The organism is Streptomyces sp. NPDC004788, from assembly GCF_053601115.1.
Genome location: NZ_JBSGBF010000007.1, coordinates 56,473 through 114,143, shown reverse-complemented (window position 1 = coordinate 114,143; position 57,671 = coordinate 56,473). Strand labels below are relative to the sequence as shown.

The 57,671-nt window shown below is 72.1% G+C and carries 47 protein-coding genes and 2 tRNA genes (2 of these 49 only partly in view); 29 read left to right on the top strand and 20 right to left on the bottom strand.

Going from position 1 to position 57,671, the window contains the following annotated elements; genetic code table 11:
- From ACWEJX_RS06195 to ACWEJX_RS06140, 12 genes are all read left to right on the top strand, one after another.
- A protein-coding gene (locus ACWEJX_RS06195) for an ABC transporter substrate-binding protein (RefSeq protein WP_451606341.1) crosses the window boundary here: on the top strand, positions 1-1,123 show its 3' portion. Its footprint begins 233 nt before the window's first position; the window shows 1,123 of its 1,356 coding nt (coding positions 234-1,356); the start codon falls outside the window, past its left edge; it ends in the stop codon at positions 1,121-1,123.
- Between the two features lie 4 nt (positions 1,124-1,127).
- Positions 1,128-2,072 (top strand): carbohydrate ABC transporter permease, encoded by a 945-nt coding sequence (locus tag ACWEJX_RS06190; protein WP_451606340.1) that lies wholly within the window; start codon positions 1,128-1,130, stop codon positions 2,070-2,072.
- 4 nt (positions 2,073-2,076) lie between these two features.
- Positions 2,077-2,994 carry a carbohydrate ABC transporter permease gene (locus ACWEJX_RS06185; RefSeq protein WP_451606339.1) on the top strand — a complete coding sequence of 306 codons (918 nt, stop codon included), beginning with the start codon at positions 2,077-2,079 and terminating at the stop codon, positions 2,992-2,994.
- An 8-nt stretch (positions 2,995-3,002) separates the two neighbouring features.
- Complete coding sequence (locus ACWEJX_RS06180) at positions 3,003-4,283, top strand: 6-phospho-beta-glucosidase (RefSeq protein ID WP_451606338.1); 1,281 nt, start codon at positions 3,003-3,005, stop codon at positions 4,281-4,283.
- Positions 4,274-5,263 (top strand): N-acetylglucosamine kinase, encoded by a 990-nt coding sequence (locus ACWEJX_RS06175; RefSeq protein ID WP_451606337.1) that lies wholly within the window; start codon positions 4,274-4,276, stop codon positions 5,261-5,263. The genes ACWEJX_RS06180 and ACWEJX_RS06175 overlap by 10 nt, the downstream gene beginning before the upstream one ends.
- A 307-nt stretch (positions 5,264-5,570) precedes the next feature.
- Positions 5,571-7,034: a hypothetical protein gene (locus ACWEJX_RS06170; RefSeq protein ID WP_451606336.1), complete on the top strand. Its 1,464-nt coding sequence runs from the start codon at positions 5,571-5,573 to the stop codon at positions 7,032-7,034.
- Between the two features lie 11 nt (positions 7,035-7,045).
- Positions 7,046-8,287 carry a glutamate ABC transporter substrate-binding protein gene (locus ACWEJX_RS06165; protein ID WP_451606335.1) on the top strand — a complete coding sequence of 414 codons (1,242 nt, stop codon included), beginning with the start codon at positions 7,046-7,048 and terminating at the stop codon, positions 8,285-8,287.
- A 15-nt stretch (positions 8,288-8,302) separates the two neighbouring features.
- Complete coding sequence (locus tag ACWEJX_RS06160; protein WP_451606334.1) at positions 8,303-9,580, top strand: hypothetical protein; 1,278 nt, start codon at positions 8,303-8,305, stop codon at positions 9,578-9,580.
- Positions 9,577-12,144, top strand: coding sequence for a tetratricopeptide repeat protein (locus ACWEJX_RS06155; RefSeq protein ID WP_451606333.1), 2,568 nt, complete (start codon positions 9,577-9,579; stop codon positions 12,142-12,144). Before ACWEJX_RS06160 ends, ACWEJX_RS06155 begins: the two co-directional genes overlap by 4 nt.
- Before the next feature lie 2 nt (positions 12,145-12,146).
- The gene (locus ACWEJX_RS06150) at positions 12,147-13,553 is read left to right on the top strand and encodes a PP2C family serine/threonine-protein phosphatase (RefSeq protein ID WP_451606354.1); all 1,407 of its coding nucleotides are present in this window, start codon (positions 12,147-12,149) and stop codon (positions 13,551-13,553) included.
- Positions 13,554-13,636: 83 nt separating this feature from the next.
- Positions 13,637-14,974 carry a vWA domain-containing protein gene (locus ACWEJX_RS06145; RefSeq protein WP_451606332.1) on the top strand — a complete coding sequence of 446 codons (1,338 nt, stop codon included), beginning with the start codon at positions 13,637-13,639 and terminating at the stop codon, positions 14,972-14,974.
- Positions 14,975-15,037: 63 nt separating this feature from the next.
- On the top strand, positions 15,038-16,417 hold the full coding sequence (locus tag ACWEJX_RS06140; protein ID WP_451606331.1) for an FHA domain-containing protein: 1,380 nt from the start codon (positions 15,038-15,040) through the stop codon (positions 16,415-16,417).
- A gap of 12 nt (positions 16,418-16,429) precedes the next feature.
- Here ACWEJX_RS06140 and ACWEJX_RS06135 read toward each other — a convergent pair whose 3' ends face one another.
- Positions 16,430-17,395, bottom strand: a complete 966-nt coding sequence (locus tag ACWEJX_RS06135) for a methyltransferase domain-containing protein (protein WP_451606330.1) — start codon at positions 17,393-17,395, stop codon at positions 16,430-16,432.
- An 86-nt stretch (positions 17,396-17,481) separates the two neighbouring features.
- Between ACWEJX_RS06135 and ACWEJX_RS06130 the strand changes: the two genes are divergently transcribed.
- From ACWEJX_RS06130 to ACWEJX_RS06110, 5 genes are all read left to right on the top strand, one after another.
- Positions 17,482-17,886 (top strand): globin, encoded by a 405-nt coding sequence (locus ACWEJX_RS06130; protein ID WP_403792828.1) that lies wholly within the window; start codon positions 17,482-17,484, stop codon positions 17,884-17,886.
- 174 nt (positions 17,887-18,060) lie between these two features.
- The gene (locus ACWEJX_RS06125) at positions 18,061-21,381 is read left to right on the top strand and encodes an FtsX-like permease family protein (protein ID WP_451606329.1); all 3,321 of its coding nucleotides are present in this window, start codon (positions 18,061-18,063) and stop codon (positions 21,379-21,381) included.
- Positions 21,382-21,431: 50 nt separating this feature from the next.
- The gene (locus tag ACWEJX_RS06120) at positions 21,432-24,200 is read left to right on the top strand and encodes an ABC transporter permease (RefSeq protein WP_451606353.1); all 2,769 of its coding nucleotides are present in this window, start codon (positions 21,432-21,434) and stop codon (positions 24,198-24,200) included.
- A complete protein-coding gene (locus ACWEJX_RS06115) occupies positions 24,197-25,183 on the top strand; it encodes an ABC transporter ATP-binding protein (RefSeq protein ID WP_451606328.1) in 987 nt (328 codons plus the stop codon). Before ACWEJX_RS06120 ends, ACWEJX_RS06115 begins: the two co-directional genes overlap by 4 nt.
- 48 nt (positions 25,184-25,231) lie before the next feature.
- Positions 25,232-25,831: a hypothetical protein gene (locus tag ACWEJX_RS06110; protein WP_451606327.1), complete on the top strand. Its 600-nt coding sequence runs from the start codon at positions 25,232-25,234 to the stop codon at positions 25,829-25,831.
- Here the strand turns inward: ACWEJX_RS06110 and ACWEJX_RS06105 are convergent.
- The 8 genes from ACWEJX_RS06105 to ACWEJX_RS06070 form a co-directional block, all read right to left on the bottom strand.
- The gene (locus ACWEJX_RS06105) at positions 25,821-26,210 is read right to left on the bottom strand and encodes a GNAT family N-acetyltransferase (RefSeq protein WP_451606326.1); all 390 of its coding nucleotides are present in this window, start codon (positions 26,208-26,210) and stop codon (positions 25,821-25,823) included. The two genes, ACWEJX_RS06110 and ACWEJX_RS06105, sit on opposite strands and share 11 nt — an antisense overlap.
- The gene (locus ACWEJX_RS06100; protein ID WP_451606325.1) at positions 26,207-26,884 is read right to left on the bottom strand and encodes a hypothetical protein; all 678 of its coding nucleotides are present in this window, start codon (positions 26,882-26,884) and stop codon (positions 26,207-26,209) included. Before ACWEJX_RS06100 ends, ACWEJX_RS06105 begins: the two co-directional genes overlap by 4 nt.
- Positions 26,881-27,306 (bottom strand): acyl-CoA thioesterase, encoded by a 426-nt coding sequence (locus ACWEJX_RS06095; protein WP_451606324.1) that lies wholly within the window; start codon positions 27,304-27,306, stop codon positions 26,881-26,883. Before ACWEJX_RS06095 ends, ACWEJX_RS06100 begins: the two co-directional genes overlap by 4 nt.
- A gap of 7 nt (positions 27,307-27,313) precedes the next feature.
- The gene (gene ettA / locus ACWEJX_RS06090) at positions 27,314-28,978 is read right to left on the bottom strand and encodes an energy-dependent translational throttle protein EttA (RefSeq protein WP_403792813.1); all 1,665 of its coding nucleotides are present in this window, start codon (positions 28,976-28,978) and stop codon (positions 27,314-27,316) included.
- 176 nt (positions 28,979-29,154) lie between these two features.
- Entirely contained in the window at positions 29,155-30,558 is a 1,404-nt protein-coding gene (locus ACWEJX_RS06085) for an LAETG motif-containing sortase-dependent surface protein (protein WP_451606323.1), read from the bottom strand.
- A 245-nt stretch (positions 30,559-30,803) separates the two neighbouring features.
- The gene (locus ACWEJX_RS06080; RefSeq protein WP_451606322.1) at positions 30,804-31,259 is read right to left on the bottom strand and encodes a single-stranded DNA-binding protein; all 456 of its coding nucleotides are present in this window, start codon (positions 31,257-31,259) and stop codon (positions 30,804-30,806) included.
- 157 nt (positions 31,260-31,416) lie between these two features.
- Positions 31,417-33,198: a GTPase gene (locus tag ACWEJX_RS06075; RefSeq protein ID WP_451606321.1), complete on the bottom strand. Its 1,782-nt coding sequence runs from the start codon at positions 33,196-33,198 to the stop codon at positions 31,417-31,419.
- Positions 33,199-33,202: 4 nt separating this feature from the next.
- Positions 33,203-34,945: a dynamin family protein gene (locus tag ACWEJX_RS06070; protein ID WP_451606320.1), complete on the bottom strand. Its 1,743-nt coding sequence runs from the start codon at positions 34,943-34,945 to the stop codon at positions 33,203-33,205.
- A gap of 273 nt (positions 34,946-35,218) precedes the next feature.
- Between ACWEJX_RS06070 and ACWEJX_RS06065 the strand changes: the two genes are divergently transcribed.
- Positions 35,219-35,291: transfer RNA gene (locus ACWEJX_RS06065), tRNA-Arg, on the top strand.
- A 188-nt stretch (positions 35,292-35,479) separates the two neighbouring features.
- On the opposite strand, the gene ACWEJX_RS06060 is transcribed toward ACWEJX_RS06065, so the two are convergent.
- Positions 35,480-35,890 (bottom strand): DUF317 domain-containing protein, encoded by a 411-nt coding sequence (locus ACWEJX_RS06060; protein WP_451606319.1) that lies wholly within the window; start codon positions 35,888-35,890, stop codon positions 35,480-35,482.
- Between the two features lie 69 nt (positions 35,891-35,959).
- Here ACWEJX_RS06060 and ACWEJX_RS06055 point away from each other — a divergent pair, with 69 nt between their 5' ends.
- Entirely contained in the window at positions 35,960-36,151 is a 192-nt protein-coding gene (locus tag ACWEJX_RS06055) for a hypothetical protein (RefSeq protein ID WP_451606318.1), read from the top strand.
- A gap of 163 nt (positions 36,152-36,314) precedes the next feature.
- Here ACWEJX_RS06055 and ACWEJX_RS06050 read toward each other — a convergent pair whose 3' ends face one another.
- Entirely contained in the window at positions 36,315-37,811 is a 1,497-nt protein-coding gene (locus tag ACWEJX_RS06050; RefSeq protein WP_451606317.1) for a S1 RNA-binding domain-containing protein, read from the bottom strand.
- A gap of 439 nt (positions 37,812-38,250) precedes the next feature.
- Positions 38,251-38,610: a hypothetical protein gene (locus ACWEJX_RS06045; RefSeq protein WP_451606316.1), complete on the bottom strand. Its 360-nt coding sequence runs from the start codon at positions 38,608-38,610 to the stop codon at positions 38,251-38,253.
- A gap of 81 nt (positions 38,611-38,691) precedes the next feature.
- On the opposite strand from ACWEJX_RS06045, the gene ACWEJX_RS06040 reads away from it, so the two are divergent.
- Positions 38,692-39,510: an SUKH-3 domain-containing protein gene (locus tag ACWEJX_RS06040; protein ID WP_451606315.1), complete on the top strand. Its 819-nt coding sequence runs from the start codon at positions 38,692-38,694 to the stop codon at positions 39,508-39,510.
- Positions 39,511-39,565: 55 nt separating this feature from the next.
- On the opposite strand, the gene ACWEJX_RS06035 is transcribed toward ACWEJX_RS06040, so the two are convergent.
- Both ACWEJX_RS06035 and ACWEJX_RS06030 read right to left on the bottom strand, forming a co-directional pair.
- The gene (locus tag ACWEJX_RS06035) at positions 39,566-41,713 is read right to left on the bottom strand and encodes a hypothetical protein (protein ID WP_451606314.1); all 2,148 of its coding nucleotides are present in this window, start codon (positions 41,711-41,713) and stop codon (positions 39,566-39,568) included.
- Between the two features lie 177 nt (positions 41,714-41,890).
- Complete coding sequence (locus ACWEJX_RS06030) at positions 41,891-43,117, bottom strand: tyrosine-type recombinase/integrase (protein ID WP_451606313.1); 1,227 nt, start codon at positions 43,115-43,117, stop codon at positions 41,891-41,893.
- Between the two features lie 50 nt (positions 43,118-43,167).
- On the opposite strand from ACWEJX_RS06030, the gene ACWEJX_RS06025 reads away from it, so the two are divergent.
- The 3 genes from ACWEJX_RS06025 to ACWEJX_RS06015 all read left to right on the top strand — a co-directional run bounded on the left by ACWEJX_RS06025 (position 43,168) and on the right by ACWEJX_RS06015 (position 46,402).
- Positions 43,168-44,199, top strand: a complete 1,032-nt coding sequence (locus tag ACWEJX_RS06025; protein ID WP_451606312.1) for a serine hydrolase domain-containing protein — start codon at positions 43,168-43,170, stop codon at positions 44,197-44,199.
- 214 nt (positions 44,200-44,413) lie between these two features.
- Complete coding sequence (locus ACWEJX_RS06020) at positions 44,414-45,172, top strand: DUF5131 family protein (protein ID WP_451606311.1); 759 nt, start codon at positions 44,414-44,416, stop codon at positions 45,170-45,172.
- A gap of 102 nt (positions 45,173-45,274) precedes the next feature.
- Positions 45,275-46,402: a three-Cys-motif partner protein TcmP gene (locus ACWEJX_RS06015; protein ID WP_451606310.1), complete on the top strand. Its 1,128-nt coding sequence runs from the start codon at positions 45,275-45,277 to the stop codon at positions 46,400-46,402.
- Between the two features lie 98 nt (positions 46,403-46,500).
- On the opposite strand, the gene ACWEJX_RS06010 is transcribed toward ACWEJX_RS06015, so the two are convergent.
- Complete coding sequence (locus ACWEJX_RS06010) at positions 46,501-47,286, bottom strand: hypothetical protein (protein ID WP_451606309.1); 786 nt, start codon at positions 47,284-47,286, stop codon at positions 46,501-46,503.
- 62 nt (positions 47,287-47,348) lie between these two features.
- On the opposite strand from ACWEJX_RS06010, the gene ACWEJX_RS06005 reads away from it, so the two are divergent.
- Complete coding sequence (locus tag ACWEJX_RS06005; RefSeq protein WP_451606308.1) at positions 47,349-47,834, top strand: DUF4265 domain-containing protein; 486 nt, start codon at positions 47,349-47,351, stop codon at positions 47,832-47,834.
- A 16-nt stretch (positions 47,835-47,850) separates the two neighbouring features.
- Here ACWEJX_RS06005 and ACWEJX_RS06000 read toward each other — a convergent pair whose 3' ends face one another.
- Positions 47,851-48,705: a DUF6928 family protein gene (locus ACWEJX_RS06000; protein ID WP_451606307.1), complete on the bottom strand. Its 855-nt coding sequence runs from the start codon at positions 48,703-48,705 to the stop codon at positions 47,851-47,853.
- Between ACWEJX_RS06000 and ACWEJX_RS05995 the strand changes: the two genes are divergently transcribed.
- Both ACWEJX_RS05995 and ACWEJX_RS05990 read left to right on the top strand, forming a co-directional pair.
- Positions 48,689-48,771 (top strand) — tRNA-Ser (locus ACWEJX_RS05995). The genes ACWEJX_RS06000 and ACWEJX_RS05995 overlap by 17 nt on opposite strands.
- A gap of 526 nt (positions 48,772-49,297) precedes the next feature.
- Positions 49,298-49,834 (top strand): DUF7919 family protein, encoded by a 537-nt coding sequence (locus ACWEJX_RS05990; protein ID WP_451606306.1) that lies wholly within the window; start codon positions 49,298-49,300, stop codon positions 49,832-49,834.
- A gap of 57 nt (positions 49,835-49,891) precedes the next feature.
- On the opposite strand, the gene ACWEJX_RS05985 is transcribed toward ACWEJX_RS05990, so the two are convergent.
- The gene (locus ACWEJX_RS05985; protein ID WP_451606305.1) at positions 49,892-50,815 is read right to left on the bottom strand and encodes an oxidoreductase; all 924 of its coding nucleotides are present in this window, start codon (positions 50,813-50,815) and stop codon (positions 49,892-49,894) included.
- A 79-nt stretch (positions 50,816-50,894) separates the two neighbouring features.
- Here ACWEJX_RS05985 and ACWEJX_RS05980 point away from each other — a divergent pair, with 79 nt between their 5' ends.
- On the top strand, positions 50,895-51,488 hold the full coding sequence (locus ACWEJX_RS05980) for a TetR/AcrR family transcriptional regulator (RefSeq protein ID WP_451606304.1): 594 nt from the start codon (positions 50,895-50,897) through the stop codon (positions 51,486-51,488).
- 460 nt (positions 51,489-51,948) lie between these two features.
- Here ACWEJX_RS05980 and ACWEJX_RS05975 read toward each other — a convergent pair whose 3' ends face one another.
- Both ACWEJX_RS05975 and ACWEJX_RS05970 read right to left on the bottom strand, forming a co-directional pair.
- Complete coding sequence (locus ACWEJX_RS05975) at positions 51,949-54,570, bottom strand: valine--tRNA ligase (protein ID WP_451606303.1); 2,622 nt, start codon at positions 54,568-54,570, stop codon at positions 51,949-51,951.
- Between the two features lie 97 nt (positions 54,571-54,667).
- On the bottom strand, positions 54,668-55,279 hold the full coding sequence (locus ACWEJX_RS05970) for a hypothetical protein (protein ID WP_451606302.1): 612 nt from the start codon (positions 55,277-55,279) through the stop codon (positions 54,668-54,670).
- Positions 55,280-55,425: 146 nt separating this feature from the next.
- On the opposite strand from ACWEJX_RS05970, the gene ACWEJX_RS05965 reads away from it, so the two are divergent.
- Both ACWEJX_RS05965 and ACWEJX_RS05960 read left to right on the top strand, forming a co-directional pair.
- Positions 55,426-56,472 carry a serine hydrolase domain-containing protein gene (locus tag ACWEJX_RS05965; RefSeq protein ID WP_451606301.1) on the top strand — a complete coding sequence of 349 codons (1,047 nt, stop codon included), beginning with the start codon at positions 55,426-55,428 and terminating at the stop codon, positions 56,470-56,472.
- A gap of 70 nt (positions 56,473-56,542) precedes the next feature.
- A complete protein-coding gene (locus ACWEJX_RS05960; RefSeq protein WP_451606300.1) occupies positions 56,543-57,370 on the top strand; it encodes a hypothetical protein in 828 nt (275 codons plus the stop codon).
- Here ACWEJX_RS05960 and ACWEJX_RS05955 read toward each other — a convergent pair.
- A protein-coding gene (locus ACWEJX_RS05955; protein WP_451606299.1) for a TetR/AcrR family transcriptional regulator crosses the window boundary here: on the bottom strand, positions 57,340-57,671 show its final stretch. 370 nt of this gene lie beyond the right edge of the window; the window shows 332 of its 702 coding nt (coding positions 371-702); its start codon lies off the right edge, out of view — the gene reads right to left on this strand; its stop codon occupies positions 57,340-57,342. The two genes, ACWEJX_RS05960 and ACWEJX_RS05955, sit on opposite strands and share 31 nt — an antisense overlap.

The following is a 57,671-nucleotide window of genomic DNA, read 5'->3' as shown; positions in this document are numbered from 1 at the left end:
CGACGTCGTCGGCGGCATCAACGACGACAAGCTCAACCAGGCGCTGCGCACCGGCGGTTCGAAGGGCCCGGACGTGGTGTCGTCCTTCACCACGTCCAACGTGGGCAAGTTCTGCTCGTCGGGCGCCTTCGCCGACCTGAAGCCCTTCATCGAGAAGTCGAAGCTGGACCTGGAGAAGACGATCCCGAAGACGCTGCTCGACTACACCCAGTTCGAGGGCAGGCGCTGTGCCATGCCGCTGCTGACGGACGCGTACGGGCTCTACTACAACAAGACCGCTTTCAAGGCCGCCGGTCTCGACCCCGAGAAGCCCCCGAGGACCTGGTCGGAGCTGCTCGCCGACGCGAAGCGGCTCACCAAGCCCAAGGGCGACGGCTTCGAGCAGCTCGGCTTCCTGCCGAACTACCACGGCTACGAGACCACGACCGAGCACTACCTGGGCAGCTGGGGCCCCGCCTACTTCGACGCGAACGGGAAGTCGACCGTCGGCACCGACCCCGGCATCGCCGCGATGATGACCACGCAGAAGAAGATGGTCGACGAGCTCGGCGGCTACGAGAAGCTGGAGAAGTTCCGGACGTCCTTCGGCGACGAGTGGGGCGCCAAGCACCCCTTCCAGACCGGGCAGGTCGCCATGCAGCTCGACGGCGAGTGGCGGCTCGGCATGGCGACCGACGCCAAGGTGCCGTTCGACATCGGCGTCGCGCCCATGCCCGTGCCGGACGGCCAGGAGGCCGACTACGGCAAGGGCTACCTGTCCGGCACGATCATGGGCATCGCGCCGCAGAGCAGGAAGCAGAACGCGGCCTGGGAACTGGTCAAGTTCATGACCACGGACACCGACGCCGTCGTCGCCTTCGCCAACGGCATCCGCAACGTGCCGTCCACCTTCGACGCGCTGAAGTCGCCGAACCTGAAGTTCGACCCGCGCTTCAAGACCTTCCTCGACATCGCCGCGCACCCGAAGTCCAACACGGCGGCGGGCGCGGTCAACGGCGCGACCTACCTCAACACCCTCCAGGACTTCGGCCTGCAGTACGAGAAGGGCGAGGTGACCGACCTCCAGGACGGCCTGCGGAAGACCGCCGCGCAGATCGACACCGACATCGCCAAGGCGAAGTAGCACGATGGCAGGCACGATCACTCTCCGCTCGAAGCGGCGGCGCGCCGCGCTTCGCACGGCGGCGTTCCTGTCGCCGTGGCTGGTCGGGTTCGGCGTCTTCTTCGCTTACCCGCTGGTCTCGACCGTCTACTTCTCCTTCATGGACTACGACGGCTTCGCCGCCCCGTCCTTCAACGGCCTGGCCAACTGGACGTATGTCTTCCGGGACTACCCGCTGTTCTGGCCGGCGCTGCGCAACACCCTGTGGCTGGTGGTGGTCATGACCGCCTGCCGGGTCGTCTTCGGACTCGGCGTCGGCCTGCTCGTCACCAGGATCAAGACGGGCGCCGGGCTCTTCCGGACCCTCTTCTACCTGCCCTACCTGGCCCCGCCGGTCGCGGCGACGCTCGCCTTCGTCTTCCTGCTCAACCCCGGCACCGGGCCGGTGAACTCGCTGCTCGAAGCGGTCGGCGTCCCGGGCCCGGCGTGGTTCAACGACGCCGCCTGGTCCAAGCCCGCGCTGACGATGCTCGCGGTGTGGGGCGTCGGCGACCTCATGGTCATCTTCATGGCCGCGCTGCTCGACGTACCGAAGGAGCAGTACGAGGCCGCCGAGCTGGACGGCGCCTCGGCGTTCCAGCGGTTCCGGTACGTCACGCTGCCGAACATCTCGCCGATCGTGATGTTCGCCGTGGTCACCGGGGTCATCCAGGCGATGCAGTACTACACGCAGCCGCTGGTCGCCGGGAAGGTCGCCTCCGGCGTCATCGGCGGCTCCGGACAGTCCTTCGAACCCGGCTACCCGGACAAGTCCACGCTCACCCTGCCGCAGCTCGTCTACAACCTCGGCTTCCAGCGCTTCGACTACGGCGCTGCCTGCGCCACCGCCCTCGTCCTCTTCGCCCTGGCCATGGCCTTCACCCTGCTGCTCATGCGCCGCCGCGGCGGTCTCGTCCAGGCAGGTGACTGAATCCATGAGCCGACTCCTCGACCCCGCCGAAGTCGCCCCGGAGATACGCCCGGAGCTACGGAAGGCCGGGGCCTCCCCCGCCGCGCGCACCGCCCGCCGCAAGGCACTGCTGCACTGGATCGCGGTGCACGCGCTCGGCATCGCCGCCGCGCTCTTCTTCGTCCTCCCCTTCGTCTTCGTCCTCCTCACCTCGCTGATGAGCGACCAGCAGGCGCTCACCCGCGACCTCACCCCGAACACCTGGCAGTGGGACAACTACGTCCGCGTCCTCGACACGCCGGGCTTCCTCACCTGGTGGCGCAACACCCTGCTCTACGCGGGCCTCGGCACCGTACTCACCGTGGTGTCGTCCGTCCCGGTGGCGTACGCGCTCGCCCGGTTCCGCTTCCGCGGCAGCCGGCTCGCGCTGATGCTCGTCATCGCGACGATGATGCTGCCGCCGCAGGTCGTGGTCATTCCGATGTACCTGTTCTGGGCCAAGCAGCTGGACCTGTCGGGCACGCTGTGGCCGCTGATCATCCCGATGGCCTTCGGCGACGCGTTCTCCATCTTCCTGCTGCGCCAGTTCCTGCTGACCATCCCGAACGAGTACCTCGACGCGGCCCGGGTCGACGGCTGCGGCGAACTGCGCACCCTGCTCCGGGTCGTGCTGCCGATGGCGAAGCCGGGGATCGCGGCGATCGCGCTCTTCCAGTTCTTCGCCGCGTGGAACGACTACTTCGGGCCGCAGATCTACGCCTCCGAGAACCCGGCCGCGTGGACGCTCAGCTACGGCCTGGAGTCCTTCAAGGGCGCGCACCACACCGACTGGAATCTGACCATGGCCGCGACCGTCCTGGTCATGGCCCCCGTGATCCTCGTGTTCTTCTTCGCGCAGAAGGCGTTCGTCGAGGGTGTCACGCTGACCGGAGTGAAGGGCTGATTGCTCGTATGAAACTGGCTGTCGTGGGGGGTGGCTCCACCTACACCCCCGAACTGATCGACGGATTCGCGCGCCTGCGCGACACCCTGCCCGTCACCGAACTCGTCCTCGTCGACCCGGCCACCGAGCGGCTCGACCTGGTCGGCGGCCTGGCCCGGCGGATCTTCGCCAGGCTCGGCCACCAGGGCAGGATCGTCACCACCTCGGACCTGGACGCCGGCGTCGACGGCGCCGACGCCGTCCTGCTCCAGCTGCGGGTCGGCGGGCAGGCCGCCCGCGAGCAGGACGAGACCTGGCCGCTGGAGTGCGGCTGCGTCGGGCAGGAGACGACCGGCGCGGGCGGCCTCGCGAAGGCGCTGCGCACGGTGCCGGTGGTGCTCGACATCGCCGAGCGGGTCCGCCGCACCAACCCGAACGCCTGGATCATCGACTTCACCAACCCGGTCGGCATCGTCACGCGGGCGCTGCTCCGGGCCGGCCACAAGGCCGTGGGCCTGTGCAACGTGGCCATCGGCTTCCAGCGCAAGTTCGCCGCGCTGCTCGACGTGGCCCCGGCGGACGTGCACCTCGACCACGTCGGGCTCAACCACCTGACCTGGGAGACCGGCGTACGGCTCGGGGGCCCCGAGGGCGCGGACGTGCTGCCGCGGCTGCTCGCCGAGCACGGCGACGCCGTCGCCGCCGACCTGCGGCTGCCGCGCGCGGTCCTCGACCGGCTCGGCGTCGTCCCCTCGTACTACTTGCGCTACTTCTACGCGCACGACGCCGTCGTCGAGGAGCTGCGCACCAAGCCGTCGCGGGCGGCGGAGGTCGCGGCGATGGAGCGGCAGCTCCTGGAGATGTACGGGGACCCGGCGCTCGACGAGAAGCCGGCGCTGCTGGCGAAGCGGGGCGGGGCCTTCTACTCGGAGGCGGCGGTGGACCTCGCGGCCTCCTTGCTGGGGGGCTCCGGGGGCTCGGGCGGCGGCTCGCCGTACCAGGTGGTGAACACGTACAACAACGGCACGCTGCCGTTCCTGCCGGACGACGCCGTGATCGAGGTGCAGGCGGCGGTCGGGCCGAAGGGCGCGGTGCCGCTGCCGGTGCCGGAGCTCGACCCGCTCTACGACGGCCTGATCGCGCACGTCACCGCCTACGAGGACCTGGCCCTGGACGCGGCGCTGCGGGGCGGCCGGGACCGGGTGTTCAGGGCGCTGCTCGCCCATCCGCTGGTGGGGCAGTTCGCGCAGGCGGACGCGCTGACCGACCGGCTGATCGCGCACAACCGGGAGCACCTGGCGTGGGCGTGAACCTGGGCGGGCTGCTCCTCGCCGTCGACGCGGGGAACAGCAAGACCGACGTCGCGGTCCTCGCCCCGGACGGCACGGTCCTGGGCGAGGCGCGCGGCGGCGGGTTCCAGCCCCCGGTGGTGGGGGTGGAGGCGGCGGTCGACACGGTCGCGGAGATCGTGGGTCGGGCGTGGGAGGCGGCCGCCGGGGCCGGAGTGCCGGTGGCGTTCGCGCAGGTCGCGGCATGTCTCGCCAACGCCGATCTGCCGGTGGAGGAGGTGGAGTTGGAGCGCGCCCTGTACGCGCGGCGGTGGAGCCGCTCGATACGGGTGCACAACGACACCTTCGCCATCCTGCGGGCCGGCGTCGACGAGCCGCGCGGTGTGGCCGTGGTGTGCGGCGCGGGCATCAACTGCGTCGGGATGACCCCGGACGGCCGCACCGCCCGCTTCCCCGCCATCGGCAAGATCTCCGGCGACTGGGGCGGTGGCGGCGGCCTGGCGGAGGAGGCGCTGTGGTTCGCTGCCCGCGCCGAGGACGGGCGCGGCGAGCCGACGGCGCTCGCGCGGACGCTGCCGGAGCACTTCGGGCTGCCGACGATGTACGCGCTGATCGAGGCGCTGCACCTGGGGCGCATCCCGGTCGAGCGCAAGCACGAGCTGACGCCGGTCCTCTTCCGTACGAGCGCCGGGGGCGACCCGATCGCCCAGTCCCTCGTGGACCGGCTGGCGGAGGAGGTCGTGGCGCTCGCCTCGGTCGCCCTCGCGCGGCTCGGGCTGCTGGACGAGGCGGTGCCGGTGATGCTGGGCGGCAGCGTGCTCGCGGCCCGGCACCCGCGCCTCGACGCGCGGATCGCCGAACTGCTCGCCGTGAAGGCCCCGAAGGCGGTCGTGGGTGTGGTGGCCGCGCCGCCGGTGCTCGGCGCCGGGCTGCTCGCGCTCGACGCGGCGGGCGCGGGCGCGGAGGCGGCGGCGCGGCTGCGCGGGTACTACGGGGCCTGAGCAGGGACCTCGGCCGGTGCGGGGTGCTCCTCTTCAGGGGCGCCCCGCACGCGCGTTCACCCCATCGAGCGACGTTCGAGACGGAACCGATCCCAGCCGGGAGACGTATTCACAGTGACAGATGTTCGAAAGGGGGATCGCTCGCGGAGGTGTCCGCGGTGTGGGGCACCATAGGCACCAGCAGCGACAAGATCGAGACAATCCCGGTGTGTGGCCGGGATACTGCGGCCATACTGCTGGCCGGGTAGTACGTCCGCCACTCCACCGGCCGGACGGGATCGACGTCTGAGACCGAGGGGGAGGTCACGTGACACACCCGCCGAACGCGCCCGCCGCCTCGGTGGCGCAGGGCACCGGCAGCGCGCCCGCGCGGCCGGGTCCCGGCGTGCCCGCGCAGCCGGGACAGCAGTCCGGGCCGGGGCCGGGCCGGCCGCCGGCGCCCGCCGAGGTGCCGCCGCCGGCGGCGCCCGGGGTCTGGGCGCAGGGCCGCGAGGTGCTGCGCCGCGCGGCCACGACGGAGCCGGGCCGGCTGCGGATCCTCGGCGCCGTGCTCGCCCTGCTCGTCGTGGCGTTCGGGGCGGTGACGGCCTTCGAGGTCGCCGACCGGTCCTCGTACGCGGACGACGTGGTGGGCCGCAGCCAGCCGCTGAGCGCCGACGCCGCCGACATCTACCGCTCACTCGCCGACGCCGACGCCACCGCGGCGAGCGGCTTCCTGGCCGGCCCGCAGGAGTCCGCACAGATCCGCCAGAGATACGCGGACGACGTCACGACCGCCTCCCGGCTGCTCGTGAAGGCCGCCGCCAGCACCGACTCCGACGGCGTCTCCGCGCGCGAGATCGCCACGCTCAACGAGCACCTGCCGCGCTACACGGGCCTGATCGAGCGCGCCCGCGCCGCCAACCGGCAGGGCCTGCCGCTCGGCGGCGCCTATCTGCGGTACGCGAACCAGACGATGAGCCGCGACCTGCTGCCCGCCGCCGAGCGGCTGTACGCGGCGGAGACCGCGCGGCTGCACGAGGACGACGACGAGGCGCGCGCCTGGCCGTTCCTCTCGCTCGCGCTCGGCCTGCTCGCCCTGGCCGTCCTGGTCTGGGCCCAGCTGCGCAACTTCCGCATGACGAACCGGGTGTTCAACCAGGGCATGCTCGCCGCGACCGCCGCCTGCGTCGTCGCCCTGCTGTGGCTCGTCACCGGCCACGGCCTGGCCCGCGCGGGCCTCGACGACGCCCGCGCGCACGGCCAGGAGTCCCTCCAGGTGCTCAACGAGGCCCGGATCAGCTCCCTGAAGGCCCGTGCCAACGAGAACCTGACCGTGGTCGCCCGCGGCGCCGTCCTCACCGACGACGGCAAGCACGACAAGTACGAGGCCGACTACAGCAGCAGCATCGCCACCCTCTCGACCGCCCTCAAGGCGGCCGGCCGGCTCGCCGACGACGACGCCGGGCGCGGCCCGCTCACCGAGGCCACCGCCCGTGCCGAGGAGTGGCGGGGGCGCCACCGGCAGGCCCGCGAGCTGGACGACGCCGGCGACTTCACCGGCGCCATGAACCGGATCATCGGCACGACCGAGTCCACCGGCCAGTCCTTCGACCAGGTCGACGCGGCCCTCGGCCGCGCCCTGGCCCACGAGCAGGACGAGTTCACCCGGGCCGCCGACGGCGGCCGGAACGCACTGACCGGGCTGCCGCTGGGCGCGGCCGTGCTCGGCGTGCTCGCCGCGGCCTGCGCCGTCCTCGGCGTCAACCGCAGACTGTCGGAGTACCGGTGAGAGGGGGCGACATGCCGGACGGTGTCGAGCGGACGACCGGAGCGGGCCGGATACCGGACGGCACGGCCGCGCGCATGCCCCGGCCGCGCCGGGTGGCCGGGCGGGCCGCGGGCGAGGACCCGGCGACGGGTCCGGAAGAGCTGGTCGTCCGGACGGCGCACGCCTCCGCCGCACCCGCGCGCCGCCGCCTCGGACGGCTGCGCGGCTGGGGCGGCGTCGCCGCCATGGGCGTGGCCTGCGGGCTCACCGCCTCCCTCGCGCTGCTCGCGCTGCCGCACACCGCGGACCGGGCCGGGACCCCGGTCGGGGCGCCCCGCACGGGCAGCGGGGTGGGCGACGGGGTGCAGGTCACCGCGAAGAACGGCGAGCGTGCCGAGAGCGCGGAGACCTGCAAGGACCCGGAGGCGTCGCTGACGCCGTCGGCCGCCGACGGGCCGACCGTCGAGAAGATCAAGCGGCGCGGCAAGCTCGTCGTCGGCGTCGACCAGTCCAGCTACAACTGGGGCTTCCGCACGCCGCCGACGGTGACCCGGCTGCCCGACGGCTCGGTGAAGGAGACGCCCGGCGAGCTGCAGGGCTTCGACATCGACCTGGCGAAGGCAATCGCGAAGGACATCCTCGGCGACGAGAACGCCGTCATCTTCCGCACGATCCCGACCAACCAGCGCATCGCCGCCCTGGAGGGCGACAAGGTCGACCTCGTGGTGCGCACGATGACCATCAACTGCAAGCGGATCCAGCAGGTCGCCTTCTCCACCGCCTACTTCCAGGCCGGCCAGCAGGTCCTCGCCCCCAAGTCGTCCCCGATCACCGGCTACGACTCCTCCCTCAGCGGCAAGCGGATCTGCACCGCCGAGGGCTCGACGGCCTACGAGGCCCTGGAGGAGAAGTCGTTCGGCGCGGTCTACAAGGACGTCGGCGACGACACCAAGGACGACCCGGACCTGCTGACCGTGCCCAACCAGCTGGACTGTCTGGCCCGGCTGCAGATGGGCGAGGTCGACGCCGTCGTCACGGACAACGCGCTCGCGGCCGGCCAGGCCGCGCAGGACCCGGCCGTCGAGCTCAAGGGCCGGCCGTTCACCACCGAGTACTACGGAGTGGCCGCCAAGCTCGGCAACGACGACCTGGTCCGCCGGGTGAACCAGGTGCTCGTGCAGTACCGGCAGGGTCCGTGGCAGAAGGCGTACGACACCTGGCTGAAGGCGGACCTGCCCGGGATATCCGGGCCGCCGGCCCCCAAGTACAAGTAGAACGAGAGGTGATCGATGGGCGTCGCGGGACCCCCCGGGCCGGTAATGGACCGGGACGAGGTGGACCGTGCGCTGGCGCGGCTCGGCGCGGAGCACAAGGCGGTCGAGGACTCGCTCCTCGCACTGCAGGACCACGCCGGCCGCAGGCTGCTCGAAGGTGCCGAGCTGACCGGGACGACCCGGGACCGCTGGGCCGCCACCGAGCGGACGATCACCCTGCTGTGGGCGTACTTCGACGCGTACACCGCCGCCCTGCACGGCGCCCGTGAGGTGCGGGCCCGGCGCCGCTGGCCGGGCCGCGAGGAGCTGGTGGAGCTGACCGACCGGCTGCGCGGCGCGAGCGTGCACGTGCCGGGCGGGGCGCGGGAGCAGGCGGCGCTGACCGAGTCGTTCAGCCTGGACGCCCTGGTCCGGCGGATGAACGAGTTGTACGCGCAGTCGCTGGACGTCGTCGTCACCGCCGACGCGGTGTGGTCGGCGCTGCCCGCCCGGATCGACCTGCTCGCCGCCGAGCTGGGCCGCACCCGGTCACTCGCCCACTCGGTGGGAGTGCGGCCCGGGGAGCACCCGGCCGGGGACGAGCTGGAGGAGATCACGGCCGAGCTGGCGGCGCTGCGGGAGCAGGTCGTGTCGGACCCGCTGGCGTTCTGGCGGCCGGCCGGGGGCAGTTCGGCGCCCGGCGGCGGCCGGCCCGACACCGGACGCTACGACACGGCGGCCCGCGCCCTGGAGGACATCCGGCGGGAGATCGAGGCGGTGCTGCGGGTCCGGCAGGACTCGGAGGACCGGCTGCTGCGGCTGCGGGACGTGCTGTCCCGCGCCGACCGCACCCTCGCCGAGGCCCGCGCGGCCCGCGGCGAGGTGCTCGCGAAGATCGCCGCCTCCGAGGTGCCGGCGGTCAGCGGGCCGCCGACCGCGCTGCAGGAGCGGCTCGCGGCGGCCGCCGAGCACCGCCGGCACGCCCGGTGGCACCGGCTGTCGCCGCTCCTGGACGCCCTGGAGCGGGAGGCGGAGGACGAGCTGATGCGCGCCCGCGAGTCGCTGACCGCGGTGACCGCGCCGCTCGCGGTGCGCGCCGAGCTGCGCGGCCGGCTCGACGCGTACAAGGCGAAGGTGGCCCGACTCGGCGGCGCCGAGGACCCGTTCCTCATCGAGCGGTACGACACGGCCCGGCGGATGCTGTGGAGCGCGCCCTGCGATCTGCGGGCGGCCGAGCAGGCGGTGCTGCGCTACCAGCAGGCGGCGGCCGAGACGCTGTCCGGGCCGAGGGACGCACGGGGGGATCGATCATGAACGGGGAGTCCGGAGTGAGCAGTTGTCAGCGTCCGACGTGCGAGGGCTCGTACGAGGACATGGGCGGCGGCGAGCTGTACTGCGACACGTGCGGGCTCGCCCCGGTCGTCGCGCCGGGCGGGCAGCTCGCGTCCAATCCGACGGGCATGGCCGTGCCGGGCCGGGAGTCGTCGAAGGGGTCGGGCCGGGGCTCGACCAGCAGCTCGGTGCGCAGCGGTTCGCGCGCCTCGTCCCGGGCGTCCTCACGGTCCTCGGCGTCCCGGCGTTCGGTGTCGGGGCGGCTCTCGCGCTCGCTGTCGGGGCAGGGCTCGGCGCGCTCGGTGTCGGTGCGCAGCTCGGGTTCGAGCGGTTCGCAGTCGGGGCGCGGCCGGCTGGGCGCGGGTCTGGTGACGGTGCCGGAGGTGCCGCGTCCGGATCCGCGGGCGGCGGTGATGGCGAACCCGGAGGTGCCCGAGAGGAAGCGATTCTGCTCGCGTTCCGACTGCGGCGCCCCGGTGGGCCGTTCGCGCGGTGACCGGCCGGGCCGTACGGAGGGTTTCTGCACCAAGTGCGGCCACCCGTACTCCTTCGTGCCGAAGCTGCGGGCCGGCGACGTGGTGCACGGGCAGTACGAGGTGGTGGGCTGCCTCGCGCACGGCGGCCTCGGCTGGGTCTACCTCGCCGTCGACCGGGCGGTCTCGGACCGCTGGGTCGTCCTCAAGGGCCTGCTCGACACCGGCGACCAGGACGCCATGGCGGCCGCGATCTCGGAGCGCCGCTTCCTCGCGGAGATCGAGCACTCCAACATCGTCCGCATCTACAACTTCGTCGAGCACCTGGACCCGCGCACCGGCTCCCTGGACGGCTACATCGTCATGGAGTACGTGGGCGGCAAGTCGCTCAAGGAGATCGCCAACGACCGCCGCACGCCCGACGGCCGGCGCGATCCGCTGCCGGTGGAGCAGGCGTGCGCGTACGGCATCGAGGCGCTGGAGGCGCTCGGCCATCTGCACAGCCGCAACCTGCTCTACTGCGACTTCAAGGTCGACAACGCGATCCAGACCGAGGACCAGCTGAAGCTCATCGACATGGGCGCGGTCCGGCGGATGGACGACGACGAGTCGGCGATCTACGGCACGGTCGGCTACCAGGCGCCGGAGGTCGCCGAGGTCGGCCCGTCGGTGGCCAGCGACCTCTACACGGTGGCGCGCACGCTCGCCGTGCTCACCTTCGACTTCCAGGGCTACACCAACGTCTACGTCGACTCGCTGCCGGAGCCCGAAGGCATCGAGGTCCTGCGGACGTACGAGTCGTTCTACCGCTTCCTGGTGCGGGCCACCGACCCGGACCCGGCCCGCCGCTTCTCCTCCGCGCAGGAGATGGCCGAGCAGCTGACGGGCGTGCTGCGGGAGGTCGTCGCCCTGCAGTCGGGCCGGCCGCGGCCGGCGCTCTCGACGCTGTTCGGCGCCGAGGTGCGGGTCACGGACACCGAGCTGTTCGACGAGCAGACGGACGACGTGTCGGTGCTCGGGGCGCGCGAGACCCGGCGTGGGCGCCGCAACGCGCTTCCCTCCGCCGTCCCCGGGCGGGGCGGGGCCTTCCTGCGCCCGCTGGACGTGCCCGCGACGACGCTCGCGCTGCCGGTGCCGCGGGTCGACCCCGGCGACCCCAACGCCGGTTTCCTCGCCGGCCTGCTGGCCGCCGCGCCCGCCGAGCTGATCACCGCGCTGCACGCGGCTCCGGTCCCCTCGCTCGAACTGAGCCTGCGCGAGCTGCGGGCCCGGCTCGAGATGGGCGACCTGGGGGCCGCCGGGCGGGCCCTGGAGAACCTGGAGCGGGGGTACGGGGACGACTGGCGGGTGGTCTGGTACCGCGGCGTGACCTCGCTGGTCGCCGGCGACCGGGAGAGCGCGGCGCTCGCCTTCGACGCGGTCTACGACGCCTTCCCCGGCGAGCCCGCGCCGAAGCTGGCGCTCGGCGTGTGCGCGGAGGTGCTGGGCCAGCTGGACAACGCGGCGGAGTACTACCGCCTGGTGTGGGCGACCGACCCGAGCTATGTGAGCGCCGCGTTCGGCCTGGCCCGGACGCAGATGGCGGCGGGCGACCGGGCGGGCGCGGTGCGCACCCTGGAGTCCGTGCCCGAGTCGTCCATCCACTACACCGCGGCCCGGGTCGCGGCCGTCCGCGCCCGGCTGCGCCGCCGCCCGGCGAACGAGGCGCTCGGCGGCGACCTGACGGCGGCCGCCGCGCAGGTCTCGGCGCTGCAGAGCTTCGGCCTGGACGCGGTGCGCCGCGAGCGGCTGGCCACCGAGGTGCTCGGCACGGCGCTCGACTGGGTGCTCTCCGGGAGCCCCGGCGCGGGGCCGGCCGGCGCGGGAACGGGCGGCGCGGGGCCGGCCGGCGCGGGAACGGCCGGCGCGGGAACGGGCGGCATGGTGCTGCTCGGCAGCGAACTGGACGAGCGCGGACTGCGCTTCGGCCTCGAACGCTCGTACCGGGTGCTCGCCCGGCTCGCCCAGCGCGGCGAGGAGAGGATCGAACTGGTGGAGCGGGCCAACCGCTACCGCCCCAGGACGTGGGTGTGAGTATGTCCCTGAAGCCCAAGGCCCCGCACCCCCTGGGGACCTGCCCCGAGTGCAGCGAGCCGCTTGAGTCGGGGGACCGTTTCTGCGGCGCGTGCGGTTACGACCTGTCGGCCGCCCCCGCACCCGAGCCGGACCGCCCGACGGTCCCGATCGCCCTCCCCGTCGACTGGCCGGAGGCCCCGCCCCGCGACCCCAACTCCCTGACCACGGCCACCCAGCACCCCGGCGACCTGCCGGGCACGGACTCGGGCGGCCGCGACCTGCCGACGATTCCGGTGCGGATCGACGAGGTGCCGCAGGCGGGGCCGGGCGCGGCCGCCGGTACGGCACCGGTCTCGGGGCCGGGCGCCGCCGAACCCGGCTCCGCCGACGGCGACTTCACCCTCGCCGCGCCCGACCCGCGTGCCGCGCTCCAGGCCGAGCCCGCGCCCCGGGCCGAGCCCGCGCACTCGCCCGAACCCACGACCGCACCCGCCCCCACGCCCGGTGAGGCGCGGAAGCTGTGCGTCGCGTGCCGGACCGGACAGGTGGACGGGGACGGGTACTGCGAACACTGCGGGCACGCGCAGCCGCGCGAGCGGGACCACATGGAGGAGGAGCTGCCCGCGGTCGCCGCCGTGAGCGACCGGGGGCTGCGGCACCACCGCAACGAGGACAGCTTCGCCGTCGCGTCGGCCGCGCTGCCCGACGGCACGCCCGCCGCGGTCGGCGTGGTCTGCGACGGCGTGTCGTCGGCGACCCGGCCCGACGAGGCGTCCAGCGCCGCGGCCTGCGCCGCGAACGCGGCGCTCGTGGCGGCGCTGCCGCGGGGCACACACCCGCAGCAGGCGATGCACGAGGCGATCGTGGCCGCGGCCGAGGCGGTCAACTCCCTGGCGGAGCAGGGGCTGGACTCCGGCGAGCGCGATCACCACACCAACGCGCCGGCCTGCACCATCGTCGGCTCCGTCGTCGCGGGCGAGCTGCTCGTGGTCGGCTGGGTCGGCGACAGCCGGGCGTACTGGGTGCCCGACGACCGCACCGCGCCGCCCGCCCGGCTCACCGAGGACGACTCGTGGGCCGCGCAGATGGTGGCGGCGGGCCTGATGAGCGAGGCGCAGGCGTACGCGGACGAGCGCGCTCACGCGATCACGGGCTGGCTCGGCGCCGACGCGTACGAACTGGAGCCGCACACCGCCGCGTTCAAACCGGACCGGCCGGGCGTGGTGGTGGTCTGCACCGACGGGCTGTGGAACTACGCGGAAGCGGCCGAGGAGATGGCCCGGATCATGCCGGCCGACGCCTCCGCCCGCCCGCTGCACGCGGCCCAGGTCCTCGTCGGCCACGCCCTCGACGGCGGCGGCCACGACAACATCACGGTCGCGCTGCTGCCGTTCAGCCTTCCGGCCTCCGGGGCAGGATCGGCCTGACCGGCCGTCCGCCCCGCCACCCCGATCCCCACTCCTACTTTCTTCCTCACTTCTCTTCTCGTGAGCCGAGGAGCCAATCACCCATGGCCAACTTCTCCAAGCCGACCGGGCCGCAGTTCTCGGTGGACGTGTACCAGAACGAGTTCCTGCCGGAGGGCGGGCGGGACGTCAACGCGATCGTCACCGTCACCGCGACCGGCGGCGGCACCACCGCCGGACTGCAGGCCGCCGCCGGCGGCCGCTCCGCCGCGGTCGTGCTGATGCTCGACTGCTCGGGTTCGATGGACTACCCGGCGACGAAGATGCGCGGCGCGCGCGAGGCGGCCGCCGCCGCCATCGACACCCTGCGCGACGGCACGGCCTTCGCCCTGGTCGCCGGCACGCACGTGGCGAAGGAGGTGTACCCGGGCGGCGGGCGGCTCGCCGTCGCCGACGCGCGCACCCGCGCCGAGGCCAGGGACGCGCTGCGCGGCCTGAGCGCGGGCGGCGGCACCGCCATCGGCACCTGGCTGCGGCTCGCCGACCGGCTGCTGTCCTCCGCCGACGCGGCCGGCGCCCCGATCCGGCACGGCATCCTGCTCACCGACGGACGCAACGAGCACGAGTCGCCCGCCGACCTGCGCGCCGCCCTGGACGCCTGCGCGGGCCGCTTCACCTGCGACGCGCGCGGCGTGGGCACCGACTGGGAGGTCGAGGAGGTCAAGGGCATCGCCCGGGCGCTGCTCGGCACCGCCGACATCGTCGCCGACCCGGCCGGGCTCACGGCGGACTTCACGACGATGATGGAACGCGCCATGGACAAGGAGGTCGCGGACGTCGCGCTGCGCCTGTGGACCCCGGTCGGCGTGGAGATCGGCTTCGTGAAGCAGGTCGCGCCGACGGTCGAGGACCTGACGGGCCGGCGCACCGAGGCGGGCCCGCGCGCCGGGGACTACCCGACCGGCTCCTGGGGCGACGAGTCCCGCGACTACCACGTGTCCGTGCGCGTCCCCCAGGCCGCGGTCGGCCAGGAGATGCTGGCCGCCCGTGTCTCGCTGATCGTGCCGGACCCGGCGGGCGGCACTCCGGTGACGCTGTCTCAAGGACTGGTACGGGCGGTGTGGACGGACGACATGGTGATGTCGACGGCCATCAATCCGCAGGTCGCGCACTACACGGGGCAGGCCGAGCTGGCCGATGCCATCCAGCAGGGTCTGGATGCCCGCAAATCGGGCGACCGCGACGGCGCGACGGCCAAGCTGGGGCGTGCGGTGCAGCTCGCGGCGGCCTCCGGGAACGCCGATACCGCGAAACTGCTTTCGAAGGTGGTGGACGTGGTCGACGCCGCGACGGGTACTGTGCGGTTGAAGGCGAAGGTCGCGGAAGCGGACGAGATGACTCTCGAGACGCGTTCCACCAAGACCGTTCGCGTGAAGAAGTAAACGGACATTACGCAGTAAACGGACACAGGGCCGTAAGGGACGACGAGAGGGGGAAGCACCGACATGCCGACCTGCCCGAACGGACACCAGTCGGTCTCCGACGACTGGTGCGAGGTCTGCGGCCACCGCATGGCCGGGGCGGGTGCGCCGACGGGTGCCGTACCGCCGCCTCCCCCGCCGCCGCCCGCCTACGGCTACCCGGGCCCCGGCGGCCCGGCCGGCCCGGGCCCCGCCGGCCCGCCTCCGCCGCCGCCGATGCCGGGTGGCCCCATGGGCCCGGGTGGCCCCGGCGCGCCCGGTGGCCCCGGTGGTCACGGCGCTCCCGGTGGCCCCGGCGCGCCCGGTGGTTACGACCCGAACGCGACCGCCCAGGCCGAGCTGTGCCCGCAGTGCCGCACCCCGCGCGAGCCGATGGCGCCGTTCTGCGAGGAGTGCCGCTGGAACTTCCTCACGAACACGGCGACCTCGTACACCCCGATCGCCCCGGCGCCCGGCCCGGGCATGCCCCCGCCGCCGGCCCCGGCGCCCGGCGGGCTCAACCTGCCGCCCGGCTTCCAGTCGCCGCCGCGGCCTGCGCAGCCGCAGCATCCGCACCCGGATCCGTACGAGTACCAGGGCTCGCGGCCCTCGCAGGTGAACCGGCCGGCCGAGCCGCTGGGCGCCGACCCGACGCACCACCAGGCCCCGCCGCAGCGCCCGCCGATGTCCGGCCCGCCGGCACCGCCGGCGCCGATGGCCCCCCAGGCGTTCCAGCCGGCCCCGCCGGCGGGCGGCCCCGGCATGCCCCCGCCGCCCGCGCCGCCGCAGCCGCGCGCGGACGACGACTGGCTGCTCTCGCCCCCGTCCCGGCCGGAGCCGCCGGCGCCCGCGCCCGGCCCCGTACCGCCGAACCTGCCCCCGCTGCCCGGCCACGGCGGCCCCGACCCCCAGGGACCCGGTCCGCACGGCCCCGGTCCGCAGGGACCCGGTCCGCAGGGTGCTCCGCCCGCGCCCTTCCAGCCGCAGCAGCCGCAGCCCCCGCAGCAGCGTCCGCAGCCGGCGAACTGGACGGCCGTGATCGGACCGGACCGCGAGTACTTCATGGCGATGATGCACCGCAGCGGCCCGGAGGCGACGGGGCTCAACCTGCCCGCGTACTCCCCCGAGCAGCACGTGCCGCTCCAGGGCAACCAGGTCAGCATCGGCCGCCGCCGGCACTCCACCGGCGAGTCGCCCGACATCGACCTGTCGGTGCCGCCGGAGGACCCGGGCGTCTCGCACCAGCACGCGGTGCTCGTGGCGCAGCCGGACGGCTCGTGGGCGGTGGTGGACCAGAACTCCACCAACGGCACCACGATCAACGGCTCGCCCGACCCGATCCAGCCCTATGTGCCGGTGCAGCTGGGCGACGGCGACCGGGTGCACGTGGGCGCCTGGACGACGATCACCGTCCGCCGCGGCTGAGCCAGCAGGAGTTCAGAGGCCCGGCAGCGGCCAGGCGTACGGCCCCTCGGGGTCGTCCAGCCAGGCCCACTGCCGGTCCTCCCGCACCGTCGCCCCGAAGCGCTCCCGCTCCGGCCGCCGTTCGCGCTGCCAGAGCGAGAGCGCTTCGCGCATCTCCAGGCTCTCGCCGACGAGTCCGGCCAGGAACTGGAAGCGCTCGTCCTCGTACGCCCGGCGCGGCACCCCGCCCATGTGCCGGTGCGGGGTGCGGGCGGCGCCGCCGCGCAGCGGGACGAAGTAGGCGGAGGTGTCGAGGAACCGGCCCTCGGCGTGGTCCGGGTCCTGGACGGCGAGCAGGATCAGGCCGGTGGAGAGCGGCGCGAGGATCCGGCCGCCGGGCCGGCTCTGGGCGAGCCACGGGTGAGGGACGGCGGGGATCTCGCAGGTGGCCACGATCCGGTCGTACGGGGCGTGCTCGGGGCAGCCGCGGGCGCCGTCCCCGGCGATCACGGCGGGCCGGTGGCCGGCGGCGGCGAGGTGGACGCGGGCGGATTCGGCGATCTCCTCGTCCAGGTCGACGGTGGTGACGTGGCGGTCGCCGAGGCGGTGGCAGAGCAGCGCGGCGCCGTAGCCGCTGCCGGCTCCGATCTCCAGGACGTCGTGGCCGTCGTCGATGCCGAGGGCTTCGAGCATCCGGGCCATGAGGGACGGCTGGCTGGCGGAGGAGAGCAGCTCGCCGTCCCGGACGCGGGTGGCGAGCGCGGTGTCGTGGTAGGCCCCGCGCAGCCAGCGGGCCCGCCGGGCCGGGTCGGGGTCGCCGGACCAGAGGCGCTCGTAGCCGGCCGGGCCCGGCACGTAGTAGGAGGGAACGAAGAGGTGGCGCGGGACCTCGGCGAAGGCGGCCCGCCAGGCGGGGTCGCGCAGCGCGCCGTACGCCTCGATCTCGCGCACCAGCGCCCGCCGCGCCCGCGCTCCCTCCTCGGCGAACATGTCGCGCATGTCTCCACTGTGCTGTGGAGCCCCCTCTTCCGGCCACCGGTCCTAAGTCTCCGGACCTCCGTCGGGGCATCTGAGACGATGGAACGGTGAACGAGATTCCGCGCGGCACGCTTCAGGAGCAGACCTTCTACGAGCAGGTGGGTGGCGAGGAGACCTTCCGGCGCCTGGTCCGCCGCTTCTACCAGGGGGTGGCGGAGGACCCGCTGCTGCGGCCGATGTACCCGGAGGAGGACCTGGGACCGGCCGAGGAGCGCCTCGTGCTCTTCCTCATCCAGTACTGGGGCGGTCCGCGGACCTACAGCGACCACCGTGGCCACCCGCGGCTGCGGATGCGGCACGCGCCGTTCACGGTGGACCGGGCGGCGCACGACGCCTGGCTGCGGCACATGCGGGACGCGGTGGACGAGCTGGGGCTCGCGCCGGAGCACGAGCAGGAGCTGTGGCGGTATCTGACCTTCGCCGCCTCGGCGATGATCAACACCGCGGAGTAGCCCGCTCCGCTGCCCCCCGCGCCCGGACGAACACATTCCGGTGATCGTGTGCCGAATAACGGTCACGATCGGATCAAGGTGCCTTCGAAAGCGGTTTCCAGACGCCGGGCCCTCTGAAAACATCCGATGAAAGTTCGATAGTGAACGATCACGGTGTTTTCAGGGGGGAAACGGGTGACGGGCTTCGTACTCCTACGGGTCAGGGCGCACCGGCTGCTCCTGACCGCCGCCCTCCTCGCCGTCCTCCTGACGACCTCCGTCCTCGCGACGCTCGCCGCCTTCTCCGGATCGATCGGCGACGCCGCGCTCCAGGGCACCCTGCAGGGGCGGGCCGCGCCCGCCGCCGCGCTCGTCATCAGCGGGCAGATCCCCGAGGACAAACGGGCGAGCGCCGACGCGGCCGCCCGCAGGGGCACCGAGCGGACCTTCGCCGGGCTGCCGGTGCAGGTGCGGAAGCTCGCGGCCTCCGGCCCGTACGCGCTGCCGCGCTCGCTCCAGCCGCCGGCCGCCCGCGCGGGCGACCCGGACCTCACCCACTTCGCCGCGCTCGACCGCTCCCGGATCACCCTGGTCCGCGGCGCCTGGCCGCGGCCCGCGACCAAGGATCCGAACGCGCCCGTCGAGAGCGCCGTCCCCGAGGAGGTCGCCCGCCGGCTCAAGATCACCTCCGGCACCGTCCTCGACCTCACCGACCGGCTCGCCGACAAGCCGCTGAAGACCCGGATCACCGGCGTCTACCGGCCCGTCGACACCGCCGACCTGTACTGGCAGCTCGACGCGGCGGGCGGCCGGGGTGTGAAGACGCTCGCCTTCACCACCTACGGGCCGCTGTTCGCCGACCCCGCCACGCTCACGTCCGGCCGGGTCACCTCCGGCAGCACCTCCTGGCTGGGCACCGCCGACTACAGTGCCCTCACCACCGACCGCACCGACGCCCTGCGGGCCTCCGCCACCAAGGGCCCGGAGACGGTCCTCGCCGACACGGCGGGCTTCGGCACCACCGTGACCGCCTACACCGCGCTGCCGACCGTCCTGGAGCAGACCGACCGGGCCCTGCTGGTCTCCCGCTCGACCCTCTCCATCGTGGCCGTGCAGCTGGTGCTGCTCGCCGCCTACGCGCTGCTGCTCGTCGCCCGGCTGCTCAGCAGCGAGCGGTCCGGCGAGACCGAACTCCTTCGCGCCCGTGGCGCCTCCCGCCGCCGGATCGCGGGGCTCGCCTCGGTCGAGGCGCTACTGCTCGCGCTGCCCGCCGCCGTCGCCGCGCCGCTGCTCTCGGGTCCGCTGACCCGGCTCTTCGCCGACCGCACCGCGCTCGACGCGCTCGGCCGGCTCGACGCCGCTCCCCCGCCACTCGTCTGGCTGGTCGCCGCCGCCGTCGCGCTGTGCTGCGCGGCCGCCGTGGTCGCCCCGGCGCTCGCCGCCGGGGACGGCGCCGTCGTCTCGCTGCGCAAGGGACGGGCCGCCGCGCTGCCCGCGCCGGTCCGGGCCGGCGCCGACATCGGTCTGCTCGTCATCGCGGGCATCGCCTACTGGCAGCTCGACCGGCAGACCGGCGCGGGCGGCGCCGGGGCGCTCGCCGGCGACCGCTCCGGCGGCCTCGGCGTCGACCCGCTCCTCGTCGCCGCGCCCGCCCTCGCGCTGCTCGCCGGCACCGTCCTGACGCTGCGTCTGCTGCCGCCCGCCGCCAAGCTGGCCGAGCGGCGCGCCGCCGGCGGCCGCGGTCTGCCGGCGGCGCTCGCGGGCTGGCAGTTCAGCCGCCGTCCGCTGCGCGGCGCGGGCCCGGTGCTGCTGCTCGTGCTCGCCGTCGCCATGGGCATGCTGGCGATCGGGCAGTCCGACTCCTGGAACCGCTCGCAGCGCGACCAGGCCGACTTCAAGGCGGGTGCGGACGTACGGGTGCTGAGCGCGGGCCCCGGCGACCTGGCCGAGACCGAACGCCTCGCCGCGCTGCCCGGGGTCCGGGCGGCGGCGCCCGTGCACCGGGCCGGCACCGACATCGCCGGACACAACGCGACCGTCCTGGCCGTCGACACCCGGCACGCCGCCGACGGCCTGCGGCTCCGCCCCGACCTCGCCGACGGCGCCCCCGCCGCCCGCATCGCCGCCGTCGCGCCCGAGGCCGGGCCGCATCCCGGCATCGCGATCCCGGCCGGCACCCGCGCGCTCGCGGTCGAACTGCGCGACAAGGCGCCGCGCGACACGTTCCCGACGCAGGCCACCGTCGTCCTGCAGGACGGCTACGGCATCCCGTACCGCCGCGCTCTCGGCACCCTCCCCGCCGACGGCCGCACCCACCGGCTCACCGTCCCGCTGCCGGAACTCCGCGGCGCCGGCGGCTTCAGCGTGGCCGGCCTGGAGATCGGCGGCACGCTCGGCGAGGGCACGGGCGGGCAGCGGGTGCTCACCGTCGGGCGGCTGTTCTCCGTCCGCACCGGCGGCGCCGCGCAGCCGATCGACGTGCGCGGGGCGCTGCCGAGGTGGACCGCCGAGTACACCGCGCGGCTCGCGAACGGCGACAACCCGGAGGTCCCGCTCAGCGGGGTGGCCCGCCCCGGCGGCTCGCTCGACGTCACCTTCGAGGCGGGCAGCCGGAAGGTCGCGGGCGCCTGGCCCGGCACGGACGACTACGACCTGACGCTCGCCGCGCCCCGCCCGGCGCCGCCGAAGCAGATCCCGGCGCTCGCCACCGACGCGTTCCTCACCGCCGCCAAGGCGAAGAAGGGCGACGTCGTCGAGGTCGCCGTCAACGGCTCCACCCTGCGCGTGCTGATCGCCGAGGTCGTCCGGGAGCTGCCGACCACCGGCCCCGGCGCCCGGGCCGTCTCCGCCTCCGCTCCCCCGACCACGCCGCAGGACGGCGGCGCGCTCCTCGTCGACCTCTTCACCGCCAACCGCGCCCTCTCGGCCACGCCCGGCGCCACCCTGCCGCCCACCGAATGGTGGCTGGCCACCGCGCCCGGCCGCGCCGCCGACGTCGCGAGGACCCTGCGGGCCCGCCCGGAGGCGGACCCCGCGCAGGTGCTCGTACGGGACGAGGCCGCGGCCGAGCTCCTCGGCGACCCGCTCGGCGCGGGCCCCAACTCCGCGCTGATGGCGGTCGCGGCGGCCGCCGCGGCGCTCGCCGCGGTGGGCTTCGCGGTCGGCTCGGCCGGTTCGCTGCGGGAGCGGGCGCAGGAGTTCGGCGTCCTGCGCGCCCTGGGCGCGCCGCGCCGCCAGCTGGCCCGCCTCATCGCCGCCGAACAGGGCCTGCTCGTCGGCATCGGCCTGCTCGTCGGCGTCGCCCTCGGCACCGTCCTCACCCGGGCCGTCGTCCCCCTCGTCGTCCTCACCGGCCAGGCCGAACGCCCCGTCCCCCGCGTCCTGGTCGAACTCCCCGTCGCCCACGTGGCCCTCCTCCTCGCGGGCGTCGCCGCGCTGCCGCTCGCGGTGGTCGCGACGATCGCGCTGCGCCGCACGGACCCGGCGACGACCCTGCGCACCCAGGGGGGCCACTGATGCCGTCCCCCACCTCCGTCTCCACCCCCGCCCGCGGAAAGGCGACCGCCATGCCCCGCAAGCCCGCCCGTGCCGTGGCGCCCTGGGTCCGGACCAGGTTGCGGACCGCGCCGGGGGCGGCCTTCGCCTTCGCGCTGCTCGTTGTGGTGACGGCGTTCCTGGCGGCGGCGCTGCCGCGGGCGGTCGACGCGTACGAGACGGACGGGCTACGGCACGCCGTCACGGCGGCGCCGGCGCACCGCAGCGCGCTCACGCTGACCGCGTCCAGCCTGCGGGCGGAGCGGCTCGCGCCGACGTGGCTGCGCAGGACCCGGGACGAGCTGACGCCGCTGCTGCCCGCGCCGCTGCGCGTGAACCTCGCCGACTCGGCGTACGGGGTGCGCACGACGAAGCGGGTCCCGGCGTTCGACCGGTGGCTGCCGCAACCGGACGGGCTGCCGCCCGAGCTGGTCCTGGACGCCCGGGCCGAGCTGGCGGCGCACGCCACGTACACGGCGGGCCGCGCCCCGCGGGCCGGTGCGGACGGTGGCATGGAGGCCGCGGTCACGGCGAAGACGGCCAGGACGCTGGGCCTGAAGGTGGGTTCGGTCGTGCACGTGCCGGGCACCGACGGCGTGCCGAAGGCGGTCACGGTCACCGGCATCGTCGAGCCGCGCGACGTCGGACGCCCCTTCTGGTCGGTCGATCCGCTGCTGCACACGCCGGCGTACATGGCCAAGGGCGTCACGGAGATCAAGTGGTACTGGGCGGCCACCCTGATCGTGGCGCCGGAGAGCGGGCCCGGGCTGCTCAAGACGCTCGGCGAGCCCGAGCAGTACTGGCGGTACGCGCCGGCCATCGGCCACCTCACCGGCCAGGACACCGACCGGCTGGCCGGCGCGCTCGACTCGGCCGCCGGCGGCCCCGACCTGGTGAAGCTGCGTCAGGCCGTCGGCGAGAACGCCGCGTTCACCACCGACCTGGGCGAGGTCGTCGCCGGTTACGCCGGGCTGCGGGACGTCATCGCCTCGGTGGTCGCGGTCGCCGCCATCGGCGTCGGCACGGTCGCGGCGGTCGTCCTCGCGATGACGGGCGGCCTGTTCACCGCCCGGCGGCGCGCCGAACTGGCGCTGCTGCGCTCCCGCGGCGCCTCGCTGCCCGGCATCGGCGGACGGCTGCTCGGCGAGACCGTCGTGATCGCGGTCCCTGCGGCCGCGCTCGGGCTGCTGCTCGCGGCCGTGCTCACCGATGCCCCCGGCGCCCGGCTCTGGCCCGCCTGCGCGGCGGCCGCCGCGGTCGCGCTGCTGTCCGCGCTCGTGCTGCCGCTGCGCGCGGTCTTCCTGCACCGGCGGCCGCAGCTGCACGGCGGCCGCGAGGACGTGATCACGGCCCGGCCGTCGCGGCGCCGCACGGTCGCCGAGCTCACCTTCCTGGTCCTGGCGGCGGGCGCGGTCACCGCGCTGCGCCGCCGCGGCACCGGCGACTCCGGCTCGGTGGACTACCTGGTCAGCGCCGCGCCGGTGCTGGTCGCGCTGATCGCCGCGTTCGTGCTCGTACGGCTGTATCCGCTGCCGCTGCGCTGGCTGGCCGGGCCCGCGCGGCGGCTGCGCGGCGCGGTCGGCTATCTGTCGCTCGCCCGGGCCGGCCGGTCCTCGGCGACCGGCGCACTGCCCCTGCTCGCGCTGCTCGTGGCGCTGACCACGGCCGCGGTCGGCGGCGCGGTGCTCACCGGTGTCGCCGACGCCCGCGACAAGGCGGCCCATCTGGCGACCGGCGCGGACGCCAGGGTGAGCAACGGCATCGGCTGGACGCCGCTGGCCGCCGGGACGGCCGAGACGGTACGGAAGTTCCCCGGGGTGCGGGAGGTGGCGCCCGTACAGATCGAGTACGGCCTGGAGCTGCCGTCCAGGCGCGGCTCGGCCGACCACGGCATGGGCGCCCCGCTGGTCGGCGTGGAACCCGCCTCGTACGCCCGGCTCGCGGCCCGTACCGGCTTCGGAGCGTTCCCCGCCGAGCTGCTGAAGTCCACCGGCACGGGCGGGCCCGCCAACGTCGGCAACAACGCCCGGGTCGTCCCGGCGATCGCCTCGCCGGCGGTCGCCGACCGGCTCGGCGACAAACCGATGGAGATCACGGCGGCGGCCGGGCGGTTCCACGTCCGGGTGGTGGCCGTGCGCACCGTCACCCCTGCCGTGCCCGACAAGGACTTCCTCCTCGTCAACGCCGACGACCTGGTCAACCGGGCGCCCACCGCGCTGCTCGTCACCGGCGGCGGGGACGGGGCGCTCGACGGCCCGGCGCTGCGCGCCGCGGTGGCGGCGAAGGGCGGCGGCGAACGGGTGACCCTGGCCGCCGAGAAGCGCGCCGCGTACGTCGACTCGCCGATGCAGACCGGCGCGGAGCGGCTCTACCTCGCCGCCATCGCCGCCGGCGCCGGCTACGCGGTCCTCGCCCTGCTGCTCTCGCTGCTCCAGGTCGCGCCCGAGCGTGCCACCCTGCTCGCCCGGCTGCGCACCATGGGCCTGACCCGCGGCCAGGGCCGGCGGCTGCTCGCCCTGGAGGCGATGCCGCAGGCGCTGCTGGCGGCGGTCGGCGGCGCGCTCGTCGGCTGGGCGACGATCCTGCTGCTCGCGCCCGGCGTCGACCTGGTCCGGCTCGCGCTCGCCGGGGCGCCCGAGGAGGCCATGGGTCTGGGCGCGGCGCTGCGGGCGGACGTGTGGTCGCTCGGGCTTCCGGCGGCCGGTGTGGTGGTGCTCGCGGGCGGGGCGGCGCTGGTGCAGGCGTGGTGGGCGGCGCGCAGGGGCTCGATCCAGGAACTCAGGGCAGGAGACGCACGATGACGACCACGTCGGAGACCTCGGGGAGCTCGGGCGCCTCGGCTTCCGGGACCACGCTGGAGGAGCTGGAGCGGCGGGCGGCGGCGCACCGCGACCGGCCCGAGTACGGCCATGACGCGCTGATCGCCTGCGACCGTCTCGTACGGATCTTCACCACCGACGGGGTGGAGGTGCAGGCCCTCCAGGGGCTGGACCTGCTGGTGCGGGAGGGCGAGCTGATGGCCCTGGTCGGCGCGTCCGGCTCGGGCAAGTCGACGCTCATGAACATCCTGGCCGGGCTCGACGTGCCGACGGCCGGCGCGGCGAAGGTCGCGGGCTGCGACCTGCTCGCGATGGACGGCAAGGCCCGGCTCCGCTACCGCCGCGAGGTCGTCGGCTTCGTCTGGCAGCAGACCGCGCGCAACCTCCTGCCGTACCTGACGGCGGCGCAGAACGTGGCGCTGCCCATGCAGCTGAAGGGCGGCGGCCGGTCCGGGGACAAGGCGCGGCGAGCGGAGGAACTGCTCTCGATGCTGGGCATCGCGGAGATCCGCGACCGGCGGCCGCACCAGCTGTCCGGCGGCCAGCAGCAGCGGGTCGCGATCGCCGTCGCCCTCGCCAACGACCCGTCGGTGCTGCTCGCCGACGAGCCGACCGGTGAGCTGGACTCGGCCACCGGCGAGCAGATCTTCGCCGCCTTCCGGCGCGCCAACGAGGAGCTGGGCACGACGATCGTCATCGTCACCCACGACCAGGCGGTCGCCTCCGAGGTCCGCCGCACGGTCGCCATCCGCGACGGCCGCACCTCCTCCGAGGTGCTGCGGCGCACGGAGATCGACGCGGAGGGCCAGGAGTCCGTGGTGGCGCGGGAGTACGCGATGCTCGACCGGGCCGGCCGGCTCCAGCTGCCCGCCGAGTACACGGAGGCGCTCGGCATGAAGCACCGGGTGGCCCTGGAGCTGGAACAGGACCACATCGGGGTGTGGCCGGACGACACGGAGGGCTGACGGAACCGGTGGGGGGCGGGCGCCCGTCCCCCTACCGGGGGTGGTTGCGTGATCCGGAAGGTCGTGTCGTACGCGGGTGCCGTGCTCGTGCCCGCCGGTGCCGGGGTGCTGCTGCACTCGTGGGCGTCGTGGACCATGCTCAGGACCACGAGCGTCCCCATGGCGGTCGCCGTCCTCGTGGGTCTGCTGCTGACCGTGATCGCCCTGGCCGCGCACAACGCCCTCTTCCGGGAGGGCGGGAGCATCCTCGCGCTGCTGCTCCTCGTGGCGGGCCTGGGCTCGGTGTGGGTGGAGGCGCGGGACTCGCGGGTGCGCGGCGCGGTCGTCTCGTGCGTCGTCGTCGGCAAGCCGAAGGGAGTGTTCCACGAGACGTTCGGCGAGGACGCGCCGAGCAGCTACTGGATCTTCCACCACACACTGGACTGCGAGGGCGGCTACCCGTCCGAGTTCACGGCGCGGGAACGCGTCGGGGAGCCGGGCGCCACCGTCCGGATCGCCTACGACCCGACCCATCGGCTGGACCCGGTCCTGGCGAAGGACAACGTGTCGACCGGTTCGCCGGTCCTCCCGTCGGTGCTGCTGACGCTGTGCGCGGTGGCGACGGTGGTGACGGTCGCCCGGGAGGGGCGGTCGGGGCCTACCCGCTGAGCGGCATGAGGCCGGCGGCGGTGGGCCGGAAGCCGCATGCGGCGTAGAAGGCGGTGAGGTGCGGCTCGTGGTCGACGTGCAGCCAGTGCGCGCCGCGCTCCCGGGCGGCCTCGGCGGCCTTGCGGACGAGTGCGACGCCGAGCCCCCGGCGGCGCTCGTCGGGGTGGACGGTGGTGTCCAGCACGAAGGCGTGCGCGCCGCCGTCGCCGGCCACGTTCACATAGCCGACGAGCCGCCCGTCGCGGCGTGCGGTGACGTGCAGCAGCCGGCGGGCGAACACCGGGCCGAAGTCGGTGTCCCGGTGGCCGGGCCAGGAGGCGTGGAAGAGCTCGTTGAGCTCGGCGCCGGTGAGCGGGCCCTCGACCACGGGAGTGGTCACCGGGCGGCGCCCGGCGTGACGCTCAGCGACATCGGAACCGTCCGCAGCGCGACCGAGCCGTACGGGGTACGGAGCCGCAGCCAGGGCCCGGCGGCGAACAGCGCCACCGGCAGCTCCTCGCCGGGGAGGGCGGGCAGGAAGCCGAGGGACTGGGCCGCGTGCGCGGCGCGCAGCGGCAGGCCCGTGTCGGCGAGGGTGCGGGACCAGATCTCGCGGCCGAGGCGCTCGCGCTCGGCGCGGGTGCGCCGCTCCTCGGGCAGGGCCTCGTCGCGGGTCCGGAACTCGGTCACGGCCGCGGCGACCGCGCCCCGTATCTCGTCGACCGGCGGCAGCCCGGTCACCGGCTGCCAGCCGGCGCGCGGCGGCAGGACTCCGGCCCAGGGCGGGCCGGTGACGGAGCCGGGGAGGATCGCCTTGCCGGCCGTCTCCTCGATGCCTTCGAGGAGTTCACCGGCCGAGACGGTGACGTCCAGGTCGGCCGCGTCGACCAGCTGCGCCGTGCGGATCGCGATGACCTCGAACGACGGCGGCCGTCCGAACACGGCGAGCGCGCCCCCGCCGGCCTGGAGGCGGACGGCGGCGGCGCGGTCGTAGTGCAGCAGCCGGCGCAGGAAAGCGGCGAGGCCCGCCGCCTCCCTGGGGTCGGCGAAGTGCAGCGGCGCGATGGCGGTCATGCGGCGGAGGTCATCCCGTCGTCCATGTACTCCTTGAGGAACGACTTCTCCTCGTCGGAGATCCGGCGCGGGCGCTGCGTCTCCAGGTTGAACGGCACGACGACCGTGGACGCCCGGACGTACGTGACGTCCGGGTCCTTGATCTCGTACGCGATCGTCAGCGAGGCCGCGCCGATCTTGGTCACCCAGGACTCGATGGTGACGGGCTCGTGCCGGTGGACCAGCGGCCGCAGGTAGTCGATCTCGTGCCGGGCCACGACGGACCCGCCGGAGAACGACGGGCTCCCGTCCCCCGGCGCCAGCCGGAACATGAAGTCGATCCGGGCCTCCTCCAGATAGCGGAGGAAGACCACGTTGTTGACGTGCCCGAAGGCGTCCATGTCCGACCAGCGCAGGGGGCAGGAGTAGATGTGCCGAGCCATGAAGTGATCAGCCTCGGGTCAGCTTCTTGTAGGTGGCACGGTGCGGACGGGCCGCGTCCGGGCCGAGGCGCTCGATCTTGTTCTTCTCGTACGACTCGAAGTTGCCCTCGAACCAGAACCACTTGGAGTCGCCCTCGTACGCCAGGATGTGCGTGGCGACCCGGTCGAGGAACCAGCGGTCGTGGGAGACGACCACGGCGCAGCCCGGGAAGTCGAGCAGCGCGTTCTCGAGCGAGGACAGGGTCTCGACGTCGAGGTCGTTGGTCGGCTCGTCGAGGAGCAGCAGGTTGCCGCCCTGCTTGAGGGTGAGCGCCAGGTTGAGGCGGTTGCGCTCACCGCCGGAGAGCACGCCGGCCGGCTTCTGCTGGTCCGGGCCCTTGAAGCCGAACGCGGAGACGTAGGCGCGGGACGGCATCTCGACCTGGCCGACGTTGATGTAGTCGAGGCCGTCGGAGACGACCTCCCACAGCGTCTTCTTCGGGTCGATGTTGGCGCGGCCCTGGTCGACGTACGAGATCTTGACGGTCTCGCCGACCTTGATCTCGCCGGAGTCCGGGGTCTCCAGGCCCTGCAGCATCTTGAAGAGCGTGGTCTTGCCGGCGCCGTTCGGGCCGATCACGCCGACGATGCCGTTACGGGGCAGGGTGAAGGACAGGTCGTCGACCAGGACCTTCTCGCCGAAGGCCTTGTTGAGCTTCTCGACCTCGACGACGATGCTGCCCAGACGCGGGCCCGGCGGGATCTGGATCTCCTCGAAGTCCAGCTTCCGCATCTTGTCGGCCTCGGCTGCCATCTCCTCGTAGCGGGCGAGGCGCGCCTTGGACTTGGCCTGGCGGCCCTTGGCGTTGGAGCGGACCCACTCCAGCTCTTCCTTGAGGCGCTTCTGGCGCTTGGCGTCCTTCTGGCCCTCGACCTTGAGGCGGGACGCCTTGTTCTCCAGGTAGGTGGAGTAGTTGCCCTCGTAGGGGATGGCGCGGCCGCGGTCGAGTTCGAGGATCCACTCGGCGACGTTGTCGAGGAAGTACCGGTCGTGGGTGATGGCCACGACGGTGCCCTTGTACTGGGCGAGGTGCTGCTCCAGCCAGTTCACCGACTCGGCGTCGAGGTGGTTGGTGGGCTCGTCGAGCAGCAGCAGGTCGGGGGCCTCGAGCAGCAGCTTGCAGAGCGCGACGCGGCGCTTCTCGCCACCGGAGAGGTTCACGACCTGCCAGTCGCCGGGCGGGCAGCCCAGGGCGTCCATGGCCTGCTCCAGCTGGGCGTCGAGGTCCCACGCGTTGGCGTGGTCCAGGTCGTCCTGGAGCTTGCCCATCTCCTCCATGAGCTCGTCCGTGTAGTTCGTGGCCATCTCCTCGGCGATGGCGTTGAACCGGTCGAGCTTGCCCTTGATCTCGGCGACGCCGTCCTCGACGTTCTGCAGGACGGTCTTGGACTCGTCCAGCTTCGGCTCCTGCATGAGGATGCCGACCGAGTAACCCGGGGAGAGGAACGCGTCACCGTTGGACGGCTGCTCCAGGCCGGCCATGATCTTCAGCACGGTGGACTTACCGGCACCGTTCGGGCCGACCACACCGATCTTCGCACCGGGCAGGAAGCTCAGCGTCACGTCATCGAGGATGACCTTGTCGCCGTGCGCCTTGCGCGTCTTGCGCATGGTGTAGATGTACTCAGCCAAGAGAAACCGTCCGGCAAGGAGTGAGTGGGCAGATGTACCCCATCTTGCCTGACCGAGCCCCGTCGGCGGAAACCAGTACTGCGGGGACGGCCTGACCTGCGCCTTCCCTGAGCGACCGGTCGGTCACCGTGGGTGGGCGCGGTCAGCGCGGCGGGGCCGTCGTCAGCCGCTGGTGCTTACTGGCCGGCCGTCTTCTTCCTGCGGAGGACGAAGACCGCGCCGCCGCCGACCACGACGAGCGCGACGGCTATGCCGGCGATCATCGGGGTGGCGCTGGAGCTACCGGTCTCGGCGAGGTCGCCGCCACCGGTGGTGCCGGAGGTGCTGCCGGAGGTGGTGCCACCGGTGGCCGGGGTCTGGGACGGCGACGGGGTGTCGGACGGCTTCGGGCCGGGGGTGGCCGTCTTGCAGTCGAGGACGCCCTCGATGACCTTCTCGAACCCGTTCGGGCCGGTGATGGTGAACTTGTACGCCTCGTCCTCGGCGACCGGGACGGTGAACGTCTCGGTCTTGCCCGGGGCGACGGTGTGCTTCTCGCCCTTCAGGTCGAAGGTCCAGTCCTCGTCGCCCTCGTTGGAGGCGGTGATGTCGACGCCGCCCTTGGCGCAGTTCTTCACGGCCGTGACGGCGGGGACGGCGCCCTGCTTCGCCCAGGTCGCGGTGGCCTTGGCGGTGACGGTCGAGGTGCTGGTGCCGGCCAGGATCAGCGTCTGGCTCTTGACCCGCTTGCTGACGAAGGCACGCCCGATCGGGACCGTGGTGTTCGCCTGCACGTTCACCTCGGCGGCGCCGTCGGCGGTGCCGGCCGGGACGTCGAGCCAGAACTTGCTGTCGCCCTTGTTGACACCGCTGACGGCCTTGCCGTCCTTGTCGACGATCTTCACGCCGGCGGGGGCGCCGGGCGCGAGGGAGACCGTGGCGCTGTCGGCGTTGGTGTCGACCGTGATCGGGCCGAGGCGCTGGCCGGCCTTGCCCGCCACCGAGGACGGCGACAGGCTGAGCGAGGCCGACGGCTCCGACAGGTCGCCGGCATTCCGCTCCAGGTACTTGGTCAGCAGCGCCGCGTCGTGGTTGACCGGGGTGGCCTCGACCTTGTCGGAGAAGTGCCAGATCGCGGCCTGGGTGGCGGCCGCGGCCGTGCGCGGGGTGAGCGTCCGGGCGCCGGCCTTCTTGGCCAGGTCACCGAGGTCGTTCACCTGCGGGTAGGAGTTCTGCAGGATCCAGCGGATCTTGCCGGCGTCCGGGTTGTTGTGGAGCGACGACTGGTCCCAGCCGACCTCGTCGTAGTCCTCACCGTTGATGGCGTTGGTGTGGAAGTCGATGCAGTAGGTCTGGATGGACCCACCGGACTTCACGTCCATGCTGAAGAGGCCGGCGGCGTACGTCTGGCCGGTCGCCTCGATGGTCACCCTGTCGTAGATCTTCAGGCCGCCGAGCGTCGCCGTGGCACCGCCGGTGCCCTGGCCGCCCTCGTCCGCCGTCGCCGGTCCCGCGACAGCTATCGCGCCGGCCGCGACGAGGCCCGAGACCACGGTCGCGGCGGCAAGGCGGGCAACGCCGCGCCTCCGTACAGAAAACATGGATTTCCCCTCCGGACAGGCTGCTCCGCGCCTTCGATCGAGACGCGTGGGGGGAGAGCCTGTCTGCAACTCACTGACCCACAGGAAGCAAGTGCCTCATGAGTAACCGGAATCCTAAGGACGGGGAAGGGCGCTGTATCCCGTCGTACGGTCTGATAACCATTCCGACTCGAAATCGTTATCAGCGGCCACCAGTTGAGGCGAAACGGCAGGTCAAGGTATCGACAAATCCCCACAACGGTCGGTCAGGGGACGGTTACGGCGGGGGTCTGCCAGGGATCGGGCTCGGATTCGGAGGGTTTCGGAACTTGCCCTTCCGGTACGGGTGTTTCCGCCGCCCCCTGCCGCACCGTCCGCCGGAAGGCCGCCGTCCCGCGCGTCAGGTCGTGCCCGACGGCCATCGCGTCGACGTCCACGAAGGTCTTCCGCTTCCCTTCCAGCTCCTCCTCACGGACCCTCAGCCTGCCGTGCACCACCAACGGTTCGCCCACCGACACCGAGGCCGCCAGGTTCACCCCCAGCGAGCGCCAGGCGCAGACCGTGTAGAAGCTGGTCGGTCCGTCCGTCCACACCGCGCGCTCGCGGTCCCAGCGCCGGGCTGACACCGCGAAGCGGAACCGGGCCACGCCGCCGGTGACCGTCTCGCGGTACTCCACGTTCGTCGCCACGTTGCCGACCAGGGTCACCGTCGTCTCGTTCATGTCCCCCACCTCTTTCTCATCGGGCTTCCGTCGCCTGGATCCCATGCTGGTGCCGGACCGGAAATCCCGCTGAGAGCTGTGGACAGGCGGGGAGTTGTGGAAAACCCCGTCACCCTTCCGGGCGACGGGGTCGCGACGAGAGCGGGGCGGCTCCCGCTCATCTTCGGCCTGCGCCCGCCCTCCTCGGCCCCAGGCGCCCGCCGCTCGCGATCCGGCTCGCCACCCGGGTGGCGCCGGAGGCCGTCACGAACTGCTCGCGCACCTCCCGGTACCGCATCAGCTCCGCCGCGATCGGGTCGAGCACCCGGGCCCGCCCGCAGGCCGCGACCGCCTCGCGCAGCTTGCGCTCGGCCTCCTGCCCGTACCGCCGCGCCGGCCCCCGTACCGCCGCCGCGCAGGCCCACTCCACCAGCGGGCCGCCGACGATGCCCGCGACCATGACGAGGACGGGCGCGAGCAGCCCCGGCCGCAGGACGCCCACGATCTGCCCGACCAGCCACAGCGCCCCGAGGAACTGCAGCAGGGTCATCACCACCTGTGCGAGGACGGCGGCCGGCCACCACGCGGGCCGGGGCGGCCGGGCCGCCGGGTCGCCCATGGTCACCACCAGCTCGTCCAGCGCCTCCGGCAGCCCGTCCGCGCCGCGCGCCGCCGCCTCGCGCACCGCCTGCGCCCAGGGCCCGGGCAGTCCGCGCGACGCCTCGTCGGAGACGATCCGGACGGCCTGCTCGACGCGTTGACGGGCAGTCAGCTCGTCCTCGGCCGGGGCTTGAAGGCGCGGGTCGGTGCCGGTGCCGTGCGCGCGGACCCGCTCGTACCAGCGGTAGAGCCGGAGCCAGGGCGTCCCGCAGGCCTTGATGGCGCCCCGCCGCCAGACGCGTTCGGCGGCCTCGCCGGCCGCCTGCGCGCCGACCGCGAGCGCGAGGCGGTCGGCGAACTCGTCGCGGGCCCGCTCGCCGAGCCCGGGCCGGCCGTCGGCGACGTACACCGGCCGGAGCCTGGCCGCGGCGGCGTCGACGTCGGCGGCGAGCCGGCGCTCGGGCGCCGTGCGCTCCTGCACGAACCGGCCGAGCAGTTCGCGCAGTTCGGGGACGCCCTCGCCCGTGAGCGCGGAGAGCGCGAGCACGGTCGCGCCCGGTTCGCCGTGCTCGCCGAGCGCCACGCCGTCCTCGTCGAGGAGGCGGCGCAGGTCGTCGAGGACGAGGTCGGCGGCCTCGGTGCCGAGCCGGTCGATCTGGTTGAGGACGACGAAGGTGACCTCGGCGTGCCCGGCGAGCGGCCGCAGGTAGAGCTCGTGCAGCGCCGCGTCCGCGTACTTCTCGGGGTCCACCACCCAGATCACCGCGTCGACCAGGCCGAGCAGCCGGTCCACCTGGTCGCGGTGGGCGGTGACGGCGGAGTCGTGGTCGGGCAGGTCGATGAGGACGAGCCCCTGGAGGTCGTCGTCGCCCGCGCCGCCCGCGAGCGGCCTGCGGCGCAGCCGGCCGGGGATGCCGAGCCGGTCGAGCAGTCCCGCGGCCCCTTCGGACCAGGAGAGGGCGAGCGGCGCGGCGGTGGTGGGGCGGCGCAGCCCGGTCTCGGAGACGGCGACGCCGGCGAGGGCGTTGAAGAGGGTCGACTTGCCGCTGCCGGTGGCGCCGGCGATGGCGACGACGGTGTGCCGGGCGGACAGCCGCTGCCGGGCCGCGGCCTCGTCGAGGACCCGGCCGGCCTCGGCCAGGACCTCGCTCTCGACGCGGGTGCGGGACAGGCCGACGAGCTCGTGGAGGGCGTCGAGGCGGGTGCGCAGGGCGCCGCCGTAGGTGCCGCCGAGGGCGGGGAGGGAGTCGTCGTCCTGGCCCGCGGGCGCGTCGTCCTGTGCGACCGGGCGGTCGGAGGCGCGCCGGGCGATGAGCCCGTCGTCCCAGCGGCCCGGTTCCTGGCGCTTCTCGTCGTCCACGGCGTCACTTCTCCTTCTGCAGTACGGAGAGCGCGGCGATCAGTTCGGCCTGCGGCTCGGGGGTCACGTCGAGGGCGTCGAGGGGCGCGAGCAGCCGGTCGCGTTCGGTGTGCAGGGCGCGGTCGAGGTACGCGGCGAGCAGCTCGCCGCCCTTGTCCCGCAGGCGCAGCGCGCCCTGGGCGCCGAGGAGTTCGGCGAGCCGGTCGCCGGCGGCGCGGGTGCGGCGCCCGCCGAGCAGGACGGCGGCGAGGAGGGCGGTGAGGGTCTCGGTGTCGGGGGCCGCGGCGGCGGCCCCGCGCTTCCCGGCCCTGACCGGGCCCCGCGAGGCGGCCGGGCGTTCCGTCTCCCGTACCTCCTCCTCGACCATCTCCTCCAGGACGCGCCGCCAGCGCCGTACGGTCATGGCGATCCGCTCGCCGGAGTCCTTGCCCGAGTCCTTGCCGAAGTCCCCGCGTCCCCCGGCCCGTTCACCGGGCGCGGGGACGCCGGGTGCGAGGGCGCCGTACGCGGGGGCGCCGGGCGCGAGGGCGCCGCCCGCGAGCGTCCCGGGCACGAGGGCGCCGGCGGCCGGTTCGCGGCGCCAGGCGTCCCGCACCCGCTCGTCGGCGGCGGCGACGGCGCACTGCACGAGTGCGGCGAGGGACTCGACGAGGGCGTCCACGAGCTCGTCGGCGGAGCTGTCGCGCGGGTAGCCGCGCCAGCGGGTCCGGGCGTCCCCGGCGAGCACGGCGCCCCGGCGGACCTGCTCGCGGACCCGCCGCCCCTGCTCCTCGTACGCGGCCTCGACGGCGCCGCCGAGCCGTACGGCGGCCGCGTACTGGGCCGCGACCGCCCCGGCCAGCTCCGGCATCCGGGTGTCGAGCGAGTCGATCACGCCGGCGGCGGTCCGGCCGACGGCCTGCTGGCGGGCGGCCGGGTCCTGGGCGCAGTGGGCGAGCCAGCCGCGCAGCGGGGCGACGGCGTTGTCGGGCAGCAGGCCGCTGCCGCCGCCGGTGGACTCGGGCAGCTCGGGGATGGTGAACCGGGGCAGGTCGCCGAAGCCGGCCTTGTCGAGCAGCGCCTCGTACTGCCGCGACACCTCGCCGATGACCTGGTGCGGGACCCGGTCGAGGACGGTGACCAGGGTGGCGTCGTACTCCTTGGCGGTACGGAGCAGATGCCAGGGCACGGCGTCGGCGTACCGGGACGCGGTGGTGACCATGACCCAGATGTCGGCGGCGCAGATCAGCTCGGCGGCCAGGAGCCGGTTCTCCACGACGAGCGAGTCGATGTCGGGCGCGTCGAGCAGCGCGAGCCCGCGCGGCAGGGTGGCGGCGGTCTCCAGGCGCAGGGCGTTGTCCTCGGGCGGCTCCTCGGGCGGGTGGTCGTCGTCCTGCGCCGGCAGCCAGACCCGGGTGAGCTGCGGCAGCACCCGCATTCCGGCGAACCAGTGGTGGTCTTCCGGGTGGCACACGAGCACGGGCGTCCGCGTGGTCGGCCTGAGCACCCCGGCCTCGCTGACCCGCCGCCCCACCAGCGAGTTGACCAGCGTCGACTTCCCGGCCCCGGTGGAGCCGCCGACGACCGCGAGCAGCGGTGCGTCGGGATCCTTCAGACGGGGCACCAGATAGTCGTCGAGCTGGGCGAGCAACTCGGCCCGGGTCTGCCGGGCCCGCGGCGCGCCGGGCAGCGGGAGGGGGAGACGCACGGCGGCGACACGGTCGCGCAGGGCGGAGAGTGCGTCGATCAGCTGAGGCCGTTCGTCCAAGGTCACCACATGCGAAGAATGCCCAATTTTGGAGCCTTTTTGAAGCGTATTGCGGCCCTGCGCGCCGACCGAACGGATGTAGCCGGGGAGCTCGCCCGCACCCCCGGGCATAACGACTGCACAACACCCGGCCCGAGTGGCGCGAAAAGCGCTGCACGAATCGCACCTGCCTGCGATTATCGGACCGCTTCACCGAACCTCCACATCGTGCCACGCAGGTGAAGCAACCGGGCCAGGGTGGTCGGACCCCTATCCTTGACCCCACCATCACGGGCCCCCGTAGCTCAGCGGATAGAGCAGGTGCCTTCTAAGCACTTGGCCGCAGGTTCGAGTCCTGCCGGGGGCGCACGACGAAGACCCTCCTTCGGGAGGGTCTTTTTGCTGGTCAGGGGCGGTTTTCAGCCGGGGGTGGGAACCTCGGGGAGAGGCCCTCGGATGGCCGGATCCGTCCGGCTGGAACCGGCCAGAGGCGGCCTCTGACGGCTGGTTTTCCCGAAAACTTCCCGAAGTTTTGAGATCGCCCGCTGCCCTGCCTCACTCCGACCGGCGTGCTCTCCTCTGTCGATCAACCCCCTGCTGGATGACGGTGAGCCGCCCCTCGACTCCCGCCGGCAGTGTGGACCGGGGCACGGGGTGGGGCGAGGCAAGCGAGGAAGCGAAGATCGCGGCCAGGTCGTGCGGCACGCCGGCGCTGAAGCTGGCGCACCACAGGTACGGGTCCCCGACGACAGGCTCGGCCCACGCCTGCCATCCGAGCTGTCCGGGCCGCGGATCGGCATCGCGCACGAGCGGTGGCACCTCCTCCAGCGAGACGCCGGCGGACAAGCCAGGGGCGAGGGCGGCGGTGCGGGGGCGGTCGATGTCGATGCCACATCGATGACACCTGCGCCGTCTCCAAGAGAGTCGCGGGTCGGGGCGCTCACCTTTCAGGAGGCAGGTCGCCATCGCAGCCAGGAATCTACGGGGACAGGTCGATGGCAGGGCATACAGTCCGAGAGCAGGAGAGGGGGCCTGATGGCGCTGAACAAGAAGGGTTCTCGGCGGATCACAGTCGACGGGGCCGCCTACCGCTGGCGGATCCGCCGGAAGCCGTCCTACATGCAGGGACTGTGCTGGACGCCTTTGGCCTACGCCGTCGAACTCGCCGACGACGACCGCCCGAGCAGGACGTTGGTTGTCACCACTGGCCAACCGCCACCCCAGTAACTGGCTGGGCGTTGAAGCAGAGCCCGTCAGGCCGGATCATGTTGCCGCCAGCATCAAAGAGGCACTGGCGCAGGGCTGGGAGCCTGCCGCGTCCGGCTCCCCCTTCCTGCTTGACCAGTCGGCGACTTTCGTCCCGTCGCCTTGATCGTCAGACGTCCTGGGGCTAGACCCCTGAAACAGCTTGCCGGTGCGAGAGAGTGATTCGACGCCGGACCGTGTCGATGTCAAGGATCTTGACCAGTAGTGCGTCACCCACCTGGATGCCGAGCTGAGGGTTTTCCAGGTGCTCGTCGGCCAGTTCGGAGTTGTGTACCAGCCCCTCGAAACCGTTCTCCACCTCTTCAATGCGTACGAAGACGCCGAACGGTATGAGTTTGGTGACGCGGCCGACGAGGGTCTGGCCGATCTGCACGGTCAGCAGCGGCATCGGATCTTCGTGCAGGGCCTTGAGGGACAGTGATACGCGTTCGCGGATGGGATCGACGTCGAGAATTTCGGCGTCGATCTCCTGGCCGACGGAGACGATGTCGGATGGGTGGTTGAAGGGACGCCATGACAGCTCGGGGATATTGATCATCGCTTCGAAGCCGCCGATGTCCACGAAGGTGACGCCGAAGTCGGCGATGTGGGTCACCGTGCCGGTGACGGTCTCGCCTCGGTGAAGGGTCTTGAGGAAGGCCCAGTTCCGGTCGCTCCGCGTCGGCTCGGTCTGCCAGCGGGCCCGTACCACGCCGTCGTCGTCGGGCATGACAGCGGTGAACAGAGGCGCACGTTCATCGGCATACACGGACAGGAGCGCTGCAGCTTCGGCATCGGACAGCCGGGCGGCCAACTCCGCGAACTCATCCTCGTCAGCGACAACGCTGTGGATCCGGCCGTCCTGGTCCTGCCAGACACATTCGACGAGGCCCTCGGCGGGGAGGGCACCGATGACTGCGTCGACGTCGGTGGACAGGTCCGGCCACACGGCCAGCCGGGCGCGGGGAGCGATCCCGGCGCGAACCGTGTCGATGGAGTCGCGCGTGAGGCGGTGCCACCGCGAGGCGCCTTCGATGTACGTCTCTTCCAGGAGCCCGGCGCGGCATGCGGCGACTGCCCAGCGCAGACCGGCCCAGAACTCGTCGTCGCCGGGCCGCTGGACATCTGCGCCCTCGGTCTCCATCTCGTACGGAGAGGAGTCCAGGCGTTCTGGGAACAGCCCCAGCGCGCGGCTTCCGGCCAGTGCCTCCCTGCAGGGCCGGCTACTGCCGATATAGAGGTACTGGTCCCATCCCACATGGACCGCGAACGCGCCTTCTGCCTCCAGCCGGCACCAGGCGCCGTTGTCACGCAACATGGCGCGCACCAGCTCCAGCGCGATGTCGAGCGGTACCTCTGCCCCGTCGTGAAAACCGGTCGGACCGGTAGGGAAGAGCCCGGCCAACCCAAAGCCGTCCACCAGAGGCTCCGAACCGAAGTGCGCGAAGGACGGGACCTGCGGTTCACGTACGGCCAGGTGATCGACGCCGGTGTCTTCGGCGAAGGCCGCGACCGCCTGAAGATAAGACGCCTCGACCTCGCCGTGATCGCTGACCGTGTCCTCACTGCCGGTGTACTGCCCGTGCTCGTCACGGTCGGCGGGGTTGTACTTGGTCACGCGGTAGACGTAGGGGAGCTGCACCGTCCCATCATCCAGCACGCTACCTGCCACCCCGCGAGGAATTGCCATGGGAGGTGAGACAGAGACGTGAACGACTCCCCGAAACAGATCAGGAACTGTTGGTCAGCGCGATGCTCTGTGACACGAGCCGCGAGCTCCTACAACAGCGTGCCTTCGCTCCGGGCCAACTGCGAGACCCGCTAGTGACATCAACGCTGCGCAACTTCCGCTCTCAGGTCGTGGCAGCACGCAAGCACAACCGGGCAACCCACGAGCTCTTCGTGGACCAGGTGGTGTCGCGGTAGAGAGAACCGGTGCCTGCCAGCGCCCCGGCGCGTGGACCGCGCACAGCAAGGTTCGCTGGCACGCGTAAGCCAAGGCGGCTGGGTTCACTGTCACCCTCGTGCGGATGACAAAGGACAACTGCATGGTGCCCGAACTACCGAAGAGGGGAAGCGGCTCACCAGGAGATCAGACGGCCCTCCGGTGTGTGAGTGAGCGTCACGCAGTCGATCCAGTCACCACTTTCCGGATACTCCCAGTTGTCCGCATCAGCCAGGGCGTTCAGCAGTTCCTCGCGGGCGAGGGGCGGACCGGGCTGGAAGCCGGCGCCCCCGCTCGGAGGCGTCCAGGGGATGACGCGGCACACGTCGATCCACCCCCTGTCGATCAAGGGAAGGAGGATAGGAACCAGCTCTCCAGGCGGCGCCGATGCGAGGGGTTCGTCCAGATCACCGCGGACGCCCGGGAGGATGTCGATCTCAAAGGCGTTGAGCATGAATGCGCGCTCGGCGGCGGAAAGGTCTTCTGGAGCGTTCACACCGGGATCGTCGCACGGCTGATGCCGGTGGCCACAGGCCCCTCCATTGACGGAGGCGATCGGCACCGTCAGGGTCGGTGCATGGATTCCACCCTCGCATCGCTCGGTTGCAGAACGGCCTGGTCGAAGCTGCTGGAGAACTACCGTCCTCGGCCCACTGACGATCAACAGGGTCCGCCGTCCCTGGGATGCCTGATCGAGGCAGCTGGCCGCAACGCCACGCTCGGCGCAATGTACCCCTGGGTGTCGATGCAGCAGCTGAGCGTGTCCACGGAGAACAGATGGGAGGAGTGGGGGCATGCCTCGCTTCCGGCGATGTTCGCCCGGCCCGACGGGTATGCGGTGGTGGGCCACGACCGGCGTGGGGAGATCGTCCGGCTGACGACGCCCGATCCGGGAAAGGCCGCCGCGTTCGCAGCGGGCCTGATGCGCACCGATGACGCCGTGAGGCCGGAGGGGCCGCGGGCATGGTCGTCCGAGGTGGAGCGAGTTCTGCGGGAGGCGGGCTGGCATCCCGGGCGGGCTGTCGATACGACCGGCTGGAAACAGCAATTGGAGCAGGACGGCTTCCGCTCTCATGCCGCTGCCGAGGACTTCCTGGGCGAGTTCGGCGAACTGGTGATCGGGCACGGAGGTGCAGGCATCACACGCGCCCGGGAACCCGTCGATCTGGACTCACTCCTGGCGCTGGGCGAGGCCGACCGCTTCGACGAGTGGGGCGAGGAGATCGGCCACCACCTCTTCCCGGTCGGCGAACTTGCCGGCCGGTTCCTCGGCCTGGGCGAGGACGGTGAACTGTACGTCGTCGCCAACTGGCTGGCCCGCTTCGGCCGTATGCCCGAGGCCATGGAGAACCTCGTACTCGGCGTCATGCCCGTGCACATGCCGGAACCCGAGTAGGCCGGGGCACAGGAGAACGTCCTGAGCCGCCGGCACAACGCTCGTGGTCGTCCGCTCAGGACGTCGCGGTATTCCTGAACGTGGCGAGGAGCGCCCGGGCGCGATCCCGAAAGGCTTCGTCCTGGCGGATGATGCGGTTCTCGACTCCCGAGCGGACCACCCGGGCGTCGCCGTCGGCGAGGACTTCAAGCCGGCGCAGGTGGTCGCCGTTCAGGGCGGCGCCTCCGAGGGCTTCCAGGGCGTCGCAGGCCCCTGCCGGATCGGCGTCCGACTCGGCGGACGCCAGTGCGGCCGAGGCGAGCGCGGCATGGTCCAGAGCGGCAGGGTCCGCCACGGCCACGAGGGCCAGCGCTGCGGCCGGCGCCTGCACCGGATCGTCGAAGGCCGCCTCCAGCCTGGCGGTGAGCGGACGACCGGCCGGGCCGAGGAGCGCGGTCGCCCGGGCGGCCCTCGCCACCGACCAGCGGGTCCACTGGCTCTGCGCGGCGCGGTCGAAGACCGACGCAAGGACGGCGACGACAGGTTTCGGATCCCCCGTGACACGCCACAGGGCTTCGGCGAGGGCCGTGTCCGTGTCCAGCGCGGGCGTGGTGTTCTTGCTCGGGTCACTGAGCGCCCCACGCAAGAGTGGCGCCAGAGCCGCTCCTCGGGAACCGAGCGCGGCAGCGGTCCTGGCAGCATCGCGCAGGTCCAAGCCACCACGGCCGAGTTCCGGTTCGAGGCATCGCAGCAGCGGCGCGGGATCGTCCGTGAGGTCGTACAGGGCCTTCGCCGCCGGGAGAACGTCCCGTTGGGCTGCCGCACGCAGCGCGGCGACGGCCATGCCGCGATCCGACGGAGCACAGTCTGCCGCGACGGCGACAAGGGCACGTGAGGCTTGGCCGGGAAGGTGCGGGACCGCTGCGCACAGCTCGGGCAGCGCAGCCGCCGCCTCGGCGCCCCACCCGGCCAACAGGGTGGTCAGCTGCCATGGTTCGTTGCCGCTGAGCGCCGCGGGCCGGGAGAGGCGGGAGCGAACAGCATCGAAGAGTTCCCTGTGGAACGGGAAGGCCGCGCTTTCCGCGTCCCACAGTCCGGTCGCCGCGTCGAGGGCACGCGGGCGGCGCCCGAGGCCGGCGGCGAGGAGCGGGGCAGCCTGCTCGGGTGCGACGAGCACGAGTGCGGCCAGAGCACGGTCGGCGTGATCGTCTTCCCTGTCCAGGTTCCGTCCGGCGAGAGGGGCGAGCACGTCCGCAGCGAGTTCGGCAGCGTTGGCCAGCCGCCCCAAGAGAGACGCCATGTCCACCACTGCCTTGTCGTCGGCAGCCGCCGCACACAGGCTCTCCACCAACTGCTGTGGGGCACTGCGCGAAAGCATGCAGGCGCGGTCGGCCGCCCAGGCGCCTTCGGCCCGGACCTCGGTCCGGCTGTCGCGCAAGGCCGCGTCAACCAGTGCGAACGCCGCCTCCCGCTCCGGCCCACGATCCCGGCCCAGGAGGGCCTCGACAACGGCGGCCAGCGGCTCACCGCGTTCGAGGTCGAAGTCGGAACGCAAGGAGTCGGCAGGCAGGAGCGACAGCATCGTCGCGTGCAGTGAATCAGTCCACGAAGCGTCCGCATCGAGGCAGGCGAAGAGGGCGGCCAGCCGCACGACGGCAGGCTGAGACGGGTCCAGGACGGAATCCGCCTCAGCCGCTCCACGCTGCGGGTCGAGCCGAGCGATCCCGGCCAGGACCTCGGCCCGGACGGCGGGCTCGGTCTCCTCCGCCCAGCGGGTCCCCAACGCGGGCAGGACGGTTCTTCCGGCGCGGGTATGCGAAACCGCCCAGGCGGCGGTCCGCCGGACGTCCGGCTCGGCATCGGCCAGCAACGGCAGAAGCAGCTCCAGCTGCGCGGCCACGGCCGCCCGAACACCACCCGGCGCCACGCCGTACTCGTCCTCGCTCTCGGCCATGCCACCAAGCAACCCGAGGACGTCAGCCGGATGATGGCCGGCCGCCGCGATCCTGGCCAGGAACGGCACCGCTTCCGCGCTGGCCGCGTAGACCGTCCCCTGGTGCAGCACGCTCCCGTACAGCTCCGACAGCGCTTCGGCCGCCGCAGCGGCGTCCGTACCTGCCAGGGCCCGAAGCAGGTCAGGAACGTCCTCCGCGCTGCCGTACGCGTGGAAGGAGGAGGCCCAGGGCAAAGCGTCCAGGCCATCGAGCGGGTGTGCGAGATCCATGCGGGGCATGGTGCCAGCCGCCTCTGACATAGCCTCCCCGCAGCCAGCTGCAAGGTCATCAGGCACCCTTCCAGCTGGTTGAAGTGCATCGGCCGCGTCACACGACGGCACATCGCACAGAACAGTCTTCAAGGCGCGGCTCCATCGGCACCACACGATAAGCATCGTGTCGAGAAGTCACCTTGCCCGAGCACCTCTCGCCGAAGAGGCTGCGGCACGGGTAAGACCGATGCTCGAAGGCAGCCGCGGACCGGGCAGTGCCTGGGGGCCTTCGATGCGTTGCTGGAGTTCGGCGATCTGCCCGGTGATGCAGCGGGCATAGGTGGAGAGCAGGACGGGGACGCTGTTGCCGGCCCAGTCGGCGACCTGGGCGGGCGGGATGCCATTGTTGAGCCAGGTCGTGAGACAGGTGTGCCGGAGGTCGTACACGCGCTTCCCGACAGGCGACTTGAACTCGTGCTCGGGCAGGACGGCCTTGCGGGCCTTGGCCCAGATCCGTCGGTAGACGGAGCCGGCCAGGAGACCACCCTTCTCTCCGGGGAAGAGCAGGTCGCCGGGCTTGAGCTGCTCGCGTGCGATCAGGTCCCGGAGGCTCGCGACCAAGTCGGGATGGACGGGGACGGTGCGGGTGTCTCCGGATGCGCGGCCCTTGAGGTTACGGGTCTCGTGGACCTCGCCGTCGTCGGTCCAGTGGCTGCCGACCTCGGGCTCGGCCGTGTGGACGCGAAGCTCGCCCCAGCCGGTAGCCGGGAGGACGGCGTCCTCGACCCGCAGGGCGACCGCTTCCTCGGGCCGGAGGCCGGCGTAGTACAGGGTCGCGAAGAACACGGTGAGCCGGTGGCCAGTGCGAGGGCGGGCGGCGATCCAAGCGAGCAGGGCGGCCACCTGGTGGGGGTTGAGGAGGGATCGCTTGTCGACGGCGCCGGAGGTCTTCGGGGCGGTGTTGTCCTCCTTCCCCTTGGGCATGGGGTTGGCTCGGAGGACGTTCTGGCGGACTGCGTGGCGCAGGGCCACGTTGAGGATGCGGCGGTAGCGCTTGGCGGAGCTGGCGGCGGCCGGCGTGCCGTCGAGGACGGTGTCGAGGGCGTGGAGCACGGCGTCGACGTGTTTGGTGTCCTCCCAGGCGCTCATCGGGAGCGAGTTGCGCCGGATCCAGGCCAGGATCGCCCGGTACTCGGATGGGGCTTCCTCGCGACGGTTCTTGTTGAAGGCGTACTCGCGCAGCGCCTTGCGGACGTCGACGCCCTCGTAGTGGACGGGTTCAGCCCGGAGGAGTGCGAGCGTGGCCTTGGTCAGGGCCTTGGCGGTGCTTCCGCGCGGCCGGCACCACCAACGCGGCTCGCTTCCCTCTGAGCGCCACCGCCGCAGCCCTCGCCGAGCTGGGCAAGCGGCTCGCCTGATCACCCATGGCGCACCCCCACCAGGGCCAGCAGTCTCACTACGATCGGAACACCATGACGCTCGACATCCCGCGCATTGAGCAGCTCCTCCAGGACGGCGTCCGCGACCGGGTCTACCCGGGAGCAGTCTGGGCCGTCGGCAACGCCTCCGGTACGACGGCGAGCGGTGCTGTCGGCCTCCTCGACCCGACCCGTCCCGACGAGCCAATGCGGCTCGACACGGTCTTCGACATCGCCAGCCTCACCAAGATCGTCGCGGTATGGGCTGTCATCGGCACCCTCGTAGAAGAGGGCAAGCTCCAACTCCACACCCCGCTCGGCACCTTCTGGCCCGAGGTCACCGTCCACCCGCTCGCCCAGGTCACCACCCACGAGCTCCTCACCCACACGGCCGGGCTCCCCCTGCGCGCCAACCTCAAGAACCTGTACGGAACGGACCCCCAGGACATCCGCGACGGGGTACTCCACGAGGCCCTCCACCGCGCGCCCAGCGAGGCCGTCGAGTACACCGACCGCGCCGCGCTCATCCTCGGCTACCTGACCGAATACCTCGCCGACCAGCCCCTCGACCACCTGGCGACCACCCGCGTCTGGGAACCCCTCGGCATGACCGAGACGCGCTTCGGCCCCGTGCCTGCGGACGTCATGGCCCGCTGCGCCCCCACCGAACTCGACGAGGAAAGCGGCACCCACCTCAAGGGCACCGCCCACGACTTCTCCGCCCGCCTCCTCGGCGGCACCTGCGGCATCGCCGGCACCTTCTCCACCCTCACCGACCTCAGCCGCTTCCTCCAGCACATGCTCACCCCGACACAAACCGCCTTCGGCCCGAACTGGACCGCCGACTCCCTCCGCATCCGTACCGGCGAACTCACCCCGGCCCGCGGCCTCTTCTGGCACCCCGCACCCGGCACCGAGCTCCACGAAGACATCTGGGTCCACTACGGCTTCACCGGAACCGGCATGTGGATCAACCCTGCACGGGGCCGCTGGGCTGTTCTCCTCACCAACAAGATCTACTTCGCTCGGGACCGCGAGCCGTTGACTGCCATCCGCAACGCATTCCGGTCATTGGCCCTCGCCTGAGCCAGGCAAGGTGTTAGGTGTGGATGGACCAGCACCTACCAACTTGGCCGCAAGGACCCGCCTTGGCACCTCCACACCCCCTATACAGAACACGCGTTCGACATGAATGATGGGGTCGATCGCGTGCCAGTTCGGCACGTAGCTCGTTAGGCAGCGCAGTCGAAGAGCACGTGGGCGCCAACGCGCTTCTCGGCGTGCACGAGGAGAGGCAGCGATGGGCGATCGCAGCACGATTGAATGGACCGAAGCCACGTGGAATCCCACGACGGGATGCGACCGGATCTCGCCAGGCTGTGACAACTGCTACGCACTGACGTTATCTCGACGACTCAAGGCCATGGGTACGACCAAGTACCAGAACGACGGCGACCCGAGAACATCCGGCCCCGGCTTCGGCCTCACATTGCACCCCGACGCGCTCTCCATCCCCCTCCAGTGGAAGACACCACGCATGGTGTTCGTGAACTCGATGAGCGACCTCTTCCATGCCAGGGTGCCACTGGAGTTCGTACGCCAGGTGTTCCAAGTGATCGCCGAGACTCCTCAACACACGTACCAAATGCTCACCAAGCGCGCCCGGAGGCTTCGACGGCTGGCAAACGACCTGGACTGGCCACCCAATCTATGGATGGGCGTTTCCGTCGAGAGCAGGGAACAGTTGGACCGTATCGATGACCTGCGCCAAGTCCCTGCGGCTGTACGGTTCCTGTCATGTGAGCCGCTACTCGGTCCGTTGACCGACCTCCAGCTCGATGGAATCGGATGGGTGATCGCCGGCGGCGAGTCCGGCCCCAGGCATCGGCCGATGCATGAGGACTGGGTGGTGGAGATCCGCGACACGTGCAACAAGGCTGACGTGCCGTTCTTCTTCAAACAATGGGGAGGCCGCACGCCCAAGTCCGGCGGTCGGGAGCTCGATGGCGAGACGTGGGATGAAATGCCGCCACGCCACCCGGTAGCCACCGCTTGTTAATGGCCATTTTCCGCTCTGCCATGAACGCCCTCTGGTGACATCCGGCCACAGTGTGTGACCCTCTCCCCCGGGGTCAGTCACTGGGGAGTGGGGGAGTTCATCATGGCCGTGCCCAAAGACGTCATCTGGCCGCGTGATCCACACACTGCGGCCAAGCACGACCTGCTCAGCAGGTATCTCTCGGCCTGGGCGCCCATCCTGCTCTCCCGACACGACCTGATCACCTACGCGGAAGGGTTCTCGGGACCGGGCATTTACACCCAGGAGGAACCGGGTTCCCCTGTACTCGCCCACGACGTCTTCGCCGGTGCGATCCACAGGTATCCCAAGCACGTGCGCATGTTCCTCATGGAACAGGACCAGCGACGGGTAGAGGAACTGCGGCGCCAGATGGAACGAGCGCAGTCCCGGCAGTCCCGCTACGTGAAGCAGCGGCTGAGCGTGGATATCCGCGGCGGCGACTTCCACCCGGCACTCATCGAGAGGCTCCGGACCAGCGGCTCCTTGGGTAAGCCGCTGTTCGTGCTCCTGGACAGCTACGGCGGCCCTGACATCCCCTCGTCGCTACTACAGGATCTGGCCAAGCAGCCAAGTACCGAGGTGATGGTCACCTTCGCACCGAGCTTCCTGACCCGCTTCGCCGAGAAGAACGACGGGCACCGCCAGAGAGGAAACACGGCCTTCGGCGGCGAGGAGTGGCAGGAGGTCTTCAAGAAGCCGAAGTCTGAGAAGTTTCCCTTCCTGCGCGACCAGTACCGGGAGACTCTTCACCGCGCTGGCTTCTCCCACACCCTTCACTTCGAGATGGTCGACGAAGGCAGCAGGGTCCTCTACTTGATCTTCGGTACGAGCCACGAAAAGGGCTTGGAGAAGATGAAGGACGCCATGTGGGGCGTCGACAACTCCCATGGCGTTCGGTACCGAGACCCCAAGGACCCTCAGCAGCAACAGTTGGACCTCGAACTCGAACCAGACACAGCACCGCTGCGTCGCATACTGCTGGACTACGTCGCCGCCTCGCCCCATGGCAGGACGGTCGCAGAGCTGAAGGCGTACACCTTGCTGGAGACGGTCTACAGGCCCGCGCAGGTCACCAGGCTGATTCGGCAGATGCGCAACGATCAGACCGTAGCCACGGAACCGAGCGGGGTCACTGCAAAGACACGAGTGTTCCCCTCCCAGCCCCTTTCGCCTCGGACGCCCTCCCCGCGACAGGACGCTCTCTGGTAAGCGCGTCATGGCAGGTTGAGGCTCCGCGCAAGTTTCTCCATATCGTCCTGGCAGCGGGGCAACTGACCCCCACGTCGGCAACGGCGTTCCCCTGCGGCTCACCAGCCTCCCGGCGGGACGGGTCCGTCCGAGAGCTGAGCAGGATCATTCTCGGCTGTGTACTGGTCGGCGATGGTGAATGTGCTGGAACAGTCGGGGCACTCGGCGTGGCCGAAGAGGTAGGTCAGGCCCTCGGCCATCCACTCCCAGCCGTTTCCCAGGGCTGTCTCGTACATCCACCGGGCCGTGGAACTAAGTTCACCAGCGACAACAGGTCTGAGCGGGCGCCGACGGATGTCTCCCAAGTCCCAGTCGCGATAGGCCGAGTAGCGGCCGTGGTTGCCGATCGCCACGGTGACGCGTACCTCGCAGTGGGGGCAGCCGACCTCGTAGAAGCCGTCTTCGAAGTCGTACTCGGCCAGGCTCCAGACGCTCGCGCCGGCGAATGCGAGATGAGCCCGGAAGAGGGCCATGGCGGTCGCCGCTGAAAGGTCACTGTCGGCGAGGCGCCGGGCGACCATCTGCTTCAGTTCGACGATTACTGGGGCCAAAGCCCTGATGAGATCGTCGGCGCCGTGGTCCTGATGGACTCCAGCCATGATCGCTCCGGCCAGTTTCAACGCCCGGTCCATGGCAGTCGTCTCACCGGCTTGGGCGATGTCTCTCAGATGCGGGAGCGCGGCGAAGCTCGCAGCCGAGACGGTGAGCCCCTCGGTTGCCAGGAGGTGCCAAAGCTCCCGCCACACTTCTTCGTCGCGGGACGGCGATCGCAGAACCCGCTCGAGAACAGGCGGAACCTCGTCGTACGGTCCGCGCCCGTACCTCGGCAACTGCCACTCGATCATTCGCCGATTCAAGCACGGGGCCCCACGGGGCCCGAATCGGAGAGGTCGTGCATCCTGACCGGATGACGCAGACCGGAGCCGAACATGTGAAGGTGCATTTCCACCTCGAGACGGATGACGATTGGCCTCCCGCCTCGGTAGAGAGTCTTTGGGCTCTCGACCGAGGCGACGGCACCGTGCAACTCGACAACACTCCTTGGTTCGTACGCGGCGTGGCGTGCGGAGACGTCCTCGCCACCCACCCCGACGAGGAGGGCGTTCTCTGGGCGGGCCATGTGGTCGAGCCGTCTCAGAACTGCACGATCCGACTCATCGTGTTGCGGGACAAAGGATCTGGCGCGGCACGGCAGAGCGTTCTGAACGCCTTCGCGGAACTGGGAGTGGGTGGAGAGGGGATCGAGCGATTCGGCATGGTCGCCCTCGACGTGCCACCGGAGGCGGACCTCGCGAGGGTCCAGCGGCTCCTCGATCACGGCGTGGCCCAAGAATGGTGGGACATGGAAGAGGGCTGTATCACCGACGCCTGGCGGGCAGCACAGTCGGGGTGAGCGGCGTGCGCGCCAGTTACGCACCGACGGCTTCGCTCCAGCTCCCATCCGGGCCGCGGTGGAGACTCCTGCGTCGCATCCGCCGGGCCGCCTCTTCGAGTGCTGCCCGTTCGTGGGCTCGCCGGGACGTATCCGGGTCCGTGAGGTCGAAGCCGAGCAGCGAGACCTCGTCCGGGTCAACGTCCTCGGGCGAGGGCCGGCCTTCCAGGAGGAAGCCGAAGAGGGCTCGAAGGGCTTCGTTGCCCAGTTCCAGAGGGTGGAACGGCAGCGCGTACGGCTCCTCGTCCCACTCCGGGTCGGACTCCACGGTCCGGTCACCTGCCCAGTAGGGCATCTCGAAGGGGAACGGGCCACCGATGTTCTCCACGATGCCGCTGTCTGGCGAGAGGCTCAGCGAGCGGCGGAGGCGGCCGTCCTCCCAGACCGCGAAGGCAAGCCAGTCCGAGACGCTGTGCATCGCGTGCAGGATCACGCGACGGCCCGCCGCGGCCTCCAGGAGGTGCGCCGGCAGTTCCGACGGGCGGTCGAACATCAGACGCCGATCGCAGACCAGGTCCACGCCCCGGAAGCTCGCCGCGTACGTGAGGCCCTCCGGCGGGTACGTCGATTCCCCCAGGACGTCGCCCTCCGTCGACTCCATCCCCCAGCCCGGGAAGACCTGGGCGATCAACACCGCCGTTCCCTCAGCCACCGGCTCGCCGGCCTCCCGCAGTGCCGAGGCCACGTCTCCGTCCGCGTACGCCAGTAGCGCCGTCTTCGCTCCCATGCGACGCACGCTAGCCCCAACCACTGACAGTCCGGCCGTCCCGAAAAAGCCCGAAGTTTTCGGCAACAGCCAGCAGTCGGGCGTGTTCGCCCAGGTCAGAGCCACCCCGCTCCCCCTCCCACCAAGTGCCTTCTAAGCACTTGGCCGCAGGTTCGAGTCCTGCCGTGGGCGCACAGCGGGACCCCTCCTTCGGGAGGGGTCTTTTTTGCTGGTCAGGGGCAGTTTTCGGTCGAGGGCGAGGGGGTCGGGGAAGGCTCCCCCCGTGGCTGGATCTGTCCGGCTGAATCCAGTCAGAGGCGGCCCCTGGCGGCCGGATTTCCCGAAAACCTCCCGAAGTTTTGACGTCGCCCGCTGTCCTTCCTCAATCGGATCCGCGTGCTCTCCTCCGCCCCCGGGTGCCTGGGTGGACGACGTCGAGCTGCCCCTCGACGCCGGCGGGCAGGCAGGAGCGCGGCACGGGGTGGGGGGAGGCGAGCGAGGCTGCGAAGATCGCGGCCAGGGGCCGACAGGATCCTCGGCTCGCTGCGGGACGCACAGCAGCGGCCGGTGGAGGCGTTCCGCGTCGAACTGCCGTCGGGCCGCTATCGGGTCCAGTCGCCGACCATCGATCCCGACCCGAACACTCAGTTCATGCTGGCCCGGCTGCTGCCCGAACAACCGGTCCGCCGACGGATCCTCCCTCTGGTGGGATGCGGTCATGTACTACGACGACCTCAGCCCCTACGCCTACTCCCCCGCAGAAGAAGGCGACGTGTTCACCGAGGTCAGCACCGGCACGCTGCTCGTCACCGTGCGGGGCGCCTACCGGCGGCTCAACATCGGCTGGCTGGAGACCGGACGGCCCTGGACCGCTGGACCGACACCTGCGGAGTTCGCGTCCAAGCTACTGACAGTGCTGGAGACGCAGGCCGTGAACGAAGCCCTCGGCCTGCACGAATGTGACCTGTGTCCCGAACCGCTCGACGACGCCCACCCCTGGTACGAACCCCGGCCGGGACAGCGCCGCGCGAGCGCCGGCACAGGCGAGATCCGCGTGCCCGGGGCTCCGGGGACCGCCTACGCGGCACCCTCCCTCATCGGGCACTACGTACTCGACCACGGCTACCTGCCACCCCGGGAGTTCGTCGACGCCGTCCTCGCCTTCGACCTCCAGGACCGCTCGACAGCCTTCCCCTCGATCGCCTTCCCCTGGATCCCCGACGACGCCGAGCTGTACGACGCCTTGGTCGAGTGAGATCGCGTGATCAGCGAGCTTGAGCCACCTCGCGAATTCAACCGAGCTCCCGGAGGCTCAGGACTGAACCGCCGCGGTCAACTCCGGGAAGGTGACGCCGGTCAGCTCTTCGGAGACGGTCCACAGGCGGCGGGCTGTGGCCGGGTCGCTGGCCGCCGCCGAGCGGCCGGCCAGGGCGGGGGTGCCGCGCATCTCGAACATGCCGTCGGGACCGACGAAGCTGCCGCCGGGCAGGTCCTGGACGGCCGCGTAGAGGGAGTTGAGCGCGCCCGCCTGGCCGTCCTGGGCAATGAACTTGTTGCCCAGGCGGAAGAAGAGGCGCCGCAGGGTGCTGGCGTCGTTGCCCTGGAGGTTGGTGGCGGCCCAGCCGGGGTGGGCCGCCAGCGCGCGGACGGGCGAGCCGGCTGCGGCGAGCCGTCGCTGGAGCTCCAGGGTGAACAGCAGCATCGCCAGCTTGGACTGGCTGTAGGCGGTCATCGGGTCGTACTCGCCGGTCAGGTCAAGGTTGTCGAAACGGATGCGGGGGCTGCCCGGGGACTTGTGCGCGGTCGACGACAGGGACACCACGCGGTCCGTGATGTGTGGCAGCAGCAGGTTGGTCAGGGCGAAGTGCCCCAGGTAGTTGGTGCCGAACTGCGTCTCGAAGCCGTCCTTGGTGCGGCCCTCGGGGACGTTCATGACTCCGGCGCTGTTGATGAGCAGGTCCAGGTCGCCGTGCCAGCCGTCGGCGAACTCGCGCACGGAGGAGAGGTCGGCCAGGTCGAGCCGACGGACCTCGACGCTGCCGTTCACAGCCTGGGCTGCGGCTTCGCCGCGCTTGGTGTCCCGTACGGCGAGGACGACGTGGGCGCCCGCGGCGGCCAGGGCCGTGGCGGTGGCGAGTCCGAGGCCGCTGTTGGCGCCGGTCACGACGGCCGTGCGGCCGGTCTGGTCGGGGATGTCGGTGGTGTTCCAGGGCTGGGTGTGCGTGTTCTTTGCCATGACCCCAATGTATGCACTGACTACAATGTAGGCAACATTAACAATGTGGGCGTCGCTCACACCCAGCTAGGCTGGGAGCATGACGAACCGCCCCTACCACCACGGAGACCTCCCCGCCGCGCTACTCGCACGGGCCGAGCAGACGTTGCGCGAGAAGGGATCGGGCGCCCTGTCCCTGCGGGAGCTGGCCCGCGAGATCGGGGTGAGCCCCGCCGCACCGAGTCGCCACTTCAGGTCCAAGCAGGCGCTGCTGGACGCCCTGGCACTGACCGGGTTCGAGCGACTCGCCGAGGCCATCGAAGCCTCGCAGGAAGGCGCTGGTGAGGCGTTCACCGAACGGTTGGACGCTGCGGCCCGCGCCTACGTGGGCTTCGCCACGGCCAACGCCGCACTGCTCGACCTGATGTTCTCGGTCAAGCACAGCCCGGAGGCATCGGAGGCGGTGGGCGCGACCGCCCACCGGTGGTCCGAGCAACTCCTGGAGCTGATCGGCGACGGACAACGCCGGGGCGAAGTGCGCGAGGGGCAGCTGGAACGTGTTGCGCTACCGGTCTTCGCGGCGCTGCACGGCTACGTCGGCCTGACGGTGAGCGGCGTACTGCCGACGGAGGTGGCCGAGCACGGCCTGGACGACCTGATCGCGTCCATCCTGCGCGGCTGCGCGCCGCAGTAGAGCCGCGCAGGATGATCAGAGGGGTCAACTTCCAAGGAAGGCGGAGGGTCACTTCTCAAAGACTGGCGACATCCTGGGAGTCCGAGGCCGCCGTCATCGCCGGCCAACTGTGGTCGCTGCGGCGCGAGCACGGCCCGGTGGCGGTCGAGGACGACCTCACCCAGCTCGATGGGGCCGGGCTGATCTGCCGCTACGAGGGAGGGGACGGCAAGCGGTACCTGCACATCGTCACCTTCGCCAAGCAGAAGATCAACCGCCCGAGCGGGGTCCGCAATCCGCCGTGCCCGCACCACGACCATCCTGACCCAGCGGGGTATCGGCCCCGACGCCACCGCGCAGGAGCCGCCGCCGGAGCCCGTCACCGCGCTGGAGCCGGCCGACGCCCGCATCCCCACCCGCTACCGGCGCGGCCTGACCGACCACCCCCACGTCACCGCCTGGGTGGACATGTTCTGGGCGCCTACTGCTGCGGCAGCTTGTCCAGCTGGGTCTGGATGCGGGCGATGTCCTCGTGCGCCTTGGCGAGCCGGCTCTTGATCTTGTCGACGACGTTGTCCGGGGCCTTGGCCAGGAAGGCCTCGTTGCCCAGCTTGCCCTCGGCCTGCGCCTTCTCCTTCTCGGCGGCGGCCAGGTCCTTGGCGAGCCGCTTGCGCTCGGCGGCCACGTCGATCGTGCCCGACAGGTCGAGCGAGACCGTCGCACCGGCGACCGGCAGGGAGGCGGTGGCGGCGAAGCCCTCGCCCTCCGGCTGGAGGCGCAGCAGCTGGCGGATGGCGGCCTCGTGCGGGACGAGCCCGGTGCCGTCCAGCTCCAGGCGGGCCGGGACCTTCTGGCCGGGCTGGAGGCCCTGGTCGGAGCGGAAGCGGCGGACCTCGGTGACGACCCGCTGCACCAGCTCGATCTCCGCCTCGGCGGCCTCGTCGCGGAAGCCGGAGTCCTTCGGCCAGTCGGCGATGACGACCGACTCACGGCCCGTCAGCGTGGTCCACAGGGTGTCCGTGACGAACGGGACGATCGGGTGCAGCAGGCGGAGGGTGACGTCGAGGACCTCGCCCAGGACGCGTGCCGAGACCTTGGCCTGCTCGCCGCCCGCGAAGAACGTCGTCTTCGACAGCTCGACGTACCAGTCGAAGACCTCGTCCCACGCGAAGTGGTAGAGGAAGTCGGCGAGCTTGGCGAACTGGAAGTCGTCGTAGTAGGCGTCCGCCTCGGCGACGACCTTGTTCAGGCGGGACAGGATCCAGCGGTCGGTCGCGGACATCGCGGAGGCGTCCGGCAGCGGGCCCTCGACCGTGGCGCCGTTCATCATCGCGAAGCGGGTCGCGTTCCAGATCTTGTTGCAGAAGTTCCGGGACGCCTGGACCCAGTCCTCGCCGATCGGCACGTCGACGCCCGGGTTGGCGCCCTTGGCAAGGGTGAAGCGCAGGGCGTCGGAGCCGTACTTGTCCATCCAGTCCAGCGGGTTGACCGTGTTCCCGAACGACTTCGACATCTTCTTGCCGAACTCGTCGCGGACCATGCCGTGGAACGCGATCGTGCGGAACGGCGGCTGGCCGTCCATCGCGTACAGGCCGAACATCATCATCCGGGCGACCCAGAAGAACATCAGGTCGTACCCGGTGACCAGCACGGAGTTCGGGTAGAACTTCTCCAGATCAGGCGTCTGCTCCGGCCAGCCCATCGTCGAGAACGGCCACAGGCCGGACGAGAACCACGTGTCGAGAACGTCGGTGTCCTGCGTCCAGCCCTCACCCGTCGGCGGCTCCTCGTCGGGACCGACGCAGAGCAGCTCTCCGTTCGGGCCGTGCCAGACCGGGATGCGGTGCCCCCACCACAGCTGACGCGAGATGCACCAGTCGTTGAGGTTGTCGACCCAGTCGAAGTAGCGCTGCGACATGTCGGCCGGATGGATGTCGACCCGACCGTCACGGACCGCGTCGCCGGCGGCCTTGGCGAGGCTCTCGACCTTGACCCACCACTGCAGGGACAGACGCGGCTCCAGCGTCGTCTTGCAGCGCGAGCAGTGGCCGACGGAGTGGACGTACGGACGCTTCTCGGCGACGATCCGGCCCTCGGCGCGCAGGGCGGCGACGATCGCGGAGCGCGCCTCGAAGCGGTCCAGGCCCTGGAAGGGGCCGTGCGTGGTGATCACGCCACGCTCGTCGAGGACCTCGATGGACTCCAGGCCGTGGCGCTGGCCGATCGCGAAGTCGTTCGGGTCGTGCGCCGGGGTCACCTTGACGGCGCCGGTGCCGAACTCCGGGTCGACGTGGGTGTCCGCGACGACCGGGATCGTACGGTCGGTCAGCGGCAGCTTGATCTGCTTGCCGATCAGGTGGGCGTAGCGCTCGTCGTCGGGGTGGACGGCGACGGCGGTGTCGCCGAGCATCGTCTCGGCACGGGTCGTGGCGACGACGATGGTGTCGTCTCCCTCGCCGTACTGCATGGAGACGAGCTCACCGTCGTCGTCCTGGTAGTCGACCTCGATGTCGGAGATGGCCGTCAGACAGCGCGGGCACCAGTTGATGATGCGCTCGGCACGGTAGATCAGGCCGTCGTCGAACATCTTCTTGAAGACGGTCTGGACGGCCCGGGAAAGCCCCTCGTCCATGGTGAAGCGGTCCCGGCTCCAGGCCAGGCCCGCGCCGAGGCGTCGCATCTGGCCGACGATCTGCCCGCCGGACTCGGCCTTCCACTCCCAGACGCGCTCGACGAACGCCTCGCGGCCCAGGTCGTGACGGGACTTGCCCTCCTTGGCCAGCTCGCGCTCGACGACGTTCTGGGTGGCGATGCCGGCGTGGTCCATGCCGGGCTGCCACAGCGACTCGTAACCCTGCATCCGCTTGCGGCGGGTGAGGGCGTCGATCAACGTGTGCTCGAAGGCGTGGCCCAGGTGGAGCGAGCCGGTGACGTTCGGCGGCGGGATGACGATGGTGTACGGCGGCTTCTCGCTCTTCGCGTCCACCTCGAAGTAACCGCGCTCTACCCAGCGCTCGTACAGCGGCCCCTCTACCTCCGCCGGCGTGTACTGGGTCGGCAATTCGGTGGTGGCTGCTGTCTGCTGCTGAGTGTTGTCGGTCACGCCGGCCATTCTAGGGGGCGTGCCCCAGCCGCTCTCCCTTGGCTTTTGCCGGCCGCACCGAGGCCGATGCCCTCCTCGACCGCCTCCGGTCCGGGTCTCACCGCCGGACGGGGAACGCCTGGTCGAGGGGCGGCACCAGGAGCTTGCCCGACTCCATGGCCCTCCGGACGTCGTCGATGGTCACATAGCGCCCCTGCTGGATGACGGGAGAGATCATTTCGACGGTGCCGACCTCGGAGAGGAAGAAGACCGTCCACGAGTACGAGCGCCGCCCCTCCGCTTCCCTCGTGCGTGTGATCCGCACGGTGTCGGGAGTCGTGGCCCGGCTTCCGGGAAGCTCCTGCCCGACCGTCTCGACCGCCGTGACCTCGAAGACGCGACCACCGCCACCAGGGGTGTACATGATCAAAAGCCGTGGCCTGGCCAGGCTCAGGTGGTTGCTGGTCACCGGGCACATGTAGACGCCGTGGTCTCGCAGCTCGGCGTAGGCCGGCTCGTTACCCGGAACGACGACAGCGTGGTCGTGCAGCGCACGGAACCAGTCCAGGGCCACGGACTTCTCCCAGATGGGCCTGCCCTGGTGCCGGTGGGTCGGCTCGGCCAGGAGGCCGCGGTCGGCCATCTTCGCGACGCTCTTCGGCTCCCGCCTGGCGAGCCCACCGAAATCGGCCCGGTTCAAGATCTCTGGCAGCTCGGGGCGTACGGGCATGTGGCCGTTCCTGTTCAGGCGTGCTCGGACTGGGACTTCCGCAGGAGCCCGGCCTGCACGTTATGCATGCCCATACGCCCCCCGAGAGGAACGGCAGACGCGCGTACGAGGGGTGACGGCCACGTCGCCGCGGGTACACAGGTGATGTGAACACGACGCTCGGCCCAGACCGTATCGCCCGCATCGGACGGCTCCTCCAGGACGGCGTGCGCGACCGGGTGTACCCGGGGGCCGTCTGGGCGGTCGGCGACGCCTCCGGGGGGACGGCGGGCGGGGCGGTCGGGCGCCTCGCGCCGGACGGTGGGCCCACCGTCCTCCGCACGCTGTTCGACCTGGCCAGTCTCACCAAGGTGATCGCCGTGTGGCCGGTGGTCGGGACGCTCGTCGAGGCGGGAAAACTGCAGCTGGAGGCTCCGCTCGGGGGCTTCTGGCCGGAAGTGGCCGGGTATCCGCTCGGGGACGTCACCGCGTTGCAGCTGCTGACGCACACCGCGGGGCTGCCGTTGCGGGCCAATCTCCGGGCGCTGTACGGGACGGATCCGCAGGACGTGCGGGACGGGGTGCTGCGGGAGGTGCTGCGGCGGCGGGCCGGGGAGGCGGTGGAGTACACCGACCGGGCGGCGCTGGTGCTCGGGTATCTGGCGGAGTTCCTGACCGGGCGGCCGCTCAGGGAGCTGGCGGAGGTACGGGTGTGGGGGCCGCTCGGGATGGCGGAGACCCGGTACGGGCCGCTGCCCGCAGCGGCGGCCGCGCGCTGCGCGCCGACGGAGTACGACGAGGAGTCCGGGCGCCATCTCCAGGGCACCGTGCACGACTTCTCGACACGGCTGCTCGGCGGTGCGTGCGGGATCGCGGGGACGTTCTCGACGGCGGGGGATCTCGGGCGGTTCCTGCGGCAGGTGCTCGATCCGGTGCGGCCGCCGTTCGGGGCGGAGTGGGCGGCGGACTCGCTGCGGGCCCGTACCGGCGGGCTCTCTCCGGTACGCGGACTGTTCTGGCATCCGGCGCCCGGCACGGCGGTACGGGACGACGTGTGGGTGCACTACGGCTTCACCGGGACCGGGATGTGGGTCAGCCCGAGCCGTGGCCGCTGGGCGGTGCTGCTCACCAACAAGCTGTACTTCACGCGCGACACCGGCCCGGTGACGGCGGTGCGCGACGCGTTCCGCCAGGCGGTGTTTCCGGCCGGGTGAGCCTGGTGACCGAAGGGGGCCGGGATCGTTGCACGCCGTAAACGATCAGGCAGGCGAGCGAGGAGTGCGAGTGACGACGTTGCGGGAGGACACGGAGCTGGTCCTGGGCGATGCCGAGTCCGTGCAGCGGGCCGCCCGGGAGCTGGCCGAGGGGCGCGCGGTGGTGCACGGCTTCGCCAACTTCTACGCGCTGACCGCACGGCCCGACCGCGAGGCGGTCGCCCGGGTGAACCGGCTGACGGGGCGCCCGGACGGGCAGGCCGGCAGCGTCACCACCGTCCCGGCCGGCATCCCGGGCCTGTTCGACTGGACCCGGCTGCCGGCCGACCTGCCGCGGCGGCAGGTGCGGTCGCTGATGGAGGAGCTGTTCGAGCTGGGCCCGTTCGGTTTCCGGGGGCCCGCCGCCGACCGGATCCCCGGGCACCTCACGGACGGCCGGGACGGCGTGCGGACCGTGCGGGTCGTCGCGCCCGGGCGGCACTGCGCCTCGAACGCCTTCCTCGCCGCCGCCCAGGAGCGGACCGGCACGGACCTCCTCTTCGTCACCTCCGCCAACCGCTCGCACGAGCTGCCCCATTGGCGCGGCGAGGGCGCCGTGGGCGACTTCGGTCACGAGCCGGGCGTACGGGTCCTGGTGCACCCGGACGACGGGGCGGCCCGGCTGCGGTACCCGTACCACGCGCCGGTGTCGGTGAGCGTGGTGTCGTTCCACCGTTCGGCGGGGTACGGGCGGGGCGGGCTGCCGGCGCTGACGCTGGAGCGGGCGGGGTCGCTGTCGGCCGAGCACGTCCGGTCGGTGGCCGCGAACCACGGCTTCGCGCTCGTCCCGGCCGAGCGGGCCGCCGGGCCCCAGCCGCAGGCCCGTACCTACCCGGCTTCGGTGCCTTCGGCCCGGTAGGCGCGCAGGAAGGCCGCCACGCCGCCCCTGAGCAGGCGGTCCGTCACGTCCTCCGGCAGCGGCAGGACGCCGTAGTGGGAGGTCTGGAGGACCAGCCCCGAGGTGAGCACCGTGAAGTGCACGCCCGCGAGCTCGGGGTCGCCGTGCAGGTCGAGCAGGCCGCCGTCGGCGAGCGTGGCCAGCGCGGCCGCGAAGGCGGCGGCGACCGAGGCGGGCCCGGCCTCCCGCCAGGCGGCGAGCACCTCGGCGGGGACGTGGTCGGCCTCGGCGTGGATGTGCCGGACCAGGGCGAAGTGGTCCG

Bases quoted from the DNA above. Each gene is read 5' to 3' on its own strand.
- ACWEJX_RS06190 (WP_451606340.1), top strand. From the start codon at position 1,128: ATGGCAGGCACGATCACTCTCCGCTCGAAGCGGCGGCGCGCCGCGCTT.
- ACWEJX_RS06185 (WP_451606339.1), top strand. From the start codon at position 2,077: ATGAGCCGACTCCTCGACCCCGCCGAAGTCGCCCCGGAGATACGCCCG.
- ACWEJX_RS06180 (WP_451606338.1), top strand. From the start codon at position 3,003: ATGAAACTGGCTGTCGTGGGGGGTGGCTCCACCTACACCCCCGAACTG.
- ACWEJX_RS06165 (WP_451606335.1), top strand. From the start codon at position 7,046: ATGCCGGACGGTGTCGAGCGGACGACCGGAGCGGGCCGGATACCGGAC.
- ACWEJX_RS06160 (WP_451606334.1), top strand. From the start codon at position 8,303: ATGGGCGTCGCGGGACCCCCCGGGCCGGTAATGGACCGGGACGAGGTG.
- ACWEJX_RS06155 (WP_451606333.1), top strand. From the start codon at position 9,577: ATGAACGGGGAGTCCGGAGTGAGCAGTTGTCAGCGTCCGACGTGCGAG.
- ACWEJX_RS06150 (WP_451606354.1), top strand. From the start codon at position 12,147: ATGTCCCTGAAGCCCAAGGCCCCGCACCCCCTGGGGACCTGCCCCGAG.
- ACWEJX_RS06145 (WP_451606332.1), top strand. From the start codon at position 13,637: ATGGCCAACTTCTCCAAGCCGACCGGGCCGCAGTTCTCGGTGGACGTG.
- ACWEJX_RS06140 (WP_451606331.1), top strand. From the start codon at position 15,038: ATGCCGACCTGCCCGAACGGACACCAGTCGGTCTCCGACGACTGGTGC.
- ACWEJX_RS06135 (WP_451606330.1), bottom strand. From the start codon at position 17,395: ATGCGCGACATGTTCGCCGAGGAGGGAGCGCGGGCGCGGCGGGCGCTG.
- ACWEJX_RS06120 (WP_451606353.1), top strand. From the start codon at position 21,432: ATGCCCCGCAAGCCCGCCCGTGCCGTGGCGCCCTGGGTCCGGACCAGG.
- ACWEJX_RS06115 (WP_451606328.1), top strand. From the start codon at position 24,197: ATGACGACCACGTCGGAGACCTCGGGGAGCTCGGGCGCCTCGGCTTCC.
- ACWEJX_RS06100 (WP_451606325.1), bottom strand. From the start codon at position 26,884: ATGACCGCCATCGCGCCGCTGCACTTCGCCGACCCCAGGGAGGCGGCG.
- ACWEJX_RS06095 (WP_451606324.1), bottom strand. From the start codon at position 27,306: ATGGCTCGGCACATCTACTCCTGCCCCCTGCGCTGGTCGGACATGGAC.
- ACWEJX_RS06085 (WP_451606323.1), bottom strand. From the start codon at position 30,558: ATGTTTTCTGTACGGAGGCGCGGCGTTGCCCGCCTTGCCGCCGCGACC.
- ACWEJX_RS06080 (WP_451606322.1), bottom strand. From the start codon at position 31,259: ATGAACGAGACGACGGTGACCCTGGTCGGCAACGTGGCGACGAACGTG.
- ACWEJX_RS06060 (WP_451606319.1), bottom strand. From the start codon at position 35,890: ATGGCGACCTGCCTCCTGAAAGGTGAGCGCCCCGACCCGCGACTCTCT.
- ACWEJX_RS06055 (WP_451606318.1), top strand. From the start codon at position 35,960: ATGGCGCTGAACAAGAAGGGTTCTCGGCGGATCACAGTCGACGGGGCC.
- ACWEJX_RS06040 (WP_451606315.1), top strand. From the start codon at position 38,692: ATGGATTCCACCCTCGCATCGCTCGGTTGCAGAACGGCCTGGTCGAAG.
- ACWEJX_RS06035 (WP_451606314.1), bottom strand. From the start codon at position 41,713: ATGGATCTCGCACACCCGCTCGATGGCCTGGACGCTTTGCCCTGGGCC.
- ACWEJX_RS06025 (WP_451606312.1), top strand. From the start codon at position 43,168: ATGACGCTCGACATCCCGCGCATTGAGCAGCTCCTCCAGGACGGCGTC.
- ACWEJX_RS06020 (WP_451606311.1), top strand. From the start codon at position 44,414: ATGGGCGATCGCAGCACGATTGAATGGACCGAAGCCACGTGGAATCCC.
- ACWEJX_RS06015 (WP_451606310.1), top strand. From the start codon at position 45,275: ATGGCCGTGCCCAAAGACGTCATCTGGCCGCGTGATCCACACACTGCG.
- ACWEJX_RS06010 (WP_451606309.1), bottom strand. From the start codon at position 47,286: ATGATCGAGTGGCAGTTGCCGAGGTACGGGCGCGGACCGTACGACGAG.
- ACWEJX_RS06005 (WP_451606308.1), top strand. From the start codon at position 47,349: ATGACGCAGACCGGAGCCGAACATGTGAAGGTGCATTTCCACCTCGAG.
- ACWEJX_RS05990 (WP_451606306.1), top strand. From the start codon at position 49,298: ATGTACTACGACGACCTCAGCCCCTACGCCTACTCCCCCGCAGAAGAA.
- ACWEJX_RS05985 (WP_451606305.1), bottom strand. From the start codon at position 50,815: ATGGCAAAGAACACGCACACCCAGCCCTGGAACACCACCGACATCCCC.
- ACWEJX_RS05980 (WP_451606304.1), top strand. From the start codon at position 50,895: ATGACGAACCGCCCCTACCACCACGGAGACCTCCCCGCCGCGCTACTC.
- ACWEJX_RS05970 (WP_451606302.1), bottom strand. From the start codon at position 55,279: ATGCCCGTACGCCCCGAGCTGCCAGAGATCTTGAACCGGGCCGATTTC.